Origin of the sequence: Streptomyces galbus, assembly GCF_005280195.1 — a bacterium.
Lineage (GTDB): Bacteria > Actinomycetota > Actinomycetes > Streptomycetales > Streptomycetaceae > Streptomyces > Streptomyces galbus.
In genome coordinates, this window is sequence record NZ_SZPR01000031.1 from 209,859 (window position 1) to 267,529 (window position 57,671).

At 73.3% G+C, this 57,671-nt stretch carries 45 protein-coding genes (2 of these 45 cut by a window edge); 10 read left to right on the forward strand and 35 right to left on the reverse strand.

Annotation, left to right across the window (positions count from 1 at the left end):
* Positions 1–293 carry the 3' portion of a GTP-binding protein gene (locus E4U92_RS31620; protein ID WP_067238932.1) on the forward strand. The gene continues 298 nt to the left of window position 1, outside the view, so the window shows 293 of its 591 coding nt (coding positions 299–591); its start codon lies beyond the left edge, outside the window; it ends in the stop codon at positions 291–293.
* Between the two features lie 86 nt (positions 294–379).
* Here E4U92_RS31620 and E4U92_RS31625 read toward each other — a convergent pair whose 3' ends face one another.
* Both E4U92_RS31625 and E4U92_RS31630 read right to left on the reverse strand, forming a co-directional pair.
* Positions 380–571: an acyl-CoA carboxylase subunit epsilon gene (locus E4U92_RS31625; RefSeq protein ID WP_137303856.1), complete on the reverse strand. Its 192-nt coding sequence runs from the start codon at positions 569–571 to the stop codon at positions 380–382.
* Positions 572–628: 57 nt separating this feature from the next.
* Positions 629–2,161, reverse strand: coding sequence for an acyl-CoA carboxylase subunit beta (locus tag E4U92_RS31630; RefSeq protein WP_174864104.1), 1,533 nt, complete (start codon positions 2,159–2,161; stop codon positions 629–631).
* Between the two features lie 448 nt (positions 2,162–2,609).
* Between E4U92_RS31630 and E4U92_RS31635 the strand changes: the two genes are divergently transcribed.
* Positions 2,610–3,215, forward strand: a complete 606-nt coding sequence (locus tag E4U92_RS31635; protein ID WP_137303858.1) for a YceI family protein — start codon at positions 2,610–2,612, stop codon at positions 3,213–3,215.
* A gap of 90 nt (positions 3,216–3,305) precedes the next feature.
* Here the strand turns inward: E4U92_RS31635 and E4U92_RS31640 are convergent, their stop codons facing one another.
* A complete protein-coding gene (locus E4U92_RS31640; protein WP_137303859.1) occupies positions 3,306–4,691 on the reverse strand; it encodes a hypothetical protein in 1,386 nt (461 codons plus the stop codon).
* A gap of 74 nt (positions 4,692–4,765) precedes the next feature.
* Positions 4,766–7,777, reverse strand: a complete 3,012-nt coding sequence (locus E4U92_RS31645) for a glycoside hydrolase family 3 protein (protein WP_137303860.1) — start codon at positions 7,775–7,777, stop codon at positions 4,766–4,768.
* Positions 7,778–7,918: 141 nt separating this feature from the next.
* Here E4U92_RS31645 and E4U92_RS31650 point away from each other — a divergent pair, with 141 nt between their 5' ends.
* Positions 7,919–9,784, forward strand: coding sequence for a lectin (locus E4U92_RS31650; RefSeq protein ID WP_137303861.1), 1,866 nt, complete (start codon positions 7,919–7,921; stop codon positions 9,782–9,784).
* Positions 9,785–10,022: 238 nt separating this feature from the next.
* Complete coding sequence (locus tag E4U92_RS31655) at positions 10,023–10,637, forward strand: GOLPH3/VPS74 family protein (RefSeq protein WP_137303862.1); 615 nt, start codon at positions 10,023–10,025, stop codon at positions 10,635–10,637.
* A gap of 25 nt (positions 10,638–10,662) precedes the next feature.
* On the opposite strand, the gene cimA is transcribed toward E4U92_RS31655, so the two are convergent.
* The 5 genes from cimA to ureA all read right to left on the reverse strand — a co-directional run bounded on the left by cimA (position 10,663) and on the right by ureA (position 16,669).
* Complete coding sequence (cimA, locus tag E4U92_RS31660; RefSeq protein ID WP_137303863.1) at positions 10,663–12,276, reverse strand: citramalate synthase; 1,614 nt, start codon at positions 12,274–12,276, stop codon at positions 10,663–10,665.
* 283 nt (positions 12,277–12,559) lie between these two features.
* Positions 12,560–13,162: a TetR/AcrR family transcriptional regulator gene (locus E4U92_RS31665; RefSeq protein WP_137303864.1), complete on the reverse strand. Its 603-nt coding sequence runs from the start codon at positions 13,160–13,162 to the stop codon at positions 12,560–12,562.
* A 10-nt stretch (positions 13,163–13,172) separates the two neighbouring features.
* The gene (locus E4U92_RS31670) at positions 13,173–14,207 is read right to left on the reverse strand and encodes an agmatine deiminase family protein (protein ID WP_137303865.1); all 1,035 of its coding nucleotides are present in this window, start codon (positions 14,205–14,207) and stop codon (positions 13,173–13,175) included.
* A gap of 9 nt (positions 14,208–14,216) precedes the next feature.
* Positions 14,217–15,926: an urease subunit alpha gene (locus E4U92_RS31675; protein WP_137303866.1), complete on the reverse strand. Its 1,710-nt coding sequence runs from the start codon at positions 15,924–15,926 to the stop codon at positions 14,217–14,219.
* Positions 15,923–16,669 carry an urease subunit gamma gene (gene ureA, locus E4U92_RS31680; RefSeq protein ID WP_229863012.1) on the reverse strand — a complete coding sequence of 249 codons (747 nt, stop codon included), beginning with the start codon at positions 16,667–16,669 and terminating at the stop codon, positions 15,923–15,925. The genes E4U92_RS31675 and ureA overlap by 4 nt, the downstream gene beginning before the upstream one ends.
* Before the next feature lie 114 nt (positions 16,670–16,783).
* Here ureA and E4U92_RS31685 point away from each other — a divergent pair, with 114 nt between their 5' ends.
* Positions 16,784–18,262 carry a cytosine permease gene (locus E4U92_RS31685; protein ID WP_137303867.1) on the forward strand — a complete coding sequence of 493 codons (1,479 nt, stop codon included), beginning with the start codon at positions 16,784–16,786 and terminating at the stop codon, positions 18,260–18,262.
* A gap of 35 nt (positions 18,263–18,297) precedes the next feature.
* Here E4U92_RS31685 and E4U92_RS31690 read toward each other — a convergent pair whose 3' ends face one another.
* Together E4U92_RS31690 and E4U92_RS31695 are read right to left on the reverse strand one after the other, a co-directional pair.
* On the reverse strand, positions 18,298–19,386 hold the full coding sequence (locus E4U92_RS31690) for a branched-chain amino acid aminotransferase (protein WP_137303868.1): 1,089 nt from the start codon (positions 19,384–19,386) through the stop codon (positions 18,298–18,300).
* Between the two features lie 253 nt (positions 19,387–19,639).
* Positions 19,640–20,692: a 3-isopropylmalate dehydrogenase gene (locus E4U92_RS31695; RefSeq protein WP_137303869.1), complete on the reverse strand. Its 1,053-nt coding sequence runs from the start codon at positions 20,690–20,692 to the stop codon at positions 19,640–19,642.
* 149 nt (positions 20,693–20,841) lie between these two features.
* On the opposite strand from E4U92_RS31695, the gene E4U92_RS31700 reads away from it, so the two are divergent.
* Positions 20,842–22,383, forward strand: a complete 1,542-nt coding sequence (locus tag E4U92_RS31700; protein ID WP_137303870.1) for a purple acid phosphatase family protein — start codon at positions 20,842–20,844, stop codon at positions 22,381–22,383.
* 82 nt (positions 22,384–22,465) lie between these two features.
* Here the strand turns inward: E4U92_RS31700 and E4U92_RS37100 are convergent, their stop codons facing one another.
* From E4U92_RS37100 to E4U92_RS31715, 3 genes are all read right to left on the reverse strand, one after another.
* Positions 22,466–22,597, reverse strand: coding sequence for a hypothetical protein (locus E4U92_RS37100; protein ID WP_137303871.1), 132 nt, complete (start codon positions 22,595–22,597; stop codon positions 22,466–22,468).
* Positions 22,598–22,873: 276 nt separating this feature from the next.
* A complete protein-coding gene (gene pruA, locus E4U92_RS31710; RefSeq protein ID WP_137303872.1) occupies positions 22,874–24,505 on the reverse strand; it encodes an L-glutamate gamma-semialdehyde dehydrogenase in 1,632 nt (543 codons plus the stop codon).
* A 54-nt stretch (positions 24,506–24,559) separates the two neighbouring features.
* Positions 24,560–25,486 (reverse strand): proline dehydrogenase family protein, encoded by a 927-nt coding sequence (locus tag E4U92_RS31715; RefSeq protein WP_137303873.1) that lies wholly within the window; start codon positions 25,484–25,486, stop codon positions 24,560–24,562.
* A gap of 143 nt (positions 25,487–25,629) precedes the next feature.
* On the opposite strand from E4U92_RS31715, the gene E4U92_RS31720 reads away from it, so the two are divergent.
* Positions 25,630–26,832 (forward strand): PucR family transcriptional regulator, encoded by a 1,203-nt coding sequence (locus E4U92_RS31720; protein ID WP_174864095.1) that lies wholly within the window; start codon positions 25,630–25,632, stop codon positions 26,830–26,832.
* A gap of 89 nt (positions 26,833–26,921) precedes the next feature.
* On the opposite strand, the gene serA is transcribed toward E4U92_RS31720, so the two are convergent.
* The 6 genes from serA to E4U92_RS31750 form a co-directional block, all read right to left on the reverse strand.
* Positions 26,922–28,511: a phosphoglycerate dehydrogenase gene (gene serA, locus E4U92_RS31725; RefSeq protein WP_137303875.1), complete on the reverse strand. Its 1,590-nt coding sequence runs from the start codon at positions 28,509–28,511 to the stop codon at positions 26,922–26,924.
* Positions 28,512–28,739: 228 nt separating this feature from the next.
* Positions 28,740–29,738, reverse strand: a complete 999-nt coding sequence (gene ilvC, locus E4U92_RS31730) for a ketol-acid reductoisomerase (RefSeq protein ID WP_137303876.1) — start codon at positions 29,736–29,738, stop codon at positions 28,740–28,742.
* 118 nt (positions 29,739–29,856) lie between these two features.
* Positions 29,857–30,381 (reverse strand): acetolactate synthase small subunit, encoded by a 525-nt coding sequence (gene ilvN, locus E4U92_RS31735; protein ID WP_067238881.1) that lies wholly within the window; start codon positions 30,379–30,381, stop codon positions 29,857–29,859.
* Between the two features lie 29 nt (positions 30,382–30,410).
* A complete protein-coding gene (locus E4U92_RS31740; protein ID WP_174864098.1) occupies positions 30,411–32,258 on the reverse strand; it encodes an acetolactate synthase large subunit in 1,848 nt (615 codons plus the stop codon).
* 231 nt (positions 32,259–32,489) lie between these two features.
* Entirely contained in the window at positions 32,490–35,582 is a 3,093-nt protein-coding gene (locus E4U92_RS31745; protein WP_168725234.1) for a putative bifunctional diguanylate cyclase/phosphodiesterase, read from the reverse strand.
* A gap of 397 nt (positions 35,583–35,979) precedes the next feature.
* Positions 35,980–36,954 carry a 2-hydroxyacid dehydrogenase gene (locus tag E4U92_RS31750; RefSeq protein WP_137303879.1) on the reverse strand — a complete coding sequence of 325 codons (975 nt, stop codon included), beginning with the start codon at positions 36,952–36,954 and terminating at the stop codon, positions 35,980–35,982.
* 74 nt (positions 36,955–37,028) lie between these two features.
* Between E4U92_RS31750 and E4U92_RS31755 the strand changes: the two genes are divergently transcribed.
* Complete coding sequence (locus E4U92_RS31755; RefSeq protein ID WP_137303880.1) at positions 37,029–38,030, forward strand: aldo/keto reductase; 1,002 nt, start codon at positions 37,029–37,031, stop codon at positions 38,028–38,030.
* 147 nt (positions 38,031–38,177) lie between these two features.
* The gene (locus E4U92_RS31760; RefSeq protein WP_137303881.1) at positions 38,178–39,332 is read left to right on the forward strand and encodes a PQQ-dependent sugar dehydrogenase; all 1,155 of its coding nucleotides are present in this window, start codon (positions 38,178–38,180) and stop codon (positions 39,330–39,332) included.
* Here the strand turns inward: E4U92_RS31760 and E4U92_RS31765 are convergent.
* The 12 genes from E4U92_RS31765 to E4U92_RS31820 form a co-directional block, all read right to left on the reverse strand.
* A complete protein-coding gene (locus E4U92_RS31765) occupies positions 39,325–39,519 on the reverse strand; it encodes a DUF6191 domain-containing protein (RefSeq protein WP_137303882.1) in 195 nt (64 codons plus the stop codon). The two genes, E4U92_RS31760 and E4U92_RS31765, sit on opposite strands and share 8 nt — an antisense overlap.
* Before the next feature lie 47 nt (positions 39,520–39,566).
* Positions 39,567–42,692, reverse strand: a complete 3,126-nt coding sequence (locus tag E4U92_RS31770; protein WP_137303883.1) for a helix-turn-helix transcriptional regulator — start codon at positions 42,690–42,692, stop codon at positions 39,567–39,569.
* Positions 42,693–42,754: 62 nt separating this feature from the next.
* A complete protein-coding gene (locus tag E4U92_RS31775; RefSeq protein ID WP_137303884.1) occupies positions 42,755–42,982 on the reverse strand; it encodes a hypothetical protein in 228 nt (75 codons plus the stop codon).
* A 195-nt stretch (positions 42,983–43,177) separates the two neighbouring features.
* Positions 43,178–43,741 carry a hypothetical protein gene (locus E4U92_RS31780; protein ID WP_137303885.1) on the reverse strand — a complete coding sequence of 188 codons (564 nt, stop codon included), beginning with the start codon at positions 43,739–43,741 and terminating at the stop codon, positions 43,178–43,180.
* Positions 43,742–43,776: 35 nt separating this feature from the next.
* Positions 43,777–46,008 (reverse strand): MMPL family transporter, encoded by a 2,232-nt coding sequence (locus E4U92_RS31785; protein ID WP_137303886.1) that lies wholly within the window; start codon positions 46,006–46,008, stop codon positions 43,777–43,779.
* Positions 46,009–46,232: 224 nt separating this feature from the next.
* Positions 46,233–46,613, reverse strand: coding sequence for a hypothetical protein (locus tag E4U92_RS31790; protein WP_229863014.1), 381 nt, complete (start codon positions 46,611–46,613; stop codon positions 46,233–46,235).
* 193 nt (positions 46,614–46,806) lie between these two features.
* Complete coding sequence (gene gatB / locus E4U92_RS31795) at positions 46,807–48,321, reverse strand: Asp-tRNA(Asn)/Glu-tRNA(Gln) amidotransferase subunit GatB (protein WP_137303887.1); 1,515 nt, start codon at positions 48,319–48,321, stop codon at positions 46,807–46,809.
* A 16-nt stretch (positions 48,322–48,337) separates the two neighbouring features.
* The gene (locus E4U92_RS31800; RefSeq protein ID WP_137303888.1) at positions 48,338–48,577 is read right to left on the reverse strand and encodes a hypothetical protein; all 240 of its coding nucleotides are present in this window, start codon (positions 48,575–48,577) and stop codon (positions 48,338–48,340) included.
* Complete coding sequence (gene gatA, locus E4U92_RS31805; RefSeq protein ID WP_137303889.1) at positions 48,574–50,067, reverse strand: Asp-tRNA(Asn)/Glu-tRNA(Gln) amidotransferase subunit GatA; 1,494 nt, start codon at positions 50,065–50,067, stop codon at positions 48,574–48,576. Before gatA ends, E4U92_RS31800 begins: the two co-directional genes overlap by 4 nt.
* A gap of 6 nt (positions 50,068–50,073) precedes the next feature.
* The gene (gene gatC, locus E4U92_RS31810) at positions 50,074–50,370 is read right to left on the reverse strand and encodes an Asp-tRNA(Asn)/Glu-tRNA(Gln) amidotransferase subunit GatC (RefSeq protein ID WP_006130840.1); all 297 of its coding nucleotides are present in this window, start codon (positions 50,368–50,370) and stop codon (positions 50,074–50,076) included.
* A gap of 110 nt (positions 50,371–50,480) precedes the next feature.
* Positions 50,481–50,972, reverse strand: coding sequence for a cupin domain-containing protein (locus tag E4U92_RS31815; RefSeq protein ID WP_137303890.1), 492 nt, complete (start codon positions 50,970–50,972; stop codon positions 50,481–50,483).
* A 51-nt stretch (positions 50,973–51,023) separates the two neighbouring features.
* The gene (locus E4U92_RS31820; protein ID WP_137303891.1) at positions 51,024–51,395 is read right to left on the reverse strand and encodes a DUF4267 domain-containing protein; all 372 of its coding nucleotides are present in this window, start codon (positions 51,393–51,395) and stop codon (positions 51,024–51,026) included.
* 96 nt (positions 51,396–51,491) lie between these two features.
* Between E4U92_RS31820 and E4U92_RS31825 the strand changes: the two genes are divergently transcribed.
* Positions 51,492–52,076, forward strand: coding sequence for a TetR/AcrR family transcriptional regulator (locus E4U92_RS31825; protein ID WP_137303892.1), 585 nt, complete (start codon positions 51,492–51,494; stop codon positions 52,074–52,076).
* Between the two features lie 87 nt (positions 52,077–52,163).
* On the opposite strand, the gene E4U92_RS31830 is transcribed toward E4U92_RS31825, so the two are convergent.
* The 3 genes from E4U92_RS31830 to E4U92_RS31840 all read right to left on the reverse strand — a co-directional run.
* Positions 52,164–54,503: a putative bifunctional diguanylate cyclase/phosphodiesterase gene (locus E4U92_RS31830; RefSeq protein WP_137303893.1), complete on the reverse strand. Its 2,340-nt coding sequence runs from the start codon at positions 54,501–54,503 to the stop codon at positions 52,164–52,166.
* Positions 54,504–54,763: 260 nt separating this feature from the next.
* Entirely contained in the window at positions 54,764–56,956 is a 2,193-nt protein-coding gene (gene ligA, locus E4U92_RS31835) for an NAD-dependent DNA ligase LigA (protein WP_137303894.1), read from the reverse strand.
* Between the two features lie 15 nt (positions 56,957–56,971).
* Positions 56,972–57,671: the 3' portion of a methionine synthase gene (locus E4U92_RS31840; protein ID WP_137303895.1), read on the reverse strand. It continues 308 nt past the right edge of the window; only the last 700 of its 1,008 coding nucleotides appear in the window; its start codon lies off the right edge, out of view; the stop codon is at positions 56,972–56,974.

Below are 57,671 nucleotides of genomic sequence, written 5' to 3' on the forward strand. Positions count from 1 at the left end.
TCATGTGGGACGACCTGGTGCGCGGCGCCATCGGCGCGGTGGTCCTGGTGGACACCCGGCGCCTGGCGGACTGCTTCCCGGCGGTCGACTACTTCGAGAACAGCGGCCTGCCCTTCGTCATCGCCCTCAACGGCTTCGACGGGCAGCAGCCCTACAACCCGGACGAGGTGCGCGAGGCCCTGCAGATCGGCCCCGACACCCCGATCATCACCACGGACGCCCGCCACCGCGCGGACGCCAAGTCGACGCTGATCACGCTGGTCGAGCACGCCCTGATGGCGCGCCTGCGGTAGGACGGCGCACCGCGCCGGGACGACGGACGACGGAAGGGCCCCTCTCCACCGGGAGAGGGGCCCTTCCGTCGTCCGGGTGCCGGGGGTCAGCGCCAGCTGTGCGGGGCGCGGAAGCCGGGCTCGCGCTCCAGGCGGCGCCAGCCGGCCTTGACACGGCCGCGGTGCGCGGGGGTCTCGGAGGGACGGGCAGCGGCGCGGGCCAGGAGGACGGCCGTGATGGCGGCGACCTCCTCGGGCTCGGCGTAGCCCTTCTCGACGCGGATGTCAGCAGTGCTCATGGGTGTCAGTCTCCGTGAGAGAGGGGTCCGCGGGGTTGCCGCGGCGGGTCCGCCCGGTTACTGCGGGGGGTTGCCGTGCTTGCGGGAGGGCAGGTCGGCGTGCTTGCTGTGCAGCATCGCCAGGGACCTGACCAGGACCTCGCGGGTCTCGGCGGGGTCGATGACGTCGTCGACCAGGCCGCGCTCGGCCGCGTAGTACGGGTGCATCAGCTCGGACTTGTACTCCTTGACCATCCGCGCCCGCATCGCCTCGGGGTCCTCCGCGTCGGCGATCTGCCGGCGGAAGATGACGTTGGCGGCGCCCTCGGCGCCCATCACGGCGATCTCGTTCGTCGGCCAGGCGTAGGTGAGGTCGGCACCGATGGACTGGCTGTCCATGACGATGTAGGCACCTCCGTACGCCTTGCGCAGGATCAGCGAGATCCTCGGCACGGTCGCGTTGCAGTAGGCGTAGAGGAGTTTGGCGCCGTGCCGGATGATTCCACCGTGCTCCTGGTCGACGCCGGGCAGGAAGCCGGGTACGTCCAAAAGGGTGATGATCGGGATGTTGAAGGCGTCGCACATCTGCACGAAGCGCGCGGCCTTCTCGCTGGCCTCGATGTCGAGGACGCCGGCGAGGGTCTGCGGCTGGTTGGCGATGATGCCGACGACCTGGCCGTCCAGGCGGGCCAGCGCGCAGATGATGTTCCGCGCCCAGCGCTCGTGGACCTCCAGGTACTCGCCGTCGTCGACGATCTCCTCGATGACCTTGGTCATGTCGTACGGCCGGTTGCCGTCGGCCGGGACCAGGTCGAGCAGGGTGTCGGAGCGGCGGTCGACCGGGTCGGTGCACTCCACCCGCGGCGGGTTCTCGCGGTTGTTCTGCGGCAGCAGCGACAGGAGGTAGCGCACCTCGGCGATGCAGGTCTCCTCGTCGTCGTAGGCGAAGTGGCACACGCCGGACGTCTCGGCGTGCACGTCCGCGCCGCCGAGGCCGTTCTGGGTGATCTCCTCGCCGGTGACGGCCTTGACCACGTCGGGGCCGGTGATGAACATCTGCGAGGTCTCGCGGACCATGAAGACGAAGTCGGTGAGGGCGGGGCTGTAGGCCGCGCCGCCCGCGCACGGGCCGAGCATCACCGAGATCTGCGGGATGACGCCGGACGCCTTGGTGTTGCGCTGGAAGATGCCGCCGTAGCCGGCGAGGGCGGAGACGCCCTCCTGGATGCGGGCGCCGGCGCCGTCGTTGAGGGAGACCAGCGGCGCACCGGCCGCGATGGCCATGTCCATGATCTTGTGGATCTTCGTGGCGTGGGCCTCGCCCAGCGCGCCGCCGAAGATGCGGAAGTCGTGGGCGTAGACGAAGACCGTGCGGCCCTCCACCGTGCCCCAGCCGGTGATCACGCCGTCGGTGTACGGCTTCTTGGTCTCCAGGCCGAACCCGGTGGCCCGGTGCCGGCGCAGCTGCTCGACCTCCTGGAAGGAGCCGGGGTCCAGCAGCAGCTCGATCCGCTCCCGGGCGGTCAGCTTGCCCTTGGCGTGCTGCGCCTCGGTCGCCCGCTCGCTCGGTCCGGCGAGCGCCTGCGCACGGATCTCGTGCAGCTCCGCCACCCGCCCGCGCGCGTCGGTCGGTTCCCCGGTCGGCTCACCCGTCGTCTCTTCCAAAACGGTCATGTAGTGACCTTACGAAGCCCACCAAGGAAAGCGAGCCGTCGACTCCGTACAGTCTCCGGAGCGTTTTCCTGGTACCACCGGACAGAACTCCACCGGCATGCAGGCTTTCCGACTGCTCAGGGGGTGTGTCGCTTGTAGGGGTGACACAAAGAGCCCGCTGACACGGGACCGCGCGCGAGGGAGAATCGACGGGAACGGGCGGCGCCCAGTGGAGTGATCCCCCGAGCCTAGCCGCTCCCCGGAAGGCCACCTGACGGGCACCCCGCGTCACGACGGCGACACGCTGCGGATGATGTTGAATCTTGAACGGAATAGGTCTAAGGTCGTCCCTGTTGAGGTCGTTGAACATTCAACGGAACACCCTCCCGTCCCCAAGGAGCACCCCATGAGCATCTTCGGCCGCAAGAGCGAGACCACCACCGCGACCCCCGCCACCGCCGTGAACGCGGACCTCGCCGCCCTCACCGGTGACTACACGATCGACCCGGCGCATTCCACGATCGGTTTCGTCGCCCGGCACGCCATGGTCACCAACGTGAAGGGCAAGTTCACCGACTTCACCGGCTCGCTGCACCTGGACGGCTCCGACCCCGCGCGCTCCACCGCCACCCTCGACGTGCGGATGGACAGCATCGACACCGGGTCCGCCGACCGCGACGGCCACCTGAAGAGCGCCGACTTCTTCAAGACCGAGGAATTCCCGACGATGACCTTCCGCTCCACCGGTGCGGAGGCCCTGGGCGGCGACGACTACCGCATCACCGGCGAGCTGAGCCTGCTCGGCGTGACCAGGCCGCTCACCATCGACCTGGAGTTCAACGGCGCCGCCAAGGACCCGTTCGGCAACGAGCGCGTCGGCTTCGAGGGCAAGGCCGAGATCCTGCGCTCCGACTGGGGCCTGACCTGGAACGCCGCGCTGGAGACGGGTGGCGTGCTGGTCTCCGACAAGATCAAGCTCACCTTCGACATCTCTGCGATCCGCGCCGCCTGACGCCGGCTGCGCCCGCGGCAGTACGACGAGCGCCCGTTCCCCGCACCGCGGGGGGACGGGCGCTCGTCGTCGCACCGGCCCGGGCCGGTGTCAGAAGTCCCCGCCGCCCCCGCCGCCGAAGTCCCCGCCCCCGCCGAAGTCCCCGCCGCCTCCGCCGAAGCCGCCGAAGTCGCCGAAGTCACCGGGATCGAAGTCGGCGCCCGAGACGTCGCCGCCCTGGTAGCCGCCGCCGAAGGTGTCGAAGTCGCCGTAGCCGGCGCCGTACGCGGCCGCGTAGGACGGCGTGGCCATCATGCTGCCCAGCATCGTGCCGACCAGCAGGCCCGGCAGCAGACCGCCGCCGTAGCCGCCGAAGTAGCCGCCCGCCCAGGGGCCGTAGGCCGGGCCCGCGTCCCAGTAGGGGCGGCGGCCGAAGTCGCTGTCCACCTCGCGCACGGCCGGGTCGCGGCCGTCGGCCAGCCGGGTCGCGTCCGCCGCGCACACCGGGACCTCGCGGGCCGCGCCGCCGGGCGGGCTCCACACCGCGTCGGTGACCGAGGGGCCGTGCCGGGGGTCGAAGAAGCACGGCGGGCGCCGCTCGGGCAGGGGCCGGTGCTCGCGCCGGGCGGCCAGCCGGGCCAGCGAGAAGCGGCCGTCCTCCAGCGCCTCGGTGACCGCGCGGACCTCCTCGGGCCGGGCGGCGGCGGCCATGGCCGACTTGGCCCGGTCGTAGGCGTCCAGGGCGTGCTCGTAGTCGGCACGCATCGCGTCGTCGGCGCCCGGCTCTGCGGGGTGGAACTCCAGGCGGTCCAGCTCCTCGCCGAACGCGGTGATGTCCTCGTCGACGACCACCCGCAGCCGCTCCAGCGCCGCCCGCTGCTCCTGGGCGCGGCGCCGCCGGTTGCGGCTGACCAGGGCGTACGCGCCCGCGCCGCCCGCGACCAGGACCGCGGCGGTGGTGACCAGCGCGGTGGTGGAGATGCCGGTGCCGCCGGAGGTGCCCCAGCCGGAGGGCGCCGAGCCGCCCATGTGGGCCACGGCCCGCTCGGTGAAGTCGGTGAGCTGGGTGGCCGCGTCGCCGTCGCCCTGGACGCTGGTCACGAGGTTGCGCACGGCCGCGTTCGGCAGCACGGAGGAGTCCGCGCGGGCGTCGAACCGGTCGCCGAGGCGGATCGCGTACACCCCGGTGATGCCGGTGGCGGTGCGCAGGTCGGTGAAGAGGTTCCGGGTCGGGTAGTCGGCGGGCAGGACGGCGACGAAGACGGGCTTGTCGGCGTCCTCGATGCGCTTCCGCAAGGCGTGCGCGTCCGCCTGCGACAGCTCGGCGGACGCGGCCGGGTCGACGTAGACCGGGCTCTCGCGCAGGGCCTCGGCGATCTGCGAGACGCTGGTGGCGGCAGCGGCGCGCGGGGCGCCCGCCGAGAGCACGGTCAGCACGGCGAGCGCCAGCGCGGCCAGCAGCGCGCCCACGCTTCGGGCAGGAGTCGCGAGCCTCATGACCCCGGACTACCCGGATATCGGGAAGCTACCCGAAGGGCGCGAAACCGGGCGGATACCGCCCGGCGCGGTCGCTACGCGGCCCGGTAGGCCGCGGTCAGCTTGTCCACCGCCTTTCCGTAGTGTCCGGTCAGCAGCAGGTGGTCGGCCTCGGCGAAGGGGCGGGCGAGGGCGGCGGTGATGTGCTGCCCCGCCTTCTGCTGGACGATCAGCCGGGCCCGGGCGACCAGCGCGGCCCCGGTCCGGTCCGCGCCGGCGCGGTCGGCGGCCTCGGCCGCAGCGGCGAGCGCCTCGAGGGTGGCGGCGCCGCCCCGGGGCACCGGGGTGAGCGTGGTCAGGCCCCAGCCGTAGGGGAACTGCGGGTCGTAGGCGGTGTCACCGACGTTGATCGGAAGCTGCGCCTCCGACTTGGGCCAGGTGACGGGGAGCTGCCCGGTGAAGGGGCGGCGGCCGTACAGGACGTCGGCCACGCCCGCGCCCTCGGTGCCCGGCAGCCAGGAGGCGACCAGGGCGTCGATGCCGGGGAGCCGGTCGCCGAGGAGCTGGGGCCGGCCGGAGACGACCAGCACCACGCACTTCATCGCCCCGCACACCGTGTCCACGGCCTTCTGGTCGGCGGCGGACAGCCGCAGGTCGTGGCCGTTGCCCACGTCGCCGACGCCCTCGGCGTAGGGGGTCTCGCCGACGACGACCACGCCGACGTCGTGGCCGGCCGTGGGCGCGGAGGCGTCCTGGGAGTAGGTGACGTGGCCGCCGGCCGCGCGCATGCCCTGGAGGATCGTGGTGCCGGTGGTGACGGCGCCGGAGGAGCCCTGCCAGGTCAGGGTCCAGCCGCCGGACTGGTTGCCGATGTCGTCCGCGTTGGAGCCCGCGACGTAGACCCTCTGCGACGTCTTCAGCGGCAGCAGGCCGCCGTCGTTCTTCAGGAGCACCTGCGACTCGGCGGCCGCGCGGCGGGCGACGGCGCGGTGCGCGGCGGAGCCGATGCCGGCGGCGCCGCGGGTGTCGGCGTAGGGGTGCTCGAACAGGCCGAGCCGGAACTTCTGGGTGAGGATCCGGGCGACCGCGTCGTCGACGCGCCGCTCGCTGACGCGTCCGGCCCGCACCTCGTCGGCCAGGGTGGTGGCGAAGTCCTTGTAGCCGTACGGGACCATCATCATGTCGACGCCCGCGGTGACGGCGGTGCGGACGTGCGCCGCGTAGTCGCCGGGGAGCTGGTCGATGGCGTTCCAGTCGCTGATGACGAAGCCGTCGAAGCCCATCCGGCCCTTGAGCACGCCGTTGATCATGTCGCCGCGGGCGTGCATCTTGACCGGGCCCCGTCCGTCGCCGGCGATGTCGAGCGAGGAGTACGACGGCATGACGGTGCCCACGCCCCGGTCGACGGCCTCCTGGTACGGCGCGAGGTGGACGGCCTCGAGCTGCTGCCGGGTGACCTCGGTGACGCCCTGGTCGATGGTGTAGGTGCCGGTGGTGGAGGAGCCGTAGGTGGTGCCGCCGTCGCCGACGAAGTGCTTGGCGGTGGCGAGGACCTTGTCGGCGCGGTCCAGGTCGCTGCCGTCGGCGCGGCCCTGGAGGCCCTGGATGATCGTCTCCATCGACTCGACGAGGGCGGGGTCCTCGCCGAAGGACTCGTAGGAGCGGCCCCAGCGTTCGTCGCGGGTGACGCACAGGCAGGGCGCGAAGTCCCAGGGCACGCCGGTGGCGCGGACCTCGGCCGCGGTCACCGCGCCGGTGCGCTGGACGAGGGCGGGGTCGCGGGTGGCGCCGAGACCGATGTTGTGCGGCATGACGGTGGCGCCGGCCAGGTTGTTGTGGCCGTGGACGGCGTCGACGCCGTAGACGAGCGGGATCTGGAAGCGGGTCGCCCGGGTCCGGAGCTGGAAGGCGTCGATCATCTTCGCCCAGGCGTCGGGGGTGTTGGGCGTGGGCGTGGAGCCGCCGCCGGAGAGCAGGGAGCCCAGGCCGTAGGCCGCGATGTCACCGGGTGCGCTCATGGCGCCGCGCTCCGCCTGGGTCATCTGGCCGGCCTTCTCCTCCAGGGACATCCGGGAGAGCAGGTCGGCGACGCGCCGCCGCACGGGCAGCTTGGCGTCCAGGTACGGCAGTCCGTGGGCGTCGACGACGACCTCGGGGTCCTCGGCGGGCGGCTTGGCGCCCGTGACCGTGAGCTTCAGCGGGATCGTCTCGGCGGGCTCGGCGGAGCGGTCCTTCAGGGTGTGGACGCGCACGGTGCGGGTGGTGCCGGAGGGCGTGCCCGCGGGGAAGGTGAAGGTGCCGGAGACGGGGGTGTAGTCGGTGCCGGGGCGGGCGGTGCCGCCCGCGGTGCCGTAGGCGACCGTCACGGGCTGGTCGACGGGGGCCGCGCCGGTGGTGGTGAGGGTGACCTGCACGGTGGCGTCGCCGCCCTCCGCCACCGGGTGGACGGCCGCGTCGGTGGTGACGGCGGCGCGCAGCGACTGGTCGGCGGTGCCGTACAGCTCGACGCCGTCCACGGCGAACCGGCCCTTGACGCCGACGGGCAGGGTGAGGGCGTAGCCCCACATCTGCGTGAGCCCGAGGACGTGGTCGATGCCGCCGACGGGCTGGTAGTCGGTGCGGTAGACGAAGTCGGTGAAGGGCAGTTCGACCTGTTTCCAGCCGGTGAAGTCGTCGGTGAACGAGGTCGTCCACAGCTCGGAGGCCTCGCCGTGGGCGCCGCCGTCCTTGATCTCGAAGGCGATCTTCCTGCCGGTGCCCTGGCCCTCCCACCACAGGCGCACGCCCCGGTGGGCGGACCAGTCGTGGGCGGGCCGGTCCGCGGCGAAGTCGTGGGTGAAGCCGCCGTAGCCGCTGATGTCGTAGGTGCCGGTGAGGACCTTCTCGCCCTCGGGGGCGTCGGGGCGCGCGGTGAGCTGCAGGGCGGGCGGGTCGTCGCTGTCGCCGCCCCAGGTGAAGATGCCCTCGGCGGGCTGGGCGGCGAACGGCACCTCGCCCTCGAAGCGGTCGACGGCGACCGCCGGCGGGTCGGCGGCCGCCCGGGACACGGCCGGGGTGAGCAGTGCGGCGCACAGGGCGGTGGAGACGAGCAGGGCGGTTCTTGGCATGGACCTTCCCTCGACTCTCTGGTTCACTCTGGCTCGAGCAGTTCACTCATGACTTAGATCACATCGTGAGTTAACAACCTCCGAGACTTAACCAAGCCGCCGCAGACCCGTCAAGACGTCCCGTCAGAAGGGCATGCACCGATGAGACGATCCCCCCACACCCTCCGGCTGCTGCTCGCGGCCGGGCTCGCCCTGGCCGGGCTGAGCGCCACCGGCCCCGCCGCGCACGCCTCCGGCGAACAGGTCACCGCGTACCTCACCACCACCGACGACGACGCCGGACGGCACGTGGTGCGCGGCCTGCAGGCGCAGGCGCCGTTCGCCTTCCAGTCCGGCACCGGGGGCGGCGGCGAGAACATCACCGTCGACGAGAACACCGGGTACCAGACCTTCACCGGCGGCGGCGCGTCCTTCACCGACACCGCGGCCTGGCTGATGAACAGCAGCGGCGCGCTGTCGCAGGCCACCCGGGACGCCACGATGCGCAAGCTGTTCTCCCCGACCGACGGCATCGGCCTGTCGTTCCTGCGCAACCCCATGGGCGCGTCCGACCTGGCCCGCTTCGGCTACACCTACGACGACGTGCCGGCCGGGCAGAGCGACCCGTCCCTGGCGAAGTTCTCCATCGCCCACGACCTGGCCGACGTCGTCCCGCTGACCCGGCAGGCGCTCCAGCTCAACCCGTCCCTGACCGTGATGGCCTCCCCGTGGACGGCGCCGGCCTGGATGAAGGACAGCGGCTCGCTCAACGGCGGCTGGCTGAAGGCCGAGGACTACGGGGCCTACGCCTCCTACTTCGTGAAGTACCTCCAGGCCTACCGCGACCAGGGCGTCCCGGTCGCGTACGTCACCGCGCAGAACGAGCCGACCTGCTGCTCGGGCTACCCGTCGATGAGCTGGAACGCGAGCGGGCTGGCGTACTTCACCAAGAGCGAGCTGCTGCCCAAGCTCCAGGCGGCGGGCCTGTCCACCAAGGTCCTCGCGCACGACTGGAACTGGGACACCTACGACGCCTACGCGGCCCAGACCGTGGACGACGCGGCGGTGCGCAACCACCCCAACTTCGGCGGCATCGCCTGGCACGGCTACGGCGGCGACATCGCCAAGCAGACCGCGGTGCACAACCAGTACCCGGGGCTGGACGCCTTCGGCACCGAGCACTCCGGCGGCACCTGGATCGCCAACCAGCAGCGCGAGGACATGTCCAACATCATCGACTACACCCGCAACTGGGCGAAGTCGGTGACCAAGTGGTCCCTCGCGGTGGACCAGAACCGCGGCCCGCACAACGGGGGCTGCGGCACCTGCAGCGGCCTGATCACCGTGCACAACGGGGACGGGGCGAGCGGGACCGTCGACTACACCGTCGAGTACTACACGATGGGCCACCTGACGAAGTTCGTGCGGCCCGGCGCCCAGCGGATCGCGTCCACCGCCTCGTCCGCCGTGCCCAACGTCGCCTGGCGCAACCCCGACGGCTCCAAGGCGCTCATCGCGTACAACGACTCCGTCTCCGCCCGCACGGTCACGCTCAACTGGGGCGGCCAGCACGCCACCTACTCCCTGCCCGGCAGGACGTCGGCCACCTTCACCTGGTCCGGGACGCAGTCCGGCGGGGGCGGGCAGAGCGGCGCGTTCGTGGGACTGGCGGGCAAGTGCCTCGACGTGGCGGGCGGCGCCACGGCCAACGGGACCGCGGTGCAGCTCTACGACTGCAACGGCTCGGCGGCCCAGCGCTGGACCGTGCAGGCCGACGGCTCGGTCCAGGCCCTCGGCAAGTGCCTCGACGTGGCCTCCGCCTCGACCGCCGACGGGGCCAAGGTGCAGCTCTACGACTGCAACGGCACCGGCGCGCAGCGCTGGTCGTACAACGCGGCGACCGGCGACGTGGTGAACACCGCGGCGAACAAGTGCCTGGACGTCACGGACAACTCCTCGGCCAACGGGGCCCGCGCCCAGATCTGGTCGTGCACCGGGGCCGCCAACCAGAAGTGGGCCCTGCGCTAGGGGATGTCTCGTCGGTCAGGCCGGATCAGGGAGCGGCGCCCGGTGCCGTGCATCGCAAGGCGGAGGAGGGCGGCGATGCGGAGCATCGCCAACCGACGACAACGCGGCGAGGCGCGGCACCGGACGCCGCGAGCCCGGCCTGACCGACGAGACACCCCCTAGGGGGATGTCCCGTCCCCGGGCCTGGACCGCACCCGGCCGGTTACCCTGACCGGGACGTCCGCACCGGGAGGCCGGGATGACCACCGCACAGGATCTGCTGATCGTCGCGTTGGACGAGCCGTCCAGCCGGCCCGTCGCCCAGGGCGACCTCTCGCTCGCCCTCGCCGGCGCGGAGGTCCTCGACCTCCTGGACGCCGGGGCGCTCTCGCTGGACGGCGACCGGCTCGTGCCGTTCGGCGAGCGCCCGACCGGGGACCCGCTGCTGGACGAGGCGCGCGCCTCGCTGGTGCGGGAGGAGCCGTACGAGACGGTCGAGGACTGGCTGTGGCGCCGGGGCAACGGCCTGGCCGCCCGGTACGCCACCGCGCTGGAGGAGGAGGGCCGCCGGGCCGGAGCGCCCCGGCGGCTGCTGCCCCGGCTCGGCGGCCGGACGGAGCGGGCCGACTCCGCCGCCCGGCACCGCGCGGGCGAGCGCTGGGCGGTGCGCGAGCCGGTCCTCGCCACGCTGGCGGCGACCCTCGGCATCCAGGAGGCACCGGTCGGCGCCCCCGACGACGCCGACCCGGCGGAGGGGAACGCGCTCACGCTGGTGTCGGCCACCGTCGAGGACGCCCTGACGGAACTCGAGGCGGTACGGCAGCGGCGGCGCATCGAGGACGACGCCTTCGCCAACGTCTGGCGCGCCCCCTGACGGACGCCGGCCGCCCGGGCGCGGGCTACTCGGCGGGCTCGACCCCGGCGCGCAGCAGCCCGTAGGTGCAGGCGTCCTCCAGGGCCTGCCAGGAGGCGGCGATGACGTTGTCCGCGACGCCCACCGTGGACCACTCCCCCGTGCCGTCCGACGTGGAGATCAGGACGCGCGTGGTGGACGAGGTGCCGTGCTTGCCCTCCAGGATGCGGACCTTGTAGTCGACCAGCTCCAGCTTGGCGAGCTGGGGGTAGATCTTCTCCAGCGCCACCCGCAGGGCCCGGTCCAGGGCGTTGACCGGGCCGTTGCCCTCGGCGGTGGCGACGATGCGCTCGCCCTTGGCCCACAGCTTGACCGTGGCCTCGTTGGCGTGGGTGCCGTCGGGGCGGTCCTCGACGATGGCCCGCCAGGACTCGACCTCGAAGTAGCGCAGCGGACGGCCGCCCTGGACCTCCGTGCGCAGCAGCAGCTCGAAGCTGGCGTCGGCCGCCTCGTAGGTGTAGCCCTTCAGCTCGCGTTCCTTGACGCGCTCGACGACCCGGCCGACCAGCTCGCGGTCGTCGCCCAGGTCGATGCCCAGCTCCTTGCCCTTGAGCTCGATCGAGGCGCGGCCCGCCATGTCGGAGACCAGCATCCGCATGGTGTTGCCGACCTGCTCGGGGTCGATGTGCTGGTACAGGTCCGGGTCGACCTTGATGGCGGAGGCGTGCAGGCCCGCCTTGTGCGCGAAGGCGGACAGGCCGACGTAGGGCTGGTGGGTGGAGGGCGTCAGGTTGACGACCTCGGCGATGGCGTGGGAGATCCGGGTGGTCTCGCGCAGCCGGCCCTCGGGCAGCACCTTCTTGCCGTACTTCAGCTCCAGCGCGGCGACCACCGGGAAGAGGTTGGCGTTGCCGACGCGCTCGCCGTAGCCGTTCGCCGTGCACTGCACGTGGGTCGCGCCCGCGTCGACCGCGGCGAGGGTGTTGGCGACCGCGCAGCCGGTGTCGTCCTGGGCGTGGATGCCGAGGCGGGCCCCGGTGTCGGCGAGGACGGTGGAGACGACGGCGTGGACCTGGGCGGGGAGCATGCCGCCGTTGGTGTCGCACAGGACGACCACGTCCGCGCCGGCCTCGGCGGCGGCCCGCACGACGGCCTTGGCGTACTCGGCGTTGGCGCGGTAGCCGTCGAAGAAGTGCTCGCAGTCGACGAACACCCGGCGGCCCTGGGCGCGCAGGTGGGAGACGGTGTCGCGGACCATCTCCAGGTTCTCCTCGAGCGTGGTGCGCAGGGCGAGTTCCACGTGCCGGTCGTGCGCCTTGGCGACCAGCGTGACGACCGGGGCGCCCGACTCCAGGAGCGCCTTGACCTGCGGGTCCTCTGCGGCCGTCGCGCCGGCCCGGCGGGTGGCGCCGAAGGCGACGAGCTGGGCGTGCCGGAAGTCGATCTCCGCGCGGGCGCGGGCGAAGAACTCGGTGTCGCGGGGGTTCGCGCCGGGCCAGCCGCCCTCGATGAAGCCGACGCCGAAGTCGTCCAGGTGCCGTGCGATGGCGAGCTTGTCGGCGACGGTCAGGTTGATGCCCTCGCGCTGGGCACCGTCGCGCAGGGTGGTGTCGAAGACGTGGAAGGCGTCGTCGAGCTCGCTGGTTGCCGTCTCGGTCATGGTCTGAAGGCTCCTGATGTCGGATCTCGGTCTACCGGAATGACCGGCTCCACCGCCCCCATGCTCCCGCGCGCTCTCGCTCCCGGCTGCGGGTGGGCCAGAAAAGCGAAAAACCTCTCGCGGGTGCGAGAGGTCTGCGCGCGGGTCGAGGCGACGGTGGCCGCTCTCGTACCTGGTCGTACGAGGCGGTCACTGCGGACCGGCGCGCCTGCTGCCAATAATCATGGCGAACGAGAGCACGGTGGCAGTCTGGCACAGGCCGCCCGGCAGCTCACCGTCCGTCTCAGGATGCGAACAGCGCGTCGTCCAGGAACGCGTGGACGTGGGCGAGCACCTGCGCGCGGTCGGTGCCGCGCAGGCCGATCGCCACGTGGATGGAGAAGCCGTCGAGCAGGGCGCGCAGCCGGGCGGCGAACCGGTCGGGGTCGACGCCGCGGAACTCGCCGCGCGAGACGCCCTCGGCGAGCAGGGCCACCAGGTCGCGGTGCCAGGCGCCCTCGATGGCGGCCTGCCGCTCGCGGGCGGCCGACTCGGCATCGGCGTTCTGCGAGCGGTTCCAGACCTCCAGCCAGAGCGTCCAGTGCGGGTCGCGGTGGCCGTCGGGGACGTACAGGTCGACGTAGGCGGCGAGGCGGTCGCGGGCCGTGCCGGGGCGGGCCAGCAGGCGGGCGCGCTCGGCGCCCAGGCGGCCCTCGCTCCACTCCAGGGTGCGCAGCAGGAGCTCGTCCTTGGAGCCGAAGTAGTAGAGCAGGTGGCCGCTGCTCATGCCCACCTCGCGGCCGAGGGCGGCCATGGTGAGCCGCTCCAGGCCGCGTTCGGCGATCATCGCCATGGCCGCGGCGAGGACCTCCTCGCGGGGCGGCGCCTGTCTGCGCCCACCGGCCATGCGCTGCCCCCTAGATCCTCGGCTGCTGTTGCGTGATGCAGTGGATGCCACCGCCACCGGAGAAGATCGTACGGGCGTCGACCAGGGTCACCGTGCGCTCGGGGAACAGCCGGCGGAAGATGCCGGCCGCGATCTCGTCGCGCGGGTCGTCGAAGCCGCACAGCACGACGCCGCCGTTGCAGAGGTAGTGGTTGATGTAGGAGTAGTCGGCCCAGTGGCCGTCGGCCTCCAGGGTGGCGGGGGCGGGCACCTCCACGACCTCCAGCCGGCGTCCGCGCGCGTCGGTCTGGGCCCGCAGCAGGCCGATGACCTCCCGGGTCACCTCGTGGTCGGGGTGCGCCGGGTCGGGCTGGTGGTGGGCGACGACGACGCCGGGGCGGGCGAACGCGGCCACGATGTCGACGTGGCCGAGGGTGCCGAAGCCGTGCGGGGGGTAGTCGCCGGTCAGGCCGCGGGGCAGCCAGATCGCCTTGCGGGTGCCGAGCAGGCCGTGGATCTCCGCCTCGACCTGCTCGCGGGTCCAGCCCGGGTTGCGCTCGGGCCCGAGCTGCACCGTCTCGGTGAGCAGGACGGTCCCCTCGCCGTCGACGTGGATCGCGCCGCCCTCGTTGACCAGCGCCGAGGCGTACGTGCGGGCCCCGGTGAGGTCGGCGACGTGCGCGGCGATCTTCGCGTCGTGCTCCCAGCGGGCCCAGTGCTGGGCGCCCCAGCCGTTGAACGTCCAGTCGACGGCGGCGAGTTCGCGTCCGTTGCTGAGGAACGTGGGCCCGATGTCCCGCATCCAGGCGTCGTCCAGGTCCCGTTCGACGGTGTCGACGCCCTCGCCCAGCACCTCGCGCGCCCCGGCGGACTGTCCGGGGCCGCACACCACCGTCACGGGTTCGAAGCGGCGTACGGCACGGGCGACCGAGGCCCAGGCATCGCGCGCGGCGGCGAGTCCGGCGGGGTCGTCGAAGGTGGGGTTGGGGGACGGCCAGGCCATCCAGGTGCGCTCGTGGGGGGCCCATTCGGCGGGCATGCGGAAACCGTCGGCGGCAGCGGACATCGGCGATCCTCAGAGGAAGTAGAGGCGGTTGAGGGAGACGGACTCGGCGGGTTCGGAGCGCAGCGGCTCGCCGTCGAGGGTGACCAGGCCGGTGCGCCCGTCCACGTCGACCTGCCCGGTACGGCAGTTGCGGCGCAGGTCGGCCGGTCCGATGCCGCGGGTGCCGCGGACCGCGACCCGGCGGCGCCGGGTCGGCAGGGTGTCGTGGCCCTGGTCCACGGCGGCGCGGGCGACGAAGGCCACGGACAGGTCGGCGGGGGTGGCGCCGTGCGCCCCGAACTGCGGCCCCAGGACGAGGGGTTCGCAGGTGTCGGTGGCGGCGTTGGGGTCGCCGGTGACGCCGTAGGCCGGGAAGCCGGACTTCAGGACGAGCTGCGGCTTGGCGCCGAAGTACTCCGGCCGCCACAGCACGAGGTCGGCGAGCTTGCCGACCTCGATGGAGCCGACCTCGTGGGCCAGGCCGTGCGCGATGGCCGGGTTGACGGTCAGCTTCGCGATGTAGCGCAGGACGCGGTCGTTGTCGTCGCCGGCCGGGGCGCCGAGCTCGGCCTTCATCTTGCCGGCCATGGCGAAGGTGCGACGGACCGTCTCGCCGGCCCGGCCCATGCCCTGGGCGTCGGAGGAGGTGATGCCGATGGCGCCCAGGTCGTGCAGCACGTCCTCGGCGCCCATGGTGCCGGCGCGGATGCGGTCGCGGGCCATGGCGGCGTCGCCGGGCAGGTCGGTCTTGAGGTCGTGGACGGAGACGATCATGCCGTAGTGCTCGGCGACCGCGTCCCGGCCGAAGGGCAGGGTGGGGTTGGTGGAGGAGCCGATGACGTTCGGCACGCCCGCCATCTTCAGCACGTTGGGGACGTGTCCGCCGCCGCAGCCCTCGATGTGGAAGGCGTGGATGGTGCGGCCCTCCAGCACGCGCAGGGTGTCCTCGACGGACAGGCACTCGTTCAGCCCGTCGCTGTGCAGGGCCACCTGGACGTCGTGCTCCTCGGCGACGCGCAGCGCGGTGTCCAGGGCCCGGGTGTGCGCGCCCATGTCCTCGTGCACCTTGAAGCCGCTCGCCCCGCCCTCGGCCAGCGCCTCGACGAGCGGCGCCTCGTGGGAGGACGAGCCCCGGCCCAGGAAGCCGATGTTGACGGGCCAGGCGTCGAAGGCGTTGAACGCGTGCCGGAGCGCCCAGGGCGAGTTGACGCCGACGCCCCAGACGGGGCCGAACTCCTGCCCGACGATCGTGGTCACCCCGGAGGCCAGGGACGCCTCCATGACGCGCGGGGAGAGCAGGTGGACGTGGGTGTCGACGGCCCCGGCGGTGGCGATCAGGCCCTCGCCGGACACGATGGACGTGCCCGTGCCCACGACGACGTCCACGCCGTCCAGGGTGTCGGGGTTGCCGGCCCGGCCGATCGAGGAGATCCGGCCCTCGCGGATGCCGATGGAGACCTTGCGGATGCCCTGCACGGCGTCGATCACGACGACGTTGCTGATCACCACGTCACACGTCTCGCGCACGGCGGCGGCCTTCAGGTGCAGCCCGTCGCGGGCCGTCTTGCCGAACCCGGCGAGGAACTCGTCGCCGTGGTGCTGCGCGTCGGACTCGACGCGGACCACGAGTCCCGAGTCCCCGAGCCGGATGCGGTCCCCGGCCCGGGGGCCGTGGGTGGCCGCGTACTCGTGGGGGGTGAGGCGGCGGGCCTCGGCGGGGTGTCCTCCGGGACGGCTCATCGCGGGTCCTCCTCGCGGGGGTGGGCGTCGGGGCGGTCGCCGGGTGCGGCGTCGGGGCGGGGACCGGGCCCGGCGCCCAGGTAGCCGCACGCCGCCGCCCGTCGCAGGGCCTCCTCCCGTGCGCCCGGGGCGTCGAGCGGGCCGTCGACGAGGCCGGCGAAACCGATGGCGACGCGGGCGCCGCCGAGGGGGACGAGGCCGACCTCGTGCGTCTCGCCGGGCCCGAACCGCACCGAGGACCCGGCGGGCACGGCGAGCCGCATCCCGTAGGCCGCGGCGCGGTCGAAGTCGAGGCGCGGGTTGGCCTCGAAGAAGTGGAAGTGGGAGGTGACGGAGACCGGCACCGGGGCGGTGTTGGTGACCGTGAGCCGCACGGCCGCCTCCGGCTCGGCGTGCTCGGGGCCGGGCAGCAGGGCCCCGGGGGCACCGTCGCCGAGCGAGCCGCCGATGGGGTCGGAGACCACGGCCAGCCGTGAGCCGTCGTCGAAGACGGCCTCGACGTGCACCTCGGTGACGACGTCGGCGACGCCCGGCAGGACGTCGTCCGGGCCGAGCACGCGCCGGGCGCGGTCGATCGCCTCCGCGAGCCGGGCGCCGTCGCGGGCGGCCTCGCACACGGTGTCCGCGATCAGCGCCGTCGCCTCGGGGACGTTCAGCCGGAGCCCGCGGGCCCGGCGGGCCCGGGCCAGCTCGGCGGCGCCGAAGAGCAGCAGCCGGTCGCGTTCGGTCGGGGTCAGCCGCATGTCACTCCCTCCATTTAGAACATCACTCTAAACATGAAAATCCCTCGACGAAAGGTTGACGTCGGCATGGCGCAGCTATCACATTGAACGTCGTTCTAACCGAGGGAGACCAGCATGCCGATGGAACAGCGCGGAGTCGACACCGTCCCCGAGGACGAACGCACCAGCGGTCCCCGCGACCTGGTGTCGATCCTGCTCGGCTCGAACCTCTGTCTGGGCGTGATCGTCTTCGGCTGGCTGCCCGCGTCCTTCGGACTCGACTGGTGGGGTTCGCTCACCTCGATCGTGGCGGGCACCGTCGTCGGCACCGCCCTCACCGCGCCGCTGGCGCTGATCTCGCTGCGCACCGCGACCAACCTGTCCACCTCCTCCGGCGCCCAGTTCGGGGTGCGCGGACGCCTGGTCGGCTCGGTGGTGGGCCTGCTGCTGGCCCTCGGCTACACCGCGCTGACCGTGTGGATCGGCGGGGACGTGGTGGTCGGCGTCCTCGGCCGCCTGGCCGGCCTCCCCGCCGACGCCGTGTCGTACGCCGTGGTCTACGGGCTGCTCGCGGCGGCGACCGTCGCGGGCGCCGTCTACGGTTACCGGGTGCTGCTGGCGATGTCCCGGGTGCTGGCCGTCGGCATGACCGCGCTGCTGGCGCTCGGGGTGCTCGCCTACGCCCCGCACTTCACCACCGCCGCGCTGCCGGGGGCGGGCGGCTACCTGCTCGGGGGCTACTGGCCCACCTGGTTCCTGTCGGCGGTGGCCGCCGGGCTGTCCGGGCCGATCGCGTTCATCACGCTGCTCGGCGACTACACCCGCTACATCTCACCGGCCCGCCACTCCCCCCGGCGCGTGCTGCAGGCCACCTGGCTCGGCCTGCTCCTCGGCCTGCTCGTGCCGCAGCTCTTCGGCACCTTCACCGCCTACGCGGCCCGCGCGTCCCTCGACTACGCCGGCCCGCTGGTCGACGCCTCCCCCGCCTGGTACCTCGTCCCGCTGCTGCTGGCCGCCTCGGCGGGCTCGGTCGGCAACGCGGGCCTGATGCTGTACTCGATGGGCCTCGACCTCGACGCGATCCTGCCCCGCGCCTCGCGCGCCCGGGCCACCTGCACCGTCGCCGTCGTCGCCACGGCCTGCGTCTTCGTGGGCCACTTCGCCTCCCGCGCGCAGGACGCGATGACCTCCTTCGTCCTGCTGCTCACCGCGATCGGCACCCCGTGGGCGGTGATCACCCGCATCGGCTCCGTGCGCTGCCGCGGCGTCTACGACCCGGACGCCCTCCAGGTGTTCAACCGCCGCGCCCGCGGCGGGATCTACTGGTTCACCGGCGGCTGGCACGTCCCCGCGACGGCGAGCTGGGCGCTGGGCGCGGTGGTGGGCGTGCTCGCGGTGTCGCTGCCGTCGTACCAGGGCCCGCTGCTCGGGCTGACGGGCGGGGTGGACTGCAGCTTCCTGCTGTCCGGGCTGGTGGGCGGGACGGCGTACGCCCTGTCGACGCGGACGTCGGCCCGCACGGCGGCCCCGGAGTCCCTCGGGGAGGGGTCCGGGGCCGGGGCGTCGGGGTCCGCGGCACTGCCGGCCGAGCCGGGCGGGCGCGGCCGGGGCTGATCCCGTACCGCTGCCCGGGCCCCGCCGTGCCGGGGTCAGGCCAGCCGGTGCATCCAGCCGTGCTTGTCGTCGGCGGTGCCGCGCTGGATGTCGAGCAGCGCGTCGCGCAGCCGCAGGGTCACCTCGCCGGGCTCGCCGCCGCCCTGCTGCCACTCGCCGCTCGCGCGCTTGACCGTGCCGACGGGCGTGATCACGGCCGCCGTACCGCAGGCGAACACCTCGGTGAGGGTGCCGTTCTCGGAGTCGCGCTGCCACTGCTCGACGGAGACGCGGGCCTCCTCGGCCCGGTACCCGAGGTCGCGGGCGACGCTGAGCAGGGAGTCACGGGTGACGCCCTCCAGGATGGAGCCGGTCAGCGTGGGGGTGACGATCCTGTCGCCGTACACGAAGTACAGGTTCATCCCGCCCAGCTCCTCGACCCACTGGTGCTCGACCGCGTCGAGGTAGCAGACCTGGTCGCAGCCCTTGGCCGCGGCCTCGGCCTGGGCGAGCAGGGAGGCGGCGTAGTTGCCGCCGGTCTTGGCGTCGCCCATGCCGCCGGGGACGGCGCGGACGCGGTCCTCCGAGACCCAGATGGACACCGGGCGCACCCCGCCCGGGAAGTACGCGCCGGCCGGCGAGGCGATGACCAGGAACAGGTACTCGTTGGCCGGCTTCACGCCCAGGCCGACCTCGGTGCCGATCATGAAGGGCCGCAGGTACAGCGACTCCTCGCCGCCGTGCGCGGGCACCCAGTCCTTGTCCTGGGCGACCAGCGCGTCGCACGCCTCGATGAACGTCTCCACCGGCAGCTCCGGCATCGCCAGGCGGCGTGCGGACCGCTGGAAGCGCAGGGCGTTCTGGTCCGGGCGGAAGGTGGCGACCGAGCCGTCGGGCTGGCGGTAGGCCTTCAGCCCCTCGAAGATCTCCTGGGCGTAGTGCAGGACGTGGGTGGCCGGGTCGAGCGGGATCGGCGCGTACGGAACGAGCTGGCCGTCGTGCCAGCCCCGGCCCTCGGTCCACTTGATCGTCACCATGTGGTCGGTGAAGTGGCGGCCGAACCCGGGGTTGGCCAGGATCGCCTCGCGCTCGGCGGCGGAGAGCGGACTGGCGGAGGGCTTGAGCTCGATCGTGGGCGTCGTCATGAGTGGTTGTCCTTCACCGGTTGTCGTGACGGGCCGCGCTCATGCCCCGCACGACCGTGTCGGCCGGTGGTAGGACGTCCGAGCATTCCCTCATGTCGCGGCTCCGCGTTCGATTATCGCGCGGATGCCGGGGCGGAAGGAATCGGGGTGAAGGGTGAAGCGGCCCAGGGGTTGATGGTGGCACCCGGGACCGCATACGGAAAGCCGCCGGGTGCGGAAGCGACCCGACGGCTCTCGTGTGCAGCGCGGCGGGTCAGCCGGCTACGCGTACGGCGAGCGCGTCGCCGATCTGGGCGGTGCTGCGGGCGGGCTGCCCGGCGCGCTCCGCGAGGTCGGCGGAGACGGCGTCCTCGATGCGCGTGGCCTCGGCCTCGTAGCCGAGGTGGCGCAGCAGCAGGGCGACGGACAGGACCGTGGCGGTGGGGTCGGCCTTGCCCTGGCCGGCGATGTCCGGGGCCGAGCCGTGCACGGGCTCGAACATGGACGGGAACGCGCCGCTCGGGTTGATGTTCCCGGACGCGGCGACGCCGATGCCGCCGGAGACGGCCGCGGCGAGGTCGGTGATGATGTCGCCGAAGAGGTTGTCGGTGACGATGACGTCGAACCGCTCGGGCTGGGTGACCAGGTAGATGGTGGCGGCGTCGACGTGGATGTACTCGGTGGTGACCTCGGGGTACTCCGCGGCGACCCGGTGGAAGACGTCCGTCCACAGGTGACCGGCGAAGGTCAGCACGTTGTTCTTGTGGACGAGGGTCAGCTTCTTGCGCGGGCGGGCCTGGGCGCGGGCGAAGGCGTCACGGACGACGCGCTCGACGCCGTAGGCGGTGTTGACCGAGACCTCGGTGGCGACCTCGTGCTCGGTGCCCCGGCGGATGGTGCCGCCGTTGCCGGTGTACGGGCCCTCGGTGCCCTCCCGGACCACGACGAAGTCGATCTGCGGCTCGCCGGCCAGCGGGGTGGCGACACCCGGCAGCAGCTTGGAGGGGCGCAGGTTGACGTGGTGGTCGAAGGCGAAGCGAAGCTTGAGCAGGAAGCCGCGCTCCAGGACGCCGGACGGCACCGAGGGGTCGCCGATCGCGCCGAGCAGGATGGCGTCGTGCCGCTTCAGGGCGTCGAGGTCGGCGTCGGTGAGGGTCTCACCGGTGGCGTGGTAGCGCCGGGCGCCGAAGTCGTACTCCTTGGTCTCCAGCTTCACATCCTGCGGGAGGACGGCGGAGAGGACCTTGAGCCCTTCGGCCACGACCTCCTGGCCGATGCCGTCACCGGGGATCACTGCGAGATTGAGGATGCGAGAGCTTGCCGACATGGCGAGCACCCTACCCCTCGTCCCATGGGATGACACGGGTCGTCCGCCATCCGGACACGCGGGGGGCCTGCGGTACCCCCGGACGGCGGTTCCCCACGGCGGCCGGAGCGGGGAAGGGTGTTCGCTCGACACGAGTCCCGGGAGGGCCCATGCGGAGCACGGCCGAGCGTCACGAGTACCTGAACACCCGCCTGGTCCCCCGCCGCACGCTGGTCACGGCGGGCGCGGTGGCGGGCGGGCTGCTGACGGGCTGCTCGGCGTCCGGCACCCCGGCGCGCACGGCCGCCGTCCGCACCGCGGTGACGGCCCCGGCCGGCTCCTCCTCCGACAAGGCCCCCGGCGGCGCGGTCGCGCCGTTCGGCCGGCACCTCGCCTTCGGCGGTGACCCGCGCACGTCGATGCGGATCTCCTGGCAGGTGCCCGCGCCGGTGGACCGGCCGTTCGTACGGCTCGGTGCCCGCCCCGACGGCCTGGGCGAGCGGATCGGGGCGGAGGTGCGCGCGCTGCACACCCCGGGCGTGGCCGGCGAACGCCCCGCCGTGGAGCAGTACTACCTGCACGTGGCGCTGGACGACCTGCTGCCGGGCACGACGTACCACTACGGCGTGGGCCACGACGGGTACGACCCGGCCGACCCGGAGCACCGCGCGGGCCTCGCCTCGTTCCGCACCGCCCCGGCCCGCCCCGAGCGCTTCACCTTCACCGCCTTCGGGGACCAGGGCGTGGGCGGGGCGGCCGCCGCCAACGACTCCCTGCTGCTGGACCGCCGCCCGGCCTTCCACCTGCACGCGGGCGACCTCTGCTACGCGGACGGCAGCGGGCAGGGCCGGACGTCGGACGCCTACGACCCGACGGCCTGGGACCCGTTCTTCCGGCAGAACGAGCCGGTGGCCCGCGGCGTCCCCTGGATGGTGACGACCGGCAACCACGACATGGAGGCGTGGTACTCCCCCGACGGCTACGGCGGCCACCTGGCCCGCTTCTCGCTGCCCGGCACCGGCTTCGACCCGCGCACCGCGCCCGGCGTGTACGCGTTCACCTACGGCAACGTCGGCGTCGTGGCGCTGGACGCCAACGACGTGTCGTACGAGATCCCCGCGAACCTCGGGTACACGCAGGGCCGTCAGACGGCGTGGCTGGACCGCACGTTGAAGGGGCTGCGGGAGGCGGACGGCGTCGACTTCGTGGTCGTCTTCTTCCACCACTGCGCGTACTCGACGTCGGCGCACGCCTCGGACGGCGGGGTGCGCGCGCAGTGGGTGCCGCTGTTCGCGCGGTACACGGTGGACCTGGTGGTCAACGGGCACAACCACGTCTACGAGCGGACGGACGCGCTCAGGGACGGCGCGGTGGGGCGGGTGGTGCCGGTCGGCGGCAGCACGGACCCGCGGCGGGACGGCACGGTGTACGTCACGGCGGGCGGCGGCGGCCGGGACCTGTACGGCTTCGCGGCGGACGCGCCGGAGAGCTACGAGGGGCACGAGCGCGAGGGCGACGCGATCGGCACCTTCCACTGGACCAGGGGCGGGCGGTCCGCGCCGGAGACCGTGACGTGGTCCCGGGTGCGCTACCGCGGGTTCTCGCTGCTGTCGGTGGAGGCGGAGCCCGGTCCGGCGCCGCGGCTGACGGTCTCGGCGCTCGCCTCGGACGGCGGGCGCGTCGACCACTTCGAGGTGCGGCGCGGGGTCTGAGTCCCGTCGGACGCCGCGCCGCACCCCGCGGGGAGGCGGCTCCCGGCTCGTGGGGGGGGCGGCAGACGGGCTGCCGCCAGGCTCAGTGCCCGGTCTCGCCGCCGTTGTCCCGCCGGTCCAGGGCGCGCTGCAGCGCGGCGGCGGCGTTCTTGCGGTCGGACTCGCTCGTACGGGAGAGGTGGCGGACTCGGCGGCGGGCGGTCGTCTCGGCCATGGTCGTCGGCTCCTTCGGCATCCGGGAGTGCGCTGTGCACGGGAGGGTGTTCGAGACGCCGGAAAGGGCGGGGAGCGGGGGCCGCAGGGGTTGCCTGCACGGGGCCCGGCTCACGACCGCCATTCGCTGGGTCGAGCGAGACGTTCGGCTCCTACAAAGCTAAGCGACGGCCCTCGGTCTGTCTGCACAATTACTCGGACTTCCTACTATCTGAGACGGCGACGGGCCGGGCCCGACCCGGAGGTCGGTCCCGGCCCGTGCGGGGCGCGGCCGGGCTCAGCCCATGTGCGGGTAGCCGTAGTCGGTCGGCGGGACCAGCGTCTCCTTGATGGCGCGGGTGAGGGTCCAGCGCATCAGGTTCTGCGGGGCGCCCGCCTTGTCGTTGGTGCCGGAGGCGCGGCCGCCGCCGAAGGGCTGCTGGCCGACCACGGCGCCGGTGGACTTGTCGTTGATGTAGAAGTTGCCGGCCGCGTAGCGCAGCTTCTCCATCGTGTACGCCGCGGCGGCGCGGTCGTTGGCGACGACCGAACCGGTGAGGGCGTAGGCGGACACCGACTCCATCTGGGTCAGCATCTCGTCGTACTTCTCGTCCTCGTAGACGTACACGGCGAGGATCGGGCCGAAGTACTCGGTGGTGAACACCTCGTTCTCCGGGTCGGTGCACTCGATGACCGTCGGGCGCACGAAGTAGCCGACCGAGTCGTCGTAGCTGCCGCCCGCGACGATCGTGCAGGACGGGTCGTCCTTGGCGCGGTCGATGGCCGCCTTGTTCTTGGCGAAGGCGCGCTCGTCGATGACGGCGCCCAGGAAGTTGGACAGGTCCGTCACGTCGCCCATGGTCAGGTAGTCGACCTCGGCGGCGAACTCCTCCTTGAAACCGGAGTTCCAGATGGAGGCCGGGATGTACGCCCGCGACGTGGCGCTGCACTTCTGGCCCTGGTACTCGAAGGCGCCCCGGGTCAGGGCCGTCTTCAGCACCGCGCGGTCGGCCGACGGGTGGGCGACCAGGAAGTCCTTGCCGCCGGTCTCGCCGACCAGGCGCGGGTAGGAGCGGTACGTCTCGATGTTCTCGCCGACCGTCTTCCACAGGTACTGGAAGGTCTTGGTGGAGCCGGTGAAGTGGATGCCGGCCAGGTCGCGGTGGTGCAGGGCGACCTCGGAGACCTCGATGCCGTCGCCGGTGACGAGGTTGATGACGCCCTTGGGCAGCCCGGCCTCCTCCAGCAGCTCCATCAGCAGGACGGCCGCGTGGGTCTGGGTCGGGGACGGCTTCCAGACCACCACGTTGCCCATCAGCGCGGGGGCGGTGGGCAGGTTGGCCGCGATCGCGCTGAAGTTGAACGGCGTGATCGCGTAGACGAAGCCCTCCAGCGGGCGGTGGTCCAGGCGGTTCCACACGCCCGGGGAGTTCGCCGGCGGCTGCTCGGCGAGGATCTGGCGGGCGTAGTGGACGTTGAACCGCCAGAAGTCGACCAGCTCGCAGGGGCTGTCGATCTCGGCCTGCTGGGCGGTCTTGGACTGGCCGAGCATGGTCGAGGCGGCGATGGTCTCGCGCCAGGGGCCGGCCAGCAGCTCGGCGGCGCGCAGGATGATCGCGGCGCGGTCGTCGAAGGACAGCGCGCGCCAGGCCGGCGCGGCGGCGAGGGCCGCGTCGATCGCGTCCTGCGCGTCCTGCCGAGTGGCGTGGCGCAGCGTGCCGAGGACGGCCTTGTGATGGTGCGGCTGGACCACCTGGAAGGGCTCGCCGCCGCCCATGCGCTTCTCGCCGCCGATGGTGCAGGGCAGGTCGATCGGGTTGTCGGCCAGCTCCTTGAGCTTCGCCTCCAGGCGGGCGCGCTCGGGCGAGCCGGGGGCGTAGCCGTGCACCGGCTCGTTGACGGGGGTGGGGACCTGGGTCACAGCGTCCATGGGTTCCGTAACTCCTTGCGTGAGCGGTGTTGCGAGCGGGGGTGCGGTGCGGGCTCAGCCCTTGCTGACCATCGAGCGGGCGAAGAAGCGCAGGTTCGCCGGCTTCTCCGCGAGACGGCGCATGAAGTAGCCGTACCAGTCGGTGCCGTAGGCGGTGTAGACGCGCATGCGGTGGCCCTCGGCGGCCAGCCGCAGGTGCTCCTCGCCGCGGATGCCGTACAGCATCTGGAACTCGTACTCGTCGAGCTTGCGGCCGGCGCGCCGGGCCAGCTCCTGGGCGATGGAGATCAGCCGCGGGTCGTGGGACCCGATCATCGGGTAGCCCTCACCCTCCATCAGGATGCGCAGGACCCGGACGTACGCCTTGTCGATCTCGTGCTTCTGCTGGTACGCGACCTCGGCGGGCTCCTTGTAGGCGCCCTTGACCAGGCGGACCCGGCTGCCGGCCTCGGCCAGGCGGCGGGCGTCGGCCTCGGTGCGGAAGAGGTACGCCTGGATGACGCAGCCGGTCTGCGGGAAGTCCTTCCGCAGCTCCTCGTGGATGGCGAACATCGAGTCGAGGGTGGTGTGGTCCTCGGCGTCGAGCGTGACGGTGGTGCCGATCGCGGCGGCGGCCTCCACGACGGGGCGGACGTTGGCGAGGGCCAGCTCGTGGCCGCCGTCGAGCGCCTGGCCGAACATGGAGAGCTTCACCGACATCTCGACCTTGTCGCCGAGGCCGAGCGGCGCGATCCGCTCGATCAGTTCCAGGTAGGCGTCCCGGGCGGCCGAGGCCTGCTCCGGGGTGGTGATGTCCTCGCCGACGACGTCCATCGTCAGCTCCAGGCCCTTGGCCGTCAGCTCCTCCACGATGGGGACGATGTCGTCCACCGTCTCGCCCGGGATGAAGCGGTCGACGACCTGCTTGGTCACCGGGGCCGCCGAGATCAGGCGTCGCATCCGGTCGCTGCGCGACGCGGCGAGAATCACGGGACCCAGCACGGGGCACCTCCATCGAACGTGCATCAGGGGGCCGTCGGCCGACAGGGCGGCCACGGCACGGAGAACCACCGTGAAACCTAAGGATCCCTCCGATCCTGGGCCATCGACAGCTGTCACGCATCCGTGCCGGAGTTCTCAGACAGATGTATGAAGAGGCTGCCGGTGTGCGGGACAATACCGGGGTGACGTCCGAGTACAGGGGTGACTACCAGGAGCTGGTCGACGAGATCTCCGAGCTGCTCGGCGCCCCCGCGACCCTGGAGAACCGCGACTTCGAGCTGATCGCGTTCGGCGCCTACGACAGCGAGGACGACCTCGACCCGTCGGCGCTCGACCCGGTCCGCACCCGCTCGATCCTCACCCGGCGCTCCACGGCCGCCGTCCGGGCCTGGTTCGAGGGCTTCGGCATCACCCGCGCCACCGGCCCGGTGCGCATCCCGCCGACCCCGGAGGCCGGGGTGTACCGCGGGCGGATCTGCCTGCCGGTGCGCCACCGGGGGGTCGTCCTCGGCTACGTCTGGCTGCTGGACTCCGAGCCGGGCCCCTCGGACGCGCAGCTCGCCGCCGCGATGGAGGTCACGGCGCGGATCGGCGCGCTGCTCGCCGACGAGGTGCAGCACGGGGCCGACCTGACGCGCGAGCTGCGGGCGGTGCTGACCGCCGGGTCGGGCTGGCAGCGCGACATGGCGGTGGCCGAGCTGCGCACCGCCCTCGGGCCCCGCGCGGACGGCCCCCACACGCTGGTCTGTGTCGCGCCCTGGCCGTCGGCCGACCCGGACGACGCGCCGTCGGTGCGGACGGTGCCGCACGCCACCGCGCTGTGCACCGTGCCGTGGGGCGCGGCCGGCCAGAGCCTCGCGGTGCTGGTGCGGCTGCGCTCGGCGGACGTGCGGACCCCGGCGGTGACGGCGGCGAACCGGCTGCTCGGGTCCGGGGCCCGCGCGGCCGGCGTCGGCGAGCCGGGCACCGGCCTGGCCGGTCTGGGCGCGTCCTGGACCCAGGCCGCGGCCGCGGCCCGCGCCGCCCTGGCCGAGCCCCGGCTGGGCCCGGTCGCCGAGTGGTCCGGCATCGGCCCGTACCGGCTGCTGACCCGCCTGCCCGCGGACGCGCCCCGCGACCCGGCGGTGGCCCCGCTGCTGACCCCGGCCCACCGGGAACTGGCCCGCACGGCGGAGGTCTACCTCGACGGCGCGGGCCAGGCGGGCCGCACGGCCGCCGCGCTGGGCATCCACCGCCAGACCCTCTACTACCGCCTGTCCCGCGTCGAGCAGCTCACCGGCCTCGACCTCGACGACGGCGAGGACCGCCTGCTGCTGCACATGGCGCTCAAGGCGGCCCGGCTGTAGGGGGTGTCTCGTCGATCGGGCCGGGAACGCCGGACGCCGGGCGGTCCGAGGACGGGCCTCGGTCCGCCCGGCGTCCGGGACGGGGTGGGTCAGACCAGGTTCACCGAGCGGGCCGACGTGGCGCCGATCTCCGCCGCGACCTCGGTCAGCACACCGGGCGTCACCGTGTCGTCCACGGTGAGCACCGCCAGCGCCTCGCCGCCGACCGCCGCGCGGGCGACCTGCATGCCGGCGATGTTGATGCCCGCCTCGCCGAGGATGCGGCCGACGGTGCCGACGACGCCGGGACGGTCCTCGTAGCGCAGCACCACCATGTGGTCGGCGAGCGCCAGGTCCACGTCGTACTCGCCGACGGCGACGATCTTCTGGACGTTCTTCGGGCCGGCCAGCGTGCCGGAGACCGACACCTCCTCGCCGCCCGCGAGGGTGCCGCGCACGGTGACGACGTTGCGGTGGTCGGCCGACTCCGAGCTGGTGGTCAGGCGGACCTCGACGCCGCGCTCCTGCGCGAACAGCGGGGCGTTGACGTAGGACACGGTCTCGGCGACGACGTCCTCGAAGACACCCTTGAGCGCGGACAGCTCCAGCACCTTCACGTCGTGCTGGGTGATCTCGCCGTACACCTCGACGTCGAGGCGGACCGCGACCTCGCCCGCGAGGGCGGTGAAGATCCGGCCGAGGCGCTCGGCGAGCGGCAGGCCCGGCTTGACGTCCTCGGCGATGACACCGCCCTGCACGTTCACCGCGTCGGGCACCAGCTCGCCGGCGAGCGCGAGGCGCACCGACCGCGCGACGGCGATGCCGGCCTTCTCCTGCGCCTCGTCGGTCGACGCGCCGAGGTGCGGGGTGGCCACGACCTGGTCGAACTCGAACAGCGGGGAGTCGGTGCAGGGCTCCTTGGCGTACACGTCGAGGCCGGCGCCGGCGACGCGGCCCTCCTTCAGCGCCGAGTACAGCGCCTCCTCGTCGACGATCCCGCCGCGCGCGGCGTTGACGATGCGCACGCTCGGCTTGACCTTGCGCAGCGCCTCGTCGCCGATGAGGCCCACCGTCTCGGGGGTCTTGGGCAGGTGGACGGTGATGAAGTCGGAGACCTCGAGCAGCTCGTCCAGCGACAGCACCTTGACGCCCATCTGGGCGGCGCGCGCGGGCTGCACGTAGGGGTCGTAGGCGACGACCTTCATGCCGAACGCGGACATGCGCTGCGCGACGAGGGCGCCGATCCGCCCCAGACCCACGACACCGAGGGTCTTCTCGGCGAGCTCGACGCCCGTGTACTTGCTGCGCTTCCACTCGCCGTTCTTCAGCGCGGCGTTGGCCTGCGGGATGTTGCGGGCCGTGGCGAGGATCAGACCGCAGGCCAGCTCGGCGGCGGTCACGATGTTGGAGGTCGGCGCGTTGACGACCATCACGCCGGCCTTGGTGGCGGCGGAGACGTCGACGTTGTCCAGGCCGACGCCGGCCCGTGCGACGACCTTCAGCTTGCGGGCCGCGGCGATCGCCTCGGCGTCGACCTTGGTGGCCGAGCGGATCAGGATGGCGTCGACCTCGGCGATGGCCGGGAGCAGTTCGGCTCGGTCCGCTCCGTTGCAGTGCCTGATCTCGAAGTCCGGGCCGAGGGCGTCCACAGTCGCGGGCGACAGCTCTTCAGCGATGAGTACGACAGGTTTCGAGCTCACGTGAGTCCTCACAGATGCAATGCGGACGGCCGTCCCGACGGCCGCAGGCGGTGGAGGGGCTAGCCGCGTGGAGACGCACGACGCTGTGGGCCTGACGCGTATGTAGTACGGCAGTGTAGTGGCGCGGCGGTGCGCGTCCTGCGCCTCTGCGGAAGGATCACCCGTCCGTGATGCGACGGGTTGGACAACGGGGCCGGAGCGGTCCGCTCCGGCCCCGTCACCCGAGGCTCACGCCTCTTCGTCGACCCAGCTCATCAGCTTGCGGAGCTGCTTGCCGGTGGTCTCCAGCAGGTGCTCGGAGTCCTGCCGCTTGTACTCGTTGTACTTCTTCAGGCCGCCGTGGTACTCGTCCATCCACTGCTGCGCGAAGGAGCCGTCCTGGATCTCCGCGAGGACCTTCTTCATCTCGGCCTTGGTGGCGTCGGTGATGATCCGCGGGCCGGTGACGTAGTCGCCCCACTCGGCGGTCTCGGAGATCGACCAGCGCATCTTCTCCAGGCCGCCCTCGTACATGAGGTCCACGATCAGCTTCAGCTCGTGCAGGCACTCGAAGTAGGCGATCTCCGGCTGGTAGCCGGCCTCGGTCAGCGTCTCGAAGCCCGCCTTGACCAGCGCGGCCGTACCACCGCACAGGACGGCCTGCTCACCGAACAGGTCGGTCTCGGTCTCCTCGGTGAAGGTGGTCTTGATGACGCCGGCGCGGGTGCCGCCGATGCCCTTGGCGTACGACAGGGCCAGCGCGAAGGCGTTGCCGGTGGCGTCCTGCTCGACGGCCGCGATGCACGGGACGCCGCGGCCCTCCTCGTACTGGCGGCGCACCAGGTGGCCCGGGCCCTTGGGGGCGACCATGCAGACGTCCACGCCGGCCGGGGGCTTGATGAACCCGAAGCGGATGTTGAAGCCGTGGCCGAAGAACAGGGCATCGCCGTCGTTCAGGTGCGGGGCGATGGACTCCTCGTAGACCTGGCCCTGGATCGGGTCCGGCACCAGGATCATGATGACGTCGGCCTCGGCGGCGGCCTCGGCCGGGGTCACCACGCGCAGGCCCTGCTCCTCGGCCTTCGCCCGGGACTTGGAGCCCTCGTGCAGGCCGACCCGCACGTCGACACCGGAGTCGCGCAGCGACAGGGCGTGGGCGTGGCCCTGGCTGCCGTAGCCGATGACCGCGACCTTGCGGCCCTGGATGATGGACAGGTCGGCGTCAGCGTCGTAGAACAGCTCGGCCACTTTGCGTTCACTCCTTGGGTACGGGTGTTGCGTCCCACCGTATGACGGCGGGGGGAGGGGAGGTTCGGGGGTCTCGGTATCCGGGCGGCCGGTGATCGCCGGCCGCCCGGAGGTGTTCTCAGGCGGACCGGTCGAGCGCGCGCAGCGAGCGGTCCGTGATCGAACGGGCACCGCGGCCGATCGCGATCGTGCCGGACTGGACGAGCTCCTTGATGCCGAACGGCTCCAGCATCTTGAGCATGGCGGACAGCTTGTCGCTGCTGCCGGTGGCCTCGATGGTCACGGCCTCCGGGGAGACGTCCACGGTCTTGGCGCGGAACAGCTGGACGATCTCGACGATCTGGGAGCGCGTCTCGTTGTCGGCGCGCACCTTCACCAGAACGAGTTCGCGCTGGACGGCCTGTGACGGCTCCAGTTCGACGATCTTCAGCACGTTGACGAGCTTGTTGAGCTGCTTGGTGACCTGCTCCAGCGGCAGGTCGTCGACGCTCACCACGATGGTGATGCGGGAGATGTCGGGGTGCTCGGTGACACCGACCGCGAGCGAGTCGATGTTGAAGCCGCGCCGGGAGAACAGGGCGGCGATCCGGGCGAGGATGCCCGGCGTGTTCTCCACCAGGACGGAGAGCGTGTGCTTGGACATGGTGTTCTGCTCTTCCTTGCCGGTCGCGGTCAGTCGTCTTCGCCGTCGCCGAAGTCCGGGCGGACGTCCCGGGCGGCCATGATCTCGTCGTTGGAGGTGCCGGCGGCGACCATCGGCCACACCATCGCGTCCTCGTGGACGATGAAGTCGATGACCACCGGGCGGTCGTTGATGCTGTTGGCCTCTTCGATGACCTTGTCGAGGTCGGCGGGGTCCTCGCAGCGGATCGAGTAGCAGCCCATGGCCTCCGACAGCTTCACGAAGTCGGGGACGCGGGTGCCGCGGGCCTGCGGGTTGACGTCGTCGGGCCCGGAGTGCAGCACCGTGTTGGAGTAGCGCTGGTTGTAGAACAGGGTCTGCCACTGGCGGACCATCCCGAGGGCGCCGTTGTTGATGACCGCGACCTTGATCGGGATGTTGTTCAGGGCGCAGGTGGTGAGCTCCTGGTTGGTCATCTGGAAGCAGCCGTCGCCGTCGATCGCCCACACCGTCTGCTGCGGCGCGCCGGCCTTGGCACCCATCGCGGCCGGGACCGCGTAGCCCATGGTGCCCGCGCCGCCGGAGTTCAGCCAGGTGGCGGGCTTCTCGTACGTGATGAAGTGCGCGGCCCACATCTGGTGCTGGCCGACGCCCGCCGTGAAGATCGTGCCCTCCGGGGCGAGGCGGCCGATGCGCTCGATGACCTGCTGCGGGGAGAGCGAGCCGTCCGCGGGCAGGTCGTAGCCCAGCGGGTAGGTCGAGCGCCAGCGGTCGAGGTCCTTCCACCAGGCGCCGTAGTCGCCGCGGTGGCCCTCGGCGTGCTCCTTCTGGACCGCCTGCACCAGGTCGGCGATGACCTCGCGGGCGTCACCGACGATCGGCACGTCGGCGGCGCGGTTCTTGCCGATCTCGGCCGGGTCGATGTCCGCGTGGACGATCTTGGCGAACGGCGCGAAGCTGTCCAGCTTGCCGGTGACGCGGTCGTCGAAGCGGGCGCCGAGGGCGACGATCAGGTCGGCCTTCTGCAGCGCGGTGACGGCGGCGACGGAGCCGTGCATGCCCGGCATCCCCAGGTGCTGCGGGTGGCTGTCGGGGAACGCGCCCAGCGCCATGAGGGTGGTGGTGACGGGCGCGCCGGTCAGCTCGGCGAGGACCTTCAGCTCGGCGGTGGCCTGCGCCTTCAGCACGCCGCCGCCGACGTAGAGCACGGGCCGCCTGGCGGCGGTGATCAGCTTCGCGGCCTCGCGGATCTGCTTGGCGTGCGGCTTGGTCACCGGCCGGTAGCCGGGCAGGTCCAGGACCGGCGGCCAGGAGAAGGTGGTCTGCTTCTGCAGGATGTCCTTGGGGATGTCGACCAGGACCGGACCGGGGCGGCCGGTGGAGGCGATGTGGAACGCCTCCGCGATCACCCGGGGGATGTCCTCGCCCTTGGTCACCAGGAAGCTGTGCTTGGTGATCGGCATGGTGATGCCGACGATGTCCGCCTCCTGGAAGGCGTCGGTGCCGATCGCCGAGGAGACCACCTGGCCGGTGATCGCGACCAGCGGCACGGAGTCCATCTGCGCGTCGGCGATCGGGGTCACCAGGTTGGTGGCGCCCGGTCCCGAGGTCGCCATGCAGACGCCGACCTTGCCGGTGGCCTGCGCGTAGCCGGTGGCCGCGTGGCCGGCGCCCTGCTCGTGGCGGACCAGGATGTGGCGGACCTTGGTGGAGTCCATCAGCGGGTCGTACGCCGGGAGGATCGTGCCGCCGGGGATGCCGAACACCGTGTCGACACCGACCTCCTCGAGCGAACGGATGAGGGACTGCGCACCCGTGACGTGCTCGGGGGCGGACTGGTGTCCTCCGGATCGGGGCCGCGGCTGCGGGTGAGGGGCCCCGGTGGCCTGCTCGGTCATCGGCATTCTCTTCTCGATGCTGAGGGTTTTTGCGAGGTTCGGGCGGGGTTCGGCTGCCGCACGACAGGTATCCGTGCAACAAAAAACCCCTCGTGCCGTAAGGCAAGCGAGGGGAGCGCGCCGGGTGGAGGTCGCTGAGCGGTGGAGGGCTCAGCGTCAGCCGACGCGCTGTCCAAGTACGAGAATTCGGGTGCGCATGGCACTGACCCTCCCCCCGACGCGCACCACGTGTCAAGTGGGTGGGACGGGCGTCTCATCATGTGAGCAGAGGGCGGTCCCACCACCGAGGACGGCGGTGACCCCTCCGGTGTACCGCAGGGCCGCGCCGCCCGCGAGCGCCGGTTCGGCCGTGCCCTGCGGCACCGGACAGCGCCCGGCGCGCAGCGAGCGGCGCAGCCGGTACTCGTCCAGCGGGCCCGAGAAGGCCATGCCCTGGCCGTGGGTGCAGCCCATCGCGCGCAGGGCGACGACCTGTTCGGGCAGGTCCACGCCCTCGGCCACGGACTGCAGCCCCAGGTCGGCGGCGATCCTCAGCAGCCCGCTGGTGATCTTGTGCAGCCGGGCGGACTCGACGACGCCCTCGACCAGACCGCGGTCGAGCCGCAGCACGTCCACGGGGAGCCTGCGCAGCGCCGTGAGCGCGCCGTAGCCGCTGCCGAAGGCGTCCAGCGCGACGCGCACCCCGTGCCGGCGCAGGGCGCCCAGGCGGCGCTCCAGCTCGTCGAAGGAGACCCGCGGGTCGAGGTCGGTGACCTCGACGACGAGCGAGCCCGACGGCAGGCCGTGCCGGGTCAGCAGGGCCTCCACGGAGCCGGGCGGCATCGACCGGTCCACCAGCCGCCGCGCGCCCATGCGCACGCCCACCGGGGCGCTCAGGCCGGCCGCGGCCCGCTCGGCGGCCTGCGCGACGGCCTTCTCCAGCATCCAGCGGCCCAGCTCCGCGGTGCGGTCGCCGTCCTCGGCCACCCGCAGGAACTCCGCGGGCGTGAACAGCACGCCCTGGGAGGACCGCCAGCGCGCCTCGGCGGTGACCGCGGTGATCCGGCCGTCGGCCAGGCGCACCACGGGCTGGTGCAGCAGCGTGAACTCGCCGTCGTGCAGGGCGGCCCGCAGCCGGGTGGCCAGCTCCGCCTTGCGGACGACGTCCTGCTGCATCTGCGGCTTGTACAGCTCGACGCGGCCCTTGCCGGCCGCCTTGGCCCGGTACATCGCGAGGTCGGCGTTGCGCAGGAGCTCGCCCGCGCCGAGGCCCGGCTCGGCGAAGGCCACGCCGATGGAGGCGGCGACCCGGACGTCGGAGCCGTCGATGTCGTAGGGCTGGGAGAGGGTGAGTCTGAGGCGGTCGGCGAGCTCCAGGATGTGCCGTTCGCGTGCGCCGCGGTCGCGGGTGGTGTCGCCGACGATCAGGGCCGCGAACTCGTCGCCGCCGAGCCGCGAGGCGGTGTCGCCCTGGCGGACCGCATCCTGCAGGCGGCGGGCGGCCTGGACGAGCAGGGCGTCGCCGGCCTGGTGCCCGATGGTGTCGTTGACCGCCTTGAAGCCGTCGAGGTCGATGAAGAGCACGGCGGTGTTGCGCAGGGCGGTGCCCCGGTCGGAGCTGCGGCGGCCGGACAGGGCGTGCTGGACGCGCCGGGTGAACAGGGCGCGGTTGGGCAGGTCGGTGAGCGGGTCGTGCTCGGCGTTATGCTGCAACTGCGCCTGGAGGCGGACGCGTTCGGTCACGTCACGGCAGTTGAAGATGAGGCCGCCGTGGTGGCGGTTGACGGTGGACTCGACGTTGAGCCAGCCCCCGCCGCTCCCGGCGTCGCCCGGCCGGGCGGCGCCCCCGCCGCCGGACCGGAAGCCGCCGGACCGGAAGCGGCACTCGATGCGGGTGGTGGGTTCCTCGGCGGGGTCGGCGGCGAGGAAGCGGCGCAGTTCGTGCACCACGCAGCCGAGGTCCTCCGGGTGGATCAGACCGGCCAGTTCGGTGCCGACCAGTTCCTCGGCGGGGCGGCCGTAGACCCCGGCGGCGGCCGGGGAGACGTAGCGCAGGACGCCGCTGGGGGCGGCGATCATGATGACGTCGCTGGAGCCCTGCACCAGGGAGCGGAAGTGGTTCTCCTTCTGCGCCAGTTCCTGGGTGAGGGTGATGTTGTCCAGCAGCATGATGCCCTGGCGCACCACGAGGGCCAGGACGACGGCCCCGCCGGTGATCAGGACGACGCGGTCGACGCTGCGGCCGTTGAGCACGTTGTAGAGGATGCCCAGCGTGCAGACGGCGGCGGCGAGGTACGGCGTGAGGGCGGCCAGGGAGCCGGTGATCGGCCGGGTGGCCGGGTAGCGACCGGGGTCGCCGCCCGGGGCCGCCGGCGCCTGGACCGCAGGGTGCGCCGGGGCCGCGGCCGGGGCGTGCGGGGTGCCGGTGCGCTGTCCGGGCAGGTGCTCGTGGACCACGCGCGTGTGCCCCTCGCGCGCCGCCTGGCGGCGGGCGTGGCGGGTGGAGGCCCACGGGGCGTACGCGAGCAGCAGGGAGCCCGCGAACCAGCCGGCGTCCAGGAGCTGGCCCGAGCGGTAGTTGTTGTGCAGCAGCGGGGAGGTGAACAGGGCGTCGCACATCACGGTGAGGGCGAGTGCCCCGATCGCGGTGTTCACCGCCGTGCGGTTCACGGTCGAGCGCCGGAAGTGCAGCACCAGCACCATGCTCACCAGGGCGATGTCCATCAGCGGGTACGCCAGGGACAGCGCGGCGTGCGCGACGCTGGGTCCGTCGAACCGGGCGGCCTGGGCGAGCGCGAGGCTCCACGACAGGGTGAGCAGCGAGCCGGCGATCAGCCAGGCGTCCAGGGCGAGGCAGACCCATCCGGCCTTGGTCATGGGCCGGGTGGCGAGCACCAGCAGGCCGACGATGGCCGGCGGGGCGAAGCACAGGAAGAACAGGTCGGCGTAGGAGGGGCTGGGCACGGGCCGCCGCAGGACGACCTCGTACCATCCCCAGACGCCGTTGCCGAGGGCCGCCATCGCCGAGGAGAGGGCGAACAGCAGCCAGGCCGGTCGAAAGCGCACCCGGCGGGTGCGCGCGTAGAGGAAGCAGGAGACGGCCGCGGTGCCGGCCGCGGCGGCCAGCCCGAAGTCGCCCATGACCAGGGCGAGTCGCTCGGAGCCCCAGTCGAGTGCGGAGCCGACGGCGTATCCCGCGCAGACCAGGGCCAGCAGCATCTGGTGGACCAGGCCGGGCCGCAGGGGCGCGGAGGGCCGGGGTCCGACCGGGGCGGCGCCCACCGGGGGCCGCTCCCTCGGCGTCCCGTCGAGCACGGGCGTGGAGGTCGACGTCGGCGAGGTCACCGGGGCCTCCTGGCGCGCGCCGGCCCCGGGTCCCGCAGGGCCCGGTGGACCGGGTGGGTCTGCCGGCGACGGCCGCCCGGCCGGCGGGGGTGACTGGTCCGTGCGCCCTGAAGGCCGGGAGGTGCGCCGTGGGCGCGTCTGCGCGCCGTCGTGCGCCAGGGTCGCCGCCGACGGCTCCGCCGCGTCGGGTCGTTCGTCCATAGGCCGTGCATCGCCCGTCGCCCCCCTGCAGTCTGAAATGTCCGTCCCCGGCGCCGAACGTGCACGGCGCAGCCCCTGTCGGGACGATACACCAGGATCGTCACTCAGGGACATAGTTCCTCTACGCTCAGTGACGACCAGCGGCGACGCGCGCACGGACCGCGTACGGGGGACTGCGGAGGGTGCCCGGAGCGGCTCAGTCGCTCGCCGCGCCCGTCGTCAGGATCACGTTCCGCAGCGGCTCCCGGTTCACGTACCGGCCCAACTGGTCCACCAGCAGCCGCTCGGCGCGGGGCAGGAAGGCGGAGGTGGGGCCGCCGACGTGCGGGCTGATGAGCACACCGGGCGCCTGCCACAACGGGTGGCCGGGCGGCAGCGGTTCGGGGTCCACGACGTCCAGGGCGGCGGTGACGCGGCCGCTCTCCAGGGCGGCGAGCAGGGCGTCGGTGTCGACGACGGCCCCGCGGGCGACGTTGACCAGGAGCGCGCCCTGCTTCATCCGGGCCAGGAAGTCCTTGTCCACCAGGCCGCGGGTGGCCTCGGTGAGCGGGGTGGACAGGATGACGACGTCCGCGTCGGGGAGCAGGGCGGGCAGATCGGCGATCGGGTGCACCGGACCGCGCTCCGTGGTGCGCGCGGAGCGCGCGACGCGCACCACCCGCGCGAGTTCGAACGGCGCGAGCCGGTCCTCGACGGCGGCGCCGATCGAGCCGTAGCCGACGATCAGCACGCTCCGGTCGGCGAGCGCGGGGTGGAAGGCGCTCTGCCAGCGCCCCTCCTGCTGCGCCCGCACGAACCCGGGGATGCCGCGCAGCGAGGCCAGGGTGAGGGCGACGGCCAGTTCGGCGGTGCTCGCCTCGTGCACCCCGCGGGCGTTGCACAGGCTGACGCCGGCGGGCAGGTCGGACAGGTGGCCGGTGATGTCGTCGACGCCCGCGCTGAGGGTCTGCACCACGCGGACGTTGCGCAGCAGCGGCAGCGGTCGCACCTTCACGGACTGCCGCTTGAGGTAGGGCACGACGTAGACGGCGCAGTCCGCCGGGTCCCCGGGGAAGGGCTGGGTGCCGTCGTCCCCGCCGTCGTAGAAGAGGTAGTTGGGGCCCTCGGGCAGGCCGTCGATGCCGTCGGGCGGGAGCGGGAGCCATACGTCTCGGGGCGCGTCGTGGGTCATGCCAGGAGGCTATGTCAGGGGCGTGCGGGCGCAGAGGTTAGGTTGGGGGTCGGCACAGGGAGGGTCACGGGCAGGTGGAGCGCAGGACGATCGGCGCGGGGGCGCTCGCGGTGGGGGCCGTCGGACTCGGGTGCATGCCGATGAGCTGGGCGTACAGCGCGTCGCGGCAGCGGGGCGAGGAGTCGCTGAGGGCCGTGCACCGGGCGCTAGACCTGGGTGTCTCGCTGCTCGACACGGCCGACATGTACGGCCCGTTCACCAACGAGCTTTTGCTGGGGCGGGCGTTGAAGGAGCGGCGGCAGGACGCGTTCGTGTCGACGAAGGTCGGCCTGCTCATCGGTGAGCAGCACATCGTGGCCAACGGCCGCCCCGGGTACGTCAGGAGGGCCTGCGACGCCTCGCTGCGCCGGCTGCAGACCGATGTGATCGACCTCTACCAGTTGCACCGCGCCGACCCCGAGGTGCCCGTCGAGGAGACCTGGGGCGCCATGGCGGACCTGGTGCGGGCGGGCAAGGTGCGGGCGCTCGGGCTGTGCGCGGTCGGCGTGCGGGGCGGCCGCCGCACGCCGGGGCCCCGCTTGTACGACGCCACGCTGCGCCAGCTGGGACGGGTGCAGCAGGTCTTCCCGGTGAGCGCGGTCGAGGCCGAGCTGTCGGTGTGGTCGCCCGAGGCGCTGGACGCGCTGCTGCCGTGGTGCGAGGAGCGGGGTGTGGGGTTCCTCGCGGCGATGCCCCTGGGGAACGGTTTCCTCACCGGCACCCTCAGGCCCGGCGCGGGCTTCGAGCCCGAGGACCTGCGCGCCCGGCACCCCCGCTTCACGGCCGAGATGATGGCCGCGAACCAGCCCGTCGTGGCGGGTCTGCGCCGGATCGCCCGCCGCCACGGCGAGGACGTCACCGCCGCGCAGGTGGCGCTGGCCTGGGTGCTGTCCCGGGGGCGGCACGTCATACCGGTGCCGGGCACCAAGCAGGAGCGGTGGGTCGCGCAGAACGCGGCGGCGGCCGGCCTGCGGCTCACGCCGGAGGACCTGGCGGAGATCGACGGGCTGCCCGCCGCGCAGGGGTCCTGGGACTGACACCGGCGGGCTTCCGGGCCCCCGGCACGCGACGCGTCGGCGTCCGTTCCGCCGCCCCGGAGCGGTTCGCTGTGCGGTGATCGGGAACCCGGGGAGCCGCGCGCGGTGTATGACAGGGAGAACCCGCCGCGTCGAAGGGACGAGATCGTGCAACGTCGAGCCGTACCGGCCGTGTTGGCCGTGAGCGCGCTGCTGCTGACGGCCGGCTGCTCCGCCGGCGACGGGGGCGCGCCGGACACCGGCCGCACCTCGGCCGGGACCGCTCCGGCGCGGTCCGCGTCCCCGAGCCCGGCCGAGCCGACGCCACCGGCGAAGGGCACGGTGAAGGTGGTCCGCACGGTCACCGGGGGCCTGGACACACCGTGGGGCCTCGCCCCGGTCCCGGACGGCGACCTGCTGGTCTCCTCCCGCGACGGGGGCACGATCACCCGGATCGACGCGGACACCGGCCGCAGGACCGAGCTGGGCGAGGTCGCGGGCGTGGAACCGGACGGCGAGGGCGGCCTGCTGGGCATCGCCCTGTCCCCCGACTACGCCTCGGACCACATGATCTACGCGTACCTCACGTCGGCGTCGGACAACCGCGTGGTCCGGATGCTGTACGACGACAAGAAGCCGGCCGGCGAGCAGCTCGGCGCGCCCGACACGGTCTTCAAGGGCATCCCCAAGGGAGTGATCCACAACGGCGGCCGGATCGCCTTCGGACCCGACCGGATGCTCTACGTCGGCACCGGCGAGACCGGCGAGCGGGGGCTGGCCCAGGACAAGGACTCCCTGGCCGGCAAGATCCTGCGCCTGACGCCCGAGGGCGAGCCGGCCCCGGGCAACCCGTTCGGCTCCCCGGTGTACTCCTACGGCCACCGCAACGTGCAGGGCCTGGCCTGGGACGACAGGCAGCGGCTGTTCGCTTCGGAGTTCGGGCAGGACACCTGGGACGAACTGAACGCGATCAAGCCGGGCGGCAACTACGGCTGGCCCGAGGCCGAGGGCAGGAGCGACGACGCGGCGTACCAGAACCCGGTCGCCCAGTGGCACACCGACGACGCCTCCCCCAGCGGCCTCGCCTACGCCCGGGGCTCCCTGTGGACGGCGGGGCTGAAGGGGCAGCGCCTGTGGCGCATCCCGCTCGAGGGCACCCGGGCGTCCGCGGCCCCGCAGGACTTCCTCCAGGGTGAGTACGGGCGGCTGCGGACGGTGGTGGCCGCCGGCGGGGACAAGCTGTGGCTGACCACGAGCAACACGGACGGGCGGGGGACGCCGAAGAAGGGCGACGACCGGATTCTGGAGCTGGAGGTCAGCTAGGGGGTGTCTCCTCCCCCGAGCCGTCCTGCTCGGGCGGGCGGACGACCACCGTCCCGGAGGCGAGGTCTATCGGTCCCCGGCCGGGATCGGCGTCGCCGACGTCCTCGCGGGTCAGCTCCAGGCGGTTCTGCTCGTCCCGGGTGTGCTTGCGCCCCGGCGCGAACAGGTCCTCGAAGGCGTTGAACATCGCGCTTCCTCCCGCGTCCGGGGGCGGCGCCGGGGTCCGGCGCCGTCTCAGCCCGCCACCAGCCTCCCCTCCACCTCCGGCGGGAACAAGCCCAGGCGGTGGGCGAGGGCCGCCGCCTCGCCCCGGCCGGAGACGCCCAGCTTGCCGAGGATGTGGGAGACGTGGACGCCGGCCGTCTTCGGGGAGATGAACAGTTCCTCCGCTATCTGCCGGTTGGTGCGCCCGGCGCAGACCAGGCGCAGCACCTCGCGCTCGCGGTTGGTCAGGCCGTGCGGGTCGGCGGGGGCGGCCCCGCCCAGGGCGGGGAGGCGGGCGCGCTGCGCGAGCCGGGTCGCGGCGTCGGCGAGGGGGCGGGCACCGAGGTGCTCGGCGACCGCGAGGACCAGGCGCAGGAGTTCGGTGGCACGGGCGCGCTCGTCGCCGCGGTCGCCGTCGTGGTCGTGGCTGCCGCGGTCCTGGTCCTGGTCGTCGCTGCCGCCGTGGCCGTCCCGGTCGGGGCCGCCGCCGTCGCGGTCGCCGCCCGTGGCCAGGAGGGCCTCGGCCAGCCGGAGGCGGGTGCGGGCCAGGTCGTAGGGGCGTTCCAGCCCTTCGAAGGCGGTGACCACCGCGCTCCACTCCCCCGGGTCGCCGCGGCCCTCGGCGCGCGCCAGTTCGGCGCGCACCCAGTCCTGGTGGGCCCGCCACAGCGGGACGGCCGCGGTGAGTGCCTTGGCGGTGCGGCGCAGGGCGGCGGTGCGGCCGGGGTCGGGTGAGGGGGCGCCGGCCTCCACGGCGGCCGCGGTGACCAGGAGCGGCCAGCCGTAGCGCTCGGCACCGGGCGGGAAGCCGGCCGCGAGGACCCGGTCGAGGTGGGCGCGCGCCCGGTCGGGGCGGCCCTCGGCGGCGTCGAGGCCGATCGCGACCCGGGTCAGGGGCAGCTCGTGCTGCGCGGCGTCCTCCTGCGCCCGGAACAGGTCGCGGGCCACGGCGAGATGCCGGCGCGCCTCCTCCCGTTCGCCCCGCTCGAAGGCGAGTTCGGCGCGGACCGTGGCCAGGAAGCCGCGGGTGGTGGCGCCCTGGCCGACCTGCCCGGCGGTGAGGGCGCGGTCGGCCTCGTCCCAACGGCCCAGCGACATCAGGGACTCGGCGAGGTTCCCCCACACCCAGCCCTCGCTGTCGGACAGGCAGTGGCGCCGGGCGAAGGCGACGCCCTCCTCCAGGAGGGGCACGGCGGTGCGGGAGCGGCCGATCGCCTCCAGTCCGGAGGGCAGGTTGACGTAGACGTTCAGCGCCACGGTCGGGATGTCCTCGGCGAGCGCGCGTTCCTTGACCTCGTGCAGCGCGCTGAGGCCGGTCTCGGTGTGGCCGGAGGCGAGCTGGAGGGTGCCGAGGATCTGGCGGGCGTTGAGCTCGGTCTCGCGGGCGCCGACCATGCGGGCGTACTCGACGGCCCGTTCGGCGGCGCGGAAGGCGTCCGGTCCGGGCGCGTGGATCATCGCCCAGTTGGCGACCTGGACGAGGACCTCGGCGTGCACCCGGCCGGGCGGCAGGCCGCGCACGCACTCCTCGGCCCGGGACAGCTCCGCCCGGCCGTCCCCCCGGCCTACCTGCCGCGTCAGCCGGGCGCACTGGATCCAGAACCACGCCGAGCGCAGCGGGTCGTGCTCCTCCTCCAGCAGCCGCAGCGCCCGCCGGGCGGTCTTCAGGGCGCGCTCGCGCTCCCCGCACAGCCGGCCGGCGACGGTGGCCTCGGCCATCAGGTCGAGGTAGCGGGGCGGGGTCCCGGACGCGTGGCGGCCGTCGGGGTCCGCCGCGGGCCGGGCCGGCGGCGGGGGCGGGTAGGACTCGGGGTGGTCCATGGGGCTCAGCCGGGCGCGGACCTCCTCGGGGGCGGTGTCCCACAGTTCCATTGCCCGCTCCAGGAGGCGCAGTTGCTCGCTGTGGGCGTGGCGGGCGCGGGCCTGGACGGACGCGTCGAGGACGGCGGGCAGGGCCTTGGCCGGGTCGTGGGCGCGGTACCAGTGGCTGGCCAGCCGCATGGCCCGCTCGTCGGCCGGGACGAGCCCCGGGTCGTCCTCCAGGGCCTCGGCGTAACGGCGGTTGAGGCGGGAGCGCTCACCGGGCAGCAGGTCGTCGCTGACGGCCTCGCGGACCAGGGAGTGGCGGAAACGGTAGCCGTCGCCGTCGGGTGTGGCGAGGAGCAGGTTGGCGTTGACGGCCGCCCGCAGCGCCGCCAGCAGGTCGTCCTCGCCGAGCCGGGCGACGGCGGCCAGCAGCCGGTACTCGACGGTGGAGCCGCCCTCGGCGACGATCCGCGCCACCCGCTGGGCGCTCTCGGGCAGCGCCTCGACCCGGACGAGCAGCAGGTCGCGCAGGGAGTCGGTCAGTCCCGTGCGGCAGCCCTGGCGGGCGGCGACGGCGAGTTCCTCGACGAAGAAGGCGTTGCCGTCGGAGCGTTCGAAGATCGCGTCGACCTGCGCGGGGTCGGGGTCGGCGGCGAGGATGCCGGCGACCTGCCGCTCGACCTCGGCGCGGGTGAACCTGCCGAGGTCGATGCGGTGGACGGTGCGCAGCCGGTCGAGTTCGGCGAGCAGCGGGCGCAGCGGGTGGCGGCGGTGGATGTCGTCGCTGCGGTAGGTGGCGAGGACGACGAGGCGGCCGGTGCGCACGGTGCGCACCACGTACGACAGCAGGTGGCGGGTGGAGGCGTCGGCCCAGTGCAGGTCCTCCAGGGCGACGACGACGGTGCGTTCGGCGGCGACGCGCTCCAGCAGCCGCACGGTGAGCTCGAAGAGGCGGGCGGTGCCCTCCTCGTCGTGGCGGCCGGTGCCGGGCTGGGCGAACTCCGGGAGCAGCCGGGCGAGCTCCTCCTCCTGGCCCGCGGCGGCGGCGGCCAGGTCGTCGGGCAGGGCGCGGTGCAGGGCGCGCAGCGCGGTGGAGAAGGGGGCGAACGGCAGCCCGTCGGCGCCGATCTCGACGCAGCCGCCGACCGCGACGACGGCGCCGGAGCGGGCGGCCGCGGCGGTGAACTCCTCGACGAGCCGGGTCTTGCCCACCCCGGCCTCGCCGCCGAGGAGCAGCGCCTGCGGCTCGCCCGCGGCGGCCCGGGCGAGCGCGTCGTCGAGGGTGCCCAACTCGGCGGCGCGGCCCACGAACACGGGGGAGACGGACCTGGTCTGCACGGGCCCGAGCATGACACAGGGCCCCGGCGCCGCCCCGGTGATTTCTTCGGGGAGGGCCGGGGCCGCGGGGGCGTTCACGCGGTGCGGGCGGACCGCAGCCGCCAGGGGCGGCGGGTATGGCCGGTACCGCCGGTACCGCCGGTATCGGACCGGCCGGTGTCGCCCTCGCGGGCGGCGGTGCGTCCGGCGGCCTCGCGCCGGGCGGTCCGGCGGCCGCGGAGGGCCTCGCGGGCGAGCCGCTCGCGGTCGGCCTGGCGGATGAGTTCGGCGGAACGGAGCTGCTGGATCTCGTACTCGTACATGCGGTCCCCTCGAGGAGTGTGTCGGCTTCGCTCGGTTGCGATGCCTCCACCTTCGTCTCCGAGGCGGGTCCGCCACATCGGGAGAGTTCCGCATCTTCGCGACGGCGCGGTGCCTTAGACGCGCGTGAGGGGCCCCGGACCCGGCGTAAGGCAGGTACGCCGGGGCCTAAGACCCCTCCCCGGGACGGAGCCGGTTCAGCTCGCGGGCGGCAGTCCGAGCAGGGCGTCGCTGTACTTCAGCACGGCCAGCAGCAGGCCGATCACGCCGAGCGCGACACCGGCCCAGGCGACCGACTTGATCCAGGGCGCCTGCGGCCTGCCGGGGGCGCCGAAGGCCGGGCGGACCAGCACGACGGCGGCGGTGACCAGCGCGACCAGCGCGAACAGGCCGGCCCACAGCGCGGTGGTGTGCCAGGCGTCGCCGTAGACCTCCTTGATCTGCTGGGAGACGCTCGCCGTGGAGGAGGTCTTCAACTGGCCGACCAGGGTCTCGCGGGCGGCGGCCACGGTGCCCGTCCAGTTGCCGGTGAGGGAGACGATGCCGAGCGCGACGGAGACGACGGCCCCGGCGCCCTGTCCGACGCCGGAGGGCCCGGCCGCCTCGGCGTCCGTCTCGGCGTCGGCGTCGGCGTCCGCGCCGGCCCCGCTCGCGTCCTCGGTGGCGGCGTCCTCGGTGGTGCCGTCCTCGCTGGCGGCCTCCTCGGTGGCGGCGCCCTCGGTGCGGGCGTCCTCGGCGGTCTGGTCAGTCGTGGTTTCCATGCCTGGCACCGTACGGACGCTCTCTGAGAGGTTGCTTAATGATCGTTGCGAGGGCCGCGCACGGCCGCGTCGATCTCCTCGACCTCGGCCACGACGTCGGTGAGCCGGTCCAGGGCGGCGGCGCGGCACTCGGGCGGTTCGATGCTGATGCGGGGCAGCCGGCGCTCCAGCCAGCCGGGCAGCCACCAGTTGGCGTCGCCCAGCAGGTGCATCAGGGCCGGCACCAGCAGGGTGCGCAGGACGAAGGCGTCCAGGGCGACGGCGGCGGCGAGCGCGATGCCGAACATGGCGATCACCCGGTCGCCGCTGAGCACGAAGGCGAGGAAGACCGAGATCATGATGACCGCGGCGGAGTTGATGACCCGGCTGGTCTCGGCGAGCCCGACCCGGACGGCGCGCCGGTTGTCCCCGGTCTCCAGCCACTCCTCGTACATCCGGCTGACCAGGAAGACCTGGTAGTCCATGGACAGCCCGAACAGCACCGACACCATGATCACCGGGAGGAACGGCTCGATCGGGCCCGCCCGGCCGAGCCCGAGCAGCTCGCTCCCCCAGCCCCACTGGAAGACGGCCACGACCACCCCGAAGGAGGCGGCGACGGCGGCGACGTTCATCGCGGCGGCCTTGAGCGGGATGCCCACGGACCGGAAGGCCAGCAGGAGCAGCAGACAGCCGAGGCCGACGACGACGCCGACGAACAGCGGCAGCTTGCCGACGATCACGTCGGCGAAGTCGTCGTAGCCGGCGGTGATACCGCCGACCTGCACGTCCAGCGACGTGCCCGTCTCGGCGCGGGGCAGCACCTCCTGGCGCAGCCGGTCGACCAGCTCGCTGGTCCGCTGGGACTGCGGCGCGGAGTCGGGCACCACGGTGAGGCGGGCGGTCGTGCCGGCGGAGTCGTAGGTCACGGGGGTGACGGACGCGACGCCCTCGGTGGTGCGCAGGGTGGCGTCGAGGTTGTCCAGGGCGAGCCGGTCCTCGCCGCCCGCCACGCGCGTCACCAGGGTCAGCGGGCCGTTGACGCCCGGCCCGAAGCCGTCGGCGAGGAGGTCGTACGCCTGGCGGGTCGTCGTGGCCGTGGGGTCGTTGCCCTGGTCGGAGGTGCCCAGGCGCAGCCCCAGGGTGGGCAGCGCGAGGACGGTGACGACGGCGAGGGCGAGCGCGCCGAGCAGCTTGGGCCGACGCTCGACCAGCGCCGACCAGCGGGCCGCGAACCCGGTCGGGACCTCCGGTTCGGGCCCGTGCTCGGCGAGCCGGCGCCGCTCCCGGCGGCTCAGGGCGCACGGGCCGATGAAGGAGAGCAGGGCGGGCAGCAGGGTGACCGAGGCGGCGACCGTCAGCAGGACGGTGAGACAGGCGGCGACGGCGACGCCGTTGAGGAAGGTCAGCCGCAGGGTGAGCATGCCGAGCAGGGCGATGCACACGGTGGCGCCCGCGAAGACGACGGCGCGTCCGGTGGTGGCGACGGCGGTGGTGGCCGCCTCGGTGACGGACAGCCCGCGCTTGAGGCCGCGCCGGTGCCGGGTCACGATGAACAGCGCGTAGTCGATGCCGACGCCGAGCCCGATCAGCAGGCCGAGCATGGGTGCGAAGTCGGCGACGGTCATGGCGTGCCCGAGCAGCGCGATCCCGGCGTACGCGGTGCCGACGCCGACCAGGGCGGTGGCGATCGGCAGCAGCGAGGCGGCGAGCGAGCCGAAGGCGAGGAACAGCACGACGGCGGCGACGACCACGCCGACCACCTCGGCCAGGTGCCCGCCGGGGGCCTCGGTGAGGGACATGGCGCTGCCCCCCAGCTCCACCCGCAGCCCGTCGGACTCGGCGCCCTTGGCGGTGTCCACCACCGCCTGCGCCTCCCCCCGGCCGATGTCCTCGGCGCCGTCGGTGAAGGTGACGGTGGCGTAGGCCGTGCGGCCGTCGGCGCTGACGGCGCCGGTCCCCGGGTCGTACGGGCTGGTCACGGAGGCGATGCCCGGGAGGTCGGCGATACGGTCCAGTGCGCGGGTCATCGTCTGCTCGACGTCGGCGGCGCGCACCGAGCCGGAGCCGGTGTGCCAGACGACGGTGTCGGCGTCGCCGCCGAGCCCCGGGAAGCCCTTCTCCAGCAGCCGGGCCGCGTGGCCGGCCTCGGTGCCGGGGACCGCGTAGTCGTTGGAGTACGCGCTTCCCGCGACCGCGGCGGCGGCGCTCACCCCGCCGAGGGCGAACAGCCACAGCAGGACGGCGACGAGGCGGCGCTGGACACACCAGCGTGCGAGGGCTGCCACGAACGTGCTCCCGGGTGAATTGTGGATCTTTGGCCGGGAACAGTCGTCCATGAGCTGAACGGCCCGCAAAGAACGCATGAGCGATGCGAGGTCACTCTTCCAGGCGTTGGAGATCCTTTGCCGCGTTCGTGGGGCTTTTCACAGGAGTGGGAGCGGGATCACAGGACAACAACGCAATCGGTGTCAGTCGGCGTAAGCCCTGCATAAGCGGGGGACGGGCCGGATCAGTCGGACTGGTCCCCGACGGCCATCACCATCACACCGGCGATCAGCAGCCACAGGGCGCGGCGGGTGCGGCCGCGGGCGCCGAGGAGCGCGCCGAGGGCGCAGACGGCGGCCCCGAGGGCGTAGGCGGCGGGGACGAGCGCCGGGGCGGACCCGGTCAGGCGCAGCAGGGAGGCGGCGAGACCGGCCAGGGTCAGTACGGCACCCGCCGCGGTCGCCGTCCAGCGGGCCCGCCGGGCGTCCTCGACGGCGTACTCCCCGTCCCCGTCCCCGCCGCCGTCACCCTCCGGGCCGGCCAGGTCCCCGCCGTCGGCGTCGGCGTCGGTTCCGGCGTCGGCGCGTATGTGCTCGTGGGTGTCGGAGTCGGTACGTCCACTCATGGCGCGGGAGCGTACCCGGTCGGCCGCGCACGGGCACGGAGCGGGTGGTTCCGGGACGCCTGCGGCCCCGCCCGGGCGCGGGCGCCGGAGCCGATCCGACGGTTCCGGGGCGCCGGCGGACCCGGAGGACGAGGGCGTGCGGGCACGCGAACGGCCCCGGAGGCGGGTCGTCTCCGGGGCCGTTCGCGTGGGCTCAGCCCTCGGTGACGCCGAGCTTCTCCAGGATCAGCTCCTTGACGCGGGCCGCGTCGGCCTGGCCCCGGGTGGCCTTCATGACCGCGCCGACCAGGGCACCGGCCGCGGCCACCTTGCCGCCGCGGATCTTGTCGGCGACGCCCGGGTTGCCGGCGATGGCGTCCTCGACGGCGGCGGTCAGCGCGCCCTCGTCGGAGACGACCTTCAGACCGCGCTGGTCGACGACCTCGTCCGGGGTGCCCTCACCCGCGAGGACGCCCTCGATGACCTGGCGGGCCAGCTTGTCGTTCAGGTCGCCCTTCGCGACGAGCTCGGTGACCCGGGCCACCTGCTGCGGGGTGATGGCCAGTTCGTCGAGTGCCTTGCCCGACTCGTTGGCGCTGCGGGCGAGTTCGCCCATCCACCACTTGCGGGCGGACGCCGCGTCCGCGCCGGCGTCGATCGTGGCGACGATCGGCTCCAGCGCACCGGCGTTGAGGATCGCCTGCATGTCGGTGGCGGAGATGCCCCACTCGGCCAGCAGCCGGGTGCGGCGGGCCAGCGGCAGCTCGGGCAGCGCGGCACGGATCTCCTCGACCCACGCGCGCGAGGGCGCCACGGGGACGAGGTCGGGCTCCGGGAAGTACCGGTAGTCCTCGGCCTCCTCCTTCACGCGGCCCGAGGTCGTGGACCCCGTGTCCTCGTGGAAGTGGCGGGTCTCCTGCACGATCGTGCCGCCGGAGGACAGCACGGCCGCGTGCCGCTGGATCTCGAAGCGGGCCGCGCGCTCCACGGACCGCAGCGAGTTGACGTTCTTCGTCTCGGACCGGGTGCCGAACTTCTCGGTGCCGTTCGGGCGCAGCGAGAGGTTCACGTCGCAGCGCATCTGGCCCATCTCCATGCGGGCCTCGGACACGCCGAGGGCCCGGATGACCTCGCGCAGCTCACGGACGTACGCCTTCGCCACCTCGGGGGCGCGCTCGCCGGCGCCCACGATCGGCTTGGTGACGATCTCGATGAGCGGGATGCCCGCGCGGTTGTAGTCCAGCAGCGAGTGGGACGCGCCGTGGATACGGCCGGTGGCGCCGCCGACGTGCGTCGACTTGCCGGTGTCCTCCTCCATGTGGGCGCGCTCGATCTCCACGCGGAAGGTCTCGCCGTCCTCGAGCTGCACGTCGAGGTAGCCGTCGAAGGCGATCGGCTCGTCGTACTGGGAGGTCTGGAAGTTCTTCGGCATGTCCGGATAGAAGTAGTTCTTCCGGGCGAAGCGGCACCATTCGGCGATCTCGCAGTTCAGCGCGAGGCCGATCTTGATCGCGGACTCGACGCCGGTCGCGTTGACGACCGGCAGCGCGCCGGGCAGGCCGAGGCAGACGGGGCAGGTCTGGGAGTTCGGGTCGGCGCCGAGCGCGGTCGAACAGCCGCAGAACATCTTGGTGCGGGTGCCGAGTTCGACATGGACCTCGAGGCCCATGACGGGGTCGTACGACGCCAGCGCGTCCTCGTACGACACCAGGTCGATCGTGGTGGTCACGGTGAGTACTTCCCTCTCAGCCCAGCAGGACGTCGTCGTCGCCCAGCCGCTTCAGCTCGCGGTAGAGGAGGGCGAGGCCGGTGACGATGCCGGCGGCGGTGACGACCGCGTCGACGAGCCGCAGCGTGTCGTTCTCGGCGCGGGCCTTCTTGATCTGCTTCGCGGCGCCGACCGCGCCGAACGCGGTCGCGGCCATGGACAGGTAGGTGCCGGACTTCGACTTCTTGAAGCCCTTGGCCTTGGTCAGTGCGCTCACAGCGACGGTGCCTCCTCCAGCAGCGGGTGTCCCCACTTTTCCACGAAGGCGGCCTCGACGGCGGCGCCCACCTTGTACAGCCGGTCGTCCTGCATCGCCGGGGCGATGATCTGCAGGCCCACCGGGAGCCCGTCCTCCGGGGCGAGGCCGCACGGCAGCGACATCGCCGCGTTGCCCGCCAGGTTGGTCGGGATGGTGCACAGGTCCGCGAGGTACATCGCCATCGGGTCGTCGGCGCGCTCGCCGATCGGGAAGGCGGTGGTCGGGGTCGTCGGGGAGACGATCACGTCGACCTGCTCGAACGCCTTCTCGAAGTCCCGGGTGATGAGCGTGCGGACCTTCTGTGCCGAGCCGTAGTACGCGTCGTAGTAGCCGCTCGACAGCGCGTACGTGCCCAGCATGATGCGGCGCTTGACCTCCGGGCCGAAGCCCTCCGCGCGGGTGAGGGCGGTGACGTCCTCGGCGGAGCGGGTGCCGTCGTCGCCGCTGCGCCGGCCGTAGCGCAGGCCGTCGAAGCGGGCCAGGTTGGAGGAGCACTCGGAGGGCGCGATCAGGTAGTACGCCGACAGCGCGAGGTCGAAGGACGGGCAGTCCAGCTCGACGATCTCGGCGCCCAGCTCCTTCAGCAGCGCCACCGACTCGTCGAACCGCTGGATGACGCCGGCCTGGTAGCCCTCGCCGCGGAACTGCTGGACGACGCCCACGCGCATGCCCTGGACGCTGCCGTTGCGGGCGGCCTCGACGACCGCCGGGACCGGGGCGTCGATGGAGGTGGAGTCGAGCGGGTCGTGCCCGGCGATGACCTCGTGCAGCAGGGCCGCGTCCAGGACCGTGCGGGCGCAGGGGCCGCCCTGGTCGAGGGAGGACGAGAAGGCGACCATGCCGTACCGGGACACCGCGCCGTACGTCGGCTTCACGCCGACCGTGCCGGTGACGGCGGCCGGCTGGCGGATGGAGCCGCCGGTGTCGGTGCCGATGGCCAGCGGCGCCATGTACGCGGCCAGCGCGGCCGAGGAGCCGCCGCCGGAGCCGCCGGGGATCCGGGTGAGGTCCCAGGGGTTGCCGGTCGGGCCGTAGGCGCTGTTCTCGGTGGAGGACCCCATGGCGAACTCGTCCATGTTGGTCTTGCCGAGGATGACCACGTCGGCGTCCTTCAGGCGCCGGGTGAGCGTCGCGTCGTACGGCGGGATCCAGCCCTCGAGGATCTTGGAGCCGACGGTCGTCGGGATGCCCTCGGTGGTGAAGATGTCCTTGAGGGCGAGGGGGACGCCGGCCAGCGGGCCGAGCTCCTCCCCGCGCTCGCGCTTGGCGTCGACGGCCCGGGCCTGGGCGAGCGCGCCCTCGCGGTCCACGTGCAGGAAGGCGTGCACCTTCTCGTCGACGGCCTCGATCCGGGCCAGGTGGGCCTCGGTGACCTCGACGGCCGTGAGCGCGCCGGAGGCGATCCGGGCGGCGGTCTCGGCGGCGGTGAGCTTGGTGATGTCCGTCATGGCGGGTTACTCCTCCCCCAGGATCTGCGGCACCTTGAAACGCTGCTGCTCCTGGGCCGGGGCGCCGGACAGCGCCTGCTCGGGGGTGAGCGACGGACGGACCTCGTCCGCGCGCATGACGTTCGTCAGCGGGAGCGGGTGCGAGGTCGGCGGTACGTCTTGGTCGGCGACCTCACTGACGCGGGCGACCGCGCCGATGATGTCGTCCAGCTGTCCCGCGAAGTGGTCGAGCTCTTCGGGCTTCAGCTCCAGACGCGCCAGCCGGGCGAGGTGGGCGACCTCCTCGCGCGTGATGCCAGGCATGCAGCGTTCCTCTGGGGTGAGTGTGTGTGGTGTGGGGCCAATCCTAGGGGGCGGGGGGCTCCGGCCGTTAAACGGTTTCCCCCGGGTCGCCGTCGAACGGTTTCCCGGGCTCAGTGCCGGGTGTCCCAGGCGGGGCTGGTCAGGAAGTGGTTGTCGTACAGCTCCTGGACCTCCAGCAGGCTCTCCGGGGTGACCTCGCCCAGGCGGATGCGCTGCAGGTGGCGGAAGTAGGCGAAGCGCTCCACGCCCGGCGTGATCACGATGAGCAGGTCCAGCGGGGCGCCGGGCGCGGCGGCGAAGGCGTGCGGGCGGTCCGGCGGGACGACGATCAGGTCGCCGCGCCCGGCGGTGACCACGTCGTCGCCGGACAGGACCTCGGCGGTGCCGTCGAGGACGTAGAACATCTCGGCGGAGTGGTGGTGCACGTGCGGCTTGGCGCCGTCGGCGCCCTCCGCGAGGGTCACGCGCACCGTGGACAGCGCGCCACCGGTGGCACTGCTGTCGGCCAGCAGCCGTACGGCGACGGGGTCGCCCCCGACCACCTCGGCCTCGGCGTCACGGACCAGGACGGTCTCGTCGAACTTCGGCACGAACAGCGACATCGTCGGCTCCCCCGGTGGGCGTGCGGGCCCGGTGGCCCGTGGTGGACGCGGTCAGACGGCGAACAGCAGGGCCGCGCTGACCAGTACAACGACCGCGGTGGCGAAGTGGATCCCGAACGCGACGGCCTTCTGCCCGCCGTGCCGCAGGACGATCACCGTGTCGACGAGCGGGACCAGCGCCACGCAGACCATGAACCAGGCCTCCGCGCGGACCCCGACGAAGGCCAGCAGCGCCAGGCCCACCAGCCCGAGGGTGCCGTCGCGCAGCCCCTTGACGGACAGGTAGGCCCCCGCGTCGCCGTGCGCGTCGGCCGGCACGCCGTAGCCCGCGGCGGCAGGGGTCGGCCGGAACCAGAAGCGGTAGCCCAGGAACAGGCAGAACAGGTCGAGCAGGATGGCCAGGGTGTACGCGGTGACGGTCATGGGAGCCCCCTGATGAGTGGTGCTAGCGGTGCTAGCTGTTGTAGCGAAGCTAGCACGAGCGCCGACAGGTTGGCTAGCGCTGCTAGAATCGGGAGCATGTCGATCCAGACGCGCCGGGAGCGCGAACGAGCGGAGCGGGAGCGGCTGATCGTCACGGCCGCGCGCGAGCTGGCCGAGGCCGAGGGCTGGGACGCCGTGACCACACGGCGCCTGGCGGCCGAGATCGAGTACAGCCAGCCGGTCCTCTACAGCCACTTCAAGGGCAAGGACGCGATCATGGCGGCGGTGGCGGTGGAAGGCTGCGCCGAGCTCGCGGTCGAGCTGCGCGCCGCACGGGAGGCCGCCTCGGGGGCGCGGGCGCGGCTGGCGGCGGTCGGCGAGGCGTACACGGCGTTCGGCCGGCGGCGGCCCGCGCTGTACGACGCGATGTTCACGCACGCCGTGGACCTGCCGTTCGCGACGCCCGAGGCGCCGGCCCCGCTGCAGGAGGCGTTCGGCGAACTGGTGCGGGCGGTGGAGCCCATCGCCGCCGACGGCGACGACGTCCCCCTGCTGACGGAGACGTTCTGGGCGAGCCTGCACGGCCTGATCACCCTGCTGCGCAGCGCCCGCCTGCCGGAGGCGGACCACGCCCGCCGACTGGACCTGCTGATCGGGCACTTCACGGCGGGGAGGGTCTGAGCGGCAACCCGGGGAGGGCATGAGGCCACGAGGGTCTGAGAGGCGGCCGGGGAAGGGCCGCCGGCGGGCCTGAGGGCGGCCGGGGGGCTACTCGGCGGCCGGCAGGGCCGCTCGGGGGCGTTGCCAGCCGCGGGAGCCGCGGGCCAGCAGCCACGCGGTCATCTCCTCGGGCGGCATCGCCGCGGCGACCAGCCAGCCCTGCACCGCGTCACAGCCCAGGTCGCGCAGCCGCTCCCAGGTCTCGTCGTCCTCGACGCCCTCGGCGACGACGAGCAGGCCCAGCGAATGCGCCAGGTCCACCGTGCAGCGCACGATCTCGGCGTCCTCGGCGTCCACGGCCAGCCGCGCCACGAACGACCGGTCGATCTTCAGCTCGCTGACCGGCAGCCGCCGCAGGTGCACCAGCGAGGAGTACCCGGTGCCGAAGTCGTCCAGGGACATCTTCACGCCGTGCCCGGTCAGCGCGTTCAGCGTGTCGGCGGCCCGCTGCGGGTCCTCCAGCAGTACGTGCTCGGTGATCTCCAACTGCAGCGCGCCGGCCGGGACCCCGTGCCGGGCCAGCCGCGCGGCCACCGAGCCGGCGAAGCCCGGCGTGTGCACGTCCCGCGGCGAGACGTTCACCGCGACCGGCACGAACAGCTCCTGCTCCCGCCACCGGGCCACCTGCCCGAGCGCGGTCTCCAGCACGTACTCCGTCAGGTGGGGCATCAGCCCGGAGGACTCGGCGATCGCGATGAACTCGTCCGGCGGCACCTTCCCGCGCTCCGGGTGCACCCACCGCACCAGCGCCTCCAGACCGGCCACCTGGCCGTCGAAGCGGACCTTCGGCTGGTAGTGCAACTGCACCTCGTGGGCGTCCAGGGCCCGGCGCAGGTCGCCCAGCAGGCCCAGCCGGTCGGGGGTGTTCGAGTCCCGCTTCGACTCGTACACCTCCACGCCCGTACGGTCGCGTTTCGCCTGGTACATCGCCACGTCCGCGCGGCGCAGCAGTCCCTCCGCGTCGAGGGCGTGGTCCGGGAAGACGGCGACCCCGGCACTGGCCTCCAGCACGAGCGTGAGGCCGTCGAGGTCGAGCGGGGAGCTGAGCGCGGACACCAGGGCGCGCGCGACGCGGGTCGCGGACGTCGTGGAGTCGGCGACGGGCAGTAAGACGGCGAACTCGTCCCCGCCGAGCCGGGCGACCTCCGCGCCGCGCGGCAGCGCCACCCGCAGCCGGTCGGCCGTCTGGAGCAGCAGTCGGTCCCCGGCGAGGTGGCCCAGGGTGTCGTTGACCGAGCGGAACCGGTCGAGGTCGATCAGCATGAGCGCGGCGCGGGCCCCGATGCGCTCGGCGTCGTCGAGGGCGGTCCAGGTGCGCTCCAGCAGCCACTGCCGGTTGGGCAGTCCGGTCAGCGGGTCGCGGAGCTGCTCCTCGGCGCGGGCCCGGGCGATCCACAGCGTGGAGTCGAGGGCGATCAGCGGGATGGCGAACAGCGGCAGCAGGACGGGCTTGGCGACGGCCACCACGCACACCAGCGGGGCGATGCCGAGCAGGGCGACGGCGACCAGGCCCTGCCGGACCAGGGCGGTGCGGGCGACGGTGGGCAGTCCCCCGCGCGGGGCGTTCAGGTACCACAGCAGTACGCGGGTGACGGCGAGGTAGGCGACGGCCACCAGGATCACCTGGGGGGCCGTGTAGAGGGTCCAGGTGCCGGGGTCCCAGGGGTTCTCGACGGACGGCACGCGTCCGCAGGCGGCCAGCAGCAGGGCGCCGGCGCCGATGCCGAGGATGTCCACGGCGCCCTGCAGCACGCCCTGGCGCCAGCGGTGGCGCCGGGCTATGCCGACCAGGACGACGACGGTGAGGCTGACCATGCCGGCGGGCACCCAGCCGTACAGCAGCAGCACGGCCAGGGTGAGGGCGGCCCCGGAGCCGGTGCCGCCCCACCAGCGGGCCCGGCCGAGCATCACCAGGTGGCCGACGATGACGCCGCTGAGCAGGGCGAGCGACCAGCCGGTCGTCCCGGACGGGAACAGCGCGTGGTCGCCGGTGAAGGCGCGGTAGAAACCGGCGCCCAGGGCGAAGCCGGCGGCCGCGACCACGGCGGCGGGCAGCGCGGGCCAGGACGGGTGGCGTTCGGTGTCGGCGCCGGGCAGTCCGAGGGAGACCGGGAGGACGGGCAGCAGGCCGCGGGTGCGGGCGTGCGGGGCGGCGGGCGCCACGGGGACGGACGACCCGGACGACCCGGACGCAGACGCAGACGCAGACGACGCGATCGACGCCGACGGCCCGGACGGCGCGGCACCGGTGGCGGGCCGCCCGGCGGGGTGCCCGGGGGCACCCGGACGCCGGCCCGGCCGGGCCGGCCACCGGCCCGCCCACCGGGTGCCGGCCGTCCGGAGCCAGGGCAGCCGCGCGTGCGTCGCGGCGCTCTCGGTCGGTTCCATTCCCGTCCCTCTCACAGCCGGCGGTGCCCACGCCCCGCGGCCCGATGCCCGACGAACCATCCACGGCGCCGCGTTGGAAAACCCTTTCCCCTGCGCATCGCGAGCGCGGGGATGCCCCGACCGCAGTGGGGCCCGGCAGGCGCACCTCTCAACAGTAGGCCGCGGAAGGCTTTCACGGGCAGCGGTCGCCGACGGTTGCCCGAATGCGCCCGGGCCACCCGTATACATCTGATATGCGCTGATCGGGTGGCCTTCAACCGCTATTCCTCGGTCGGGAGCGCCACCCCCGCCGCCGCCTCGGGCCCCTGTTCCAGCAGGACGACGAACCCGTCCTCGTCCAGCACGGGCACCTTGGCCTGCACCGCCTTGTCGTACTTCGATCCGGGGCTGTCACCCACCACGACGAACGAGGTCTTCTTGGAGACCGAACCGGTCACCTTCGCACCGCGGCTCTGCAGGGCCTCCTTGGCCGCGTCGCGCGTGAAGTGCTCCAGCGTGCCGGTGACGACGACCGTGAGCCCCTCCAGGGGACGGGGCCCCTCGTCCTCGGCCGCGGCCTCCTCCTCGAGGCGCACTCCGGCGGCCTTCCACTTGCGCAGGATCTCCTGGTGCCACTCCTCGGCGAACCACTCCTTGAGCGAGGCGGCGATCGTCGGGCCCACGCCCTCGGTGCCCGCCAGCTCCTCCTCGCTCGCCTGCTGGATCCGGTCGATCGAGCGGAACTCGCGGGCCAGCGCCTCGGCGGCGACCGGTCCGACGTGACGGATCGACAGGCCGGTGAGCACCCGGGCGAGCGGGCGCTCCTTGGCCGCCGCGATGTTGTCCAGCATGGCGAGCGCGTTCTTCTTGAGCTCGCCCTGCTGGTTGGCGAAGACCGTGACGATCTTCTCCTCGCCGGTCTTCGGGTCGCGCTTGGGCAGCCCGCTGTCCTGGTCGAGGACGTACGCCTTGATGGGCAGCAGCTGCTCCGCGGTGAGGTCGAACAGGTCGCCCTCGTCCTTCAGGGGCGGGTCGGCGGGCTCCAGGGGCGCGGTCAGCGCGGCGGCGGCGACGTAGCCGAAGTGCTCGATGTCCAGCGCCCTGCGGCCGCCGAGGTAGAACAGGCGCTCGCGCAGCTGGGCGGGGCAGCCGCGCGCGTTGGGGCAGCGCAGGTCGACGTCGGCCTCCTTCATGGGCCGCAGCGGCGTACCGCACTCGGGGCACTCGGAGGGCATCACGAACGGGCGCTCGCTGCCGTCGCGCAGGTCGACGACGGGGCCGAGGATCTCGGGGATGACGTCGCCGGCCTTGCGCAGCACCACGGTGTCGCCGATCAGCACGCCCTTGGCCTTGACGACGTCTTGGTTGTGCAGGGTGGCGAACTCGACCTCCGAGCCGGCCACCGTGACCGGCTCCACCTGCGCGTACGGCGTGACCCGGCCCGTACGGCCCACGCCCACGCGGATGTTGACCAGCTTGGTGTTGACCTCCTCGGGCGCGTACTTGTACGCGATGGCCCAGCGCGGGGCGCGGGCCGTGGAGCCGAGGCGACCCTGCAGGCGGATCTCGTCGAGCTTGACGACGACGCCGTCGATCTCGTGCGCCACGGAGTGGCGGTTCTCGCCGTAGTACGCGATGAACTGCCGTACGCCGTCGAGGTCGTCGACGACCCGGTTGTGCGGGGAGGTGGGCAGGCCCCACTCCTTGAGCAGGTCGTACGCCTCGGACAGGCGGGTCATGCCCTCGAAGCCCTCCAGGGCGCCGATGCCGTGGACCACCATGTGCAGCGGGCGGGTGGCGGTGACGCGCGGGTCCTTCTGGCGCAGCGAACCGGCCGCCGCGTTGCGCGGGTTGGCGAACGGCTTGTCGCCCGCCTCGACCAGCCGGGCGTTGAGCTCCTCGAACTTCTCCATCGGGAAGTAGACCTCGCCGCGGATCTCCACGAGCGTGGGGACGCCGTCGCCGTGGAGGCGGTCGGGGATCTCGGCGATGGTGCGCACGTTGGGCGTGATGTCCTCACCCGTGCGGCCGTCGCCGCGGGTCGCCGCGCGCGTGAGCCGGCCGTTCTCGTAGGTGAGGTTGACCGCGAGGCCGTCGACCTTCAGCTCGCACAGGAAGTGGTACGCGGAGGTGCCGACGTCCTTGTGGACGCGCTCGGCCCAGGCGGCGAGCTCCAGGTCGTCGAAGGCGTTGTCCAGCGAGAGCATCCGCTCGCGGTGCTGGACGGCCGTGAACTCCGTCGCGTACCCGCCCGACACCTTCTGGGTGGGCGAGTCGGGCGTGCGCAGCTCGGGGTGCTCCTCCTCCAGCGCCTCCAGGGACCGCAGCAGGCGGTCGAACTCGGCGTCGCTGATGACGGGAGCGTCCTTCACGTAGTAACGGAAGCGGTGCTCCTCGATCTGCTCAGCGAGCTGGGCGTGCCGCTCCCGCGCCTCGGCGGGCACCGTCGTCTCCGCTTGCTTGTCGCCGGCCACCGTGTTGTCCTCCCGTCACTCTGGGTTGTCCGCGAGGGATCTCGCCGCCCGGACGCAGTGGGCGAGGGCCCGGCGGGCGTACGCGGGCGAAGCGCCCGCGAGGCCGCACGCCGGAGTGACCGTGACAGCCTGCGCGAGAAGCTCCGGCCGCAGCCCCAGCCTGCGCCACAGCGTCCTGACACCCATGACGCTACCGGCAGGGTCTGACAATGGACCGTCCACGGCGGGTACGACACCGGCGAAGAGCGCGGTGCCGGCCTCGACGGCCTCACCGATCGCGTCGTCGTCACGCTCGGTGAGCAGGGAGGCGTCGAACGACACGGCGGCCGCACCGGCCCGGCGCAGCAGGGCGAACGGCACGTCCGGCGCGCAGGAGTGCACCACCACGGGTCCGGTCGTGTGCACCCCGACGACGTCCCGCAGGGTGGCCTCGACCACCTGCCGGTCGACGGCGCGGTGGGTGCGGTAGCCGCTCGCGGTGCGCACCTGCCCGCGCAGCACGGCGGTGAGGGACGGCTCGTCGAGCTGGAGCACGGGCCGGGCGCCGGGGACGCGGCGGGCGACCTCGGCCAGGTGCGCGCGCAGGCCCTCGGCGAGGGACCCGGCGAGGTCGCGGCAGGCCCCGGGGTCGGAGAGCGCGGCCTCGCCGTTCTTCATCTCCAGGTTGGCGGCGAGCGTCCAGGGCCCGACGGCCTGCACCTTCAGCGCGCCCTCG

Excerpts from the sequence above, each read along its gene's own strand:
- cimA (WP_137303863.1), bottom strand. The coding sequence starts at position 12,276 with ATGACCGAGACGGCAACCAGCGAGCTCGACGACGCCTTCCACGTCTTC.
- E4U92_RS31775 (WP_137303884.1), bottom strand. The coding sequence starts at position 42,982 with ATGTACGAGTACGAGATCCAGCAGCTCCGTTCCGCCGAACTCATCCGC.
- E4U92_RS31720 (WP_174864095.1), top strand. The coding sequence starts at position 25,630 with ATGTATGAAGAGGCTGCCGGTGTGCGGGACAATACCGGGGTGACGTCC.
- E4U92_RS31645 (WP_137303860.1), bottom strand. The coding sequence starts at position 7,777 with ATGCCAAGAACCGCCCTGCTCGTCTCCACCGCCCTGTGCGCCGCACTG.
- E4U92_RS31700 (WP_137303870.1), top strand. The coding sequence starts at position 20,842 with ATGCGGAGCACGGCCGAGCGTCACGAGTACCTGAACACCCGCCTGGTC.
- E4U92_RS31655 (WP_137303862.1), top strand. The coding sequence starts at position 10,023 with ATGACCACCGCACAGGATCTGCTGATCGTCGCGTTGGACGAGCCGTCC.
- E4U92_RS31695 (WP_137303869.1), bottom strand. The coding sequence starts at position 20,692 with ATGTCGGCAAGCTCTCGCATCCTCAATCTCGCAGTGATCCCCGGTGAC.
- ilvN (WP_067238881.1), bottom strand. The coding sequence starts at position 30,381 with ATGTCCAAGCACACGCTCTCCGTCCTGGTGGAGAACACGCCGGGCATC.
- E4U92_RS31690 (WP_137303868.1), bottom strand. The coding sequence starts at position 19,386 with ATGACGACGCCCACGATCGAGCTCAAGCCCTCCGCCAGTCCGCTCTCC.
- E4U92_RS31825 (WP_137303892.1), top strand. The coding sequence starts at position 51,492 with ATGTCGATCCAGACGCGCCGGGAGCGCGAACGAGCGGAGCGGGAGCGG.
- E4U92_RS31685 (WP_137303867.1), top strand. The coding sequence starts at position 16,784 with ATGCCGATGGAACAGCGCGGAGTCGACACCGTCCCCGAGGACGAACGC.
- E4U92_RS31675 (WP_137303866.1), bottom strand. The coding sequence starts at position 15,926 with ATGAGCCGTCCCGGAGGACACCCCGCCGAGGCCCGCCGCCTCACCCCC.
- E4U92_RS31665 (WP_137303864.1), bottom strand. The coding sequence starts at position 13,162 with ATGGCCGGTGGGCGCAGACAGGCGCCGCCCCGCGAGGAGGTCCTCGCC.
- gatC (WP_006130840.1), bottom strand. The coding sequence starts at position 50,370 with ATGCCTGGCATCACGCGCGAGGAGGTCGCCCACCTCGCCCGGCTGGCG.
- pruA (WP_137303872.1), bottom strand. The coding sequence starts at position 24,505 with ATGGACGCTGTGACCCAGGTCCCCACCCCCGTCAACGAGCCGGTGCAC.
- E4U92_RS31765 (WP_137303882.1), bottom strand. The coding sequence starts at position 39,519 with ATGTTCAACGCCTTCGAGGACCTGTTCGCGCCGGGGCGCAAGCACACC.
- E4U92_RS31670 (WP_137303865.1), bottom strand. The coding sequence starts at position 14,207 with ATGTCCGCTGCCGCCGACGGTTTCCGCATGCCCGCCGAATGGGCCCCC.
- E4U92_RS31780 (WP_137303885.1), bottom strand. The coding sequence starts at position 43,741 with ATGGAAACCACGACTGACCAGACCGCCGAGGACGCCCGCACCGAGGGC.
- E4U92_RS31790 (WP_229863014.1), bottom strand. The coding sequence starts at position 46,613 with ATGAGTGGACGTACCGACTCCGACACCCACGAGCACATACGCGCCGAC.
- ureA (WP_229863012.1), bottom strand. The coding sequence starts at position 16,669 with ATGCGGCTGACCCCGACCGAACGCGACCGGCTGCTGCTCTTCGGCGCC.
- gatA (WP_137303889.1), bottom strand. The coding sequence starts at position 50,067 with ATGACGGACATCACCAAGCTCACCGCCGCCGAGACCGCCGCCCGGATC.
- E4U92_RS31815 (WP_137303890.1), bottom strand. The coding sequence starts at position 50,972 with ATGTCGCTGTTCGTGCCGAAGTTCGACGAGACCGTCCTGGTCCGTGAC.
- E4U92_RS31635 (WP_137303858.1), top strand. The coding sequence starts at position 2,610 with ATGAGCATCTTCGGCCGCAAGAGCGAGACCACCACCGCGACCCCCGCC.
- E4U92_RS37100 (WP_137303871.1), bottom strand. The coding sequence starts at position 22,597 with ATGGCCGAGACGACCGCCCGCCGCCGAGTCCGCCACCTCTCCCGTACG.
- E4U92_RS31740 (WP_174864098.1), bottom strand. The coding sequence starts at position 32,258 with ATGACCGAGCAGGCCACCGGGGCCCCTCACCCGCAGCCGCGGCCCCGA.
- E4U92_RS31640 (WP_137303859.1), bottom strand. The coding sequence starts at position 4,691 with ATGAGGCTCGCGACTCCTGCCCGAAGCGTGGGCGCGCTGCTGGCCGCG.
- E4U92_RS31750 (WP_137303879.1), bottom strand. The coding sequence starts at position 36,954 with ATGACCCACGACGCGCCCCGAGACGTATGGCTCCCGCTCCCGCCCGAC.
- E4U92_RS31820 (WP_137303891.1), bottom strand. The coding sequence starts at position 51,395 with ATGACCGTCACCGCGTACACCCTGGCCATCCTGCTCGACCTGTTCTGC.
- E4U92_RS31770 (WP_137303883.1), bottom strand. The coding sequence starts at position 42,692 with ATGCTCGGGCCCGTGCAGACCAGGTCCGTCTCCCCCGTGTTCGTGGGC.
- E4U92_RS31625 (WP_137303856.1), bottom strand. The coding sequence starts at position 571 with ATGAGCACTGCTGACATCCGCGTCGAGAAGGGCTACGCCGAGCCCGAG.
- E4U92_RS31650 (WP_137303861.1), top strand. The coding sequence starts at position 7,919 with ATGAGACGATCCCCCCACACCCTCCGGCTGCTGCTCGCGGCCGGGCTC.
- E4U92_RS31830 (WP_137303893.1), bottom strand. The coding sequence starts at position 54,503 with ATGGAACCGACCGAGAGCGCCGCGACGCACGCGCGGCTGCCCTGGCTC.